Source organism: Streptomyces sp. Tu6071 (assembly GCF_000213055.1).
Lineage (GTDB): Bacteria > Actinomycetota > Actinomycetes > Streptomycetales > Streptomycetaceae > Streptomyces > Streptomyces evansiae.
This window is the reverse complement of sequence record NZ_CM001165.1, coordinates 228,928-286,598: the sequence shown is the minus strand read 5'-3', so window position 1 is coordinate 286,598 and position 57,671 is coordinate 228,928. Positions and strand designations below refer to the sequence as shown.

Annotated in this window: 45 protein-coding genes (1 of these 45 running past the window's edge); 27 read left to right on the top strand and 18 right to left on the bottom strand. The window is 72.7% G+C overall.

From position 1 onward, the window contains the following. The first annotated feature begins 85 nt into the window (after positions 1-85). Positions 86-2,422, top strand: a complete 2,337-nt coding sequence (locus STTU_RS01165; protein ID WP_007818953.1) for a serine/threonine-protein kinase — start codon at positions 86-88, stop codon at positions 2,420-2,422. A gap of 274 nt (positions 2,423-2,696) precedes the next feature. Here the strand turns inward: STTU_RS01165 and STTU_RS01160 are convergent, their stop codons facing one another. The 3 genes from STTU_RS01160 to STTU_RS01150 form a co-directional block, all read right to left on the bottom strand. Continuing rightward, positions 2,697-3,983 (bottom strand): helix-turn-helix domain-containing protein, encoded by a 1,287-nt coding sequence (locus STTU_RS01160; RefSeq protein ID WP_007818951.1) that lies wholly within the window; start codon positions 3,981-3,983, stop codon positions 2,697-2,699. A gap of 203 nt (positions 3,984-4,186) precedes the next feature. Then, positions 4,187-5,734 (bottom strand): DUF6801 domain-containing protein, encoded by a 1,548-nt coding sequence (locus tag STTU_RS01155; protein ID WP_007818949.1) that lies wholly within the window; start codon positions 5,732-5,734, stop codon positions 4,187-4,189. Between the two features lie 315 nt (positions 5,735-6,049). Continuing rightward, positions 6,050-6,652, bottom strand: a complete 603-nt coding sequence (locus tag STTU_RS01150) for a hypothetical protein (protein WP_007818947.1) — start codon at positions 6,650-6,652, stop codon at positions 6,050-6,052. A gap of 446 nt (positions 6,653-7,098) precedes the next feature. Here STTU_RS01150 and STTU_RS01145 point away from each other — a divergent pair, with 446 nt between their 5' ends. The 15 genes from STTU_RS01145 (at position 7,099) to STTU_RS01075 (ending at position 22,434) form a co-directional block, all read left to right on the top strand. Further along, a complete protein-coding gene (locus tag STTU_RS01145) occupies positions 7,099-8,034 on the top strand; it encodes a hypothetical protein (protein WP_043253703.1) in 936 nt (311 codons plus the stop codon). Positions 8,035-8,508: 474 nt separating this feature from the next. Then, positions 8,509-9,504 carry an ABC transporter ATP-binding protein gene (locus STTU_RS01140; protein WP_043253701.1) on the top strand — a complete coding sequence of 332 codons (996 nt, stop codon included), beginning with the start codon at positions 8,509-8,511 and terminating at the stop codon, positions 9,502-9,504. Between the two features lie 28 nt (positions 9,505-9,532). Continuing rightward, on the top strand, positions 9,533-10,396 hold the full coding sequence (locus tag STTU_RS01135; RefSeq protein ID WP_010270820.1) for an MlaE family ABC transporter permease: 864 nt from the start codon (positions 9,533-9,535) through the stop codon (positions 10,394-10,396). Between the two features lie 4 nt (positions 10,397-10,400). Beyond that, the gene (locus STTU_RS01130; RefSeq protein WP_009070796.1) at positions 10,401-11,207 is read left to right on the top strand and encodes an MlaE family ABC transporter permease; all 807 of its coding nucleotides are present in this window, start codon (positions 10,401-10,403) and stop codon (positions 11,205-11,207) included. A gap of 1 nt (position 11,208) precedes the next feature. After that, positions 11,209-12,525 (top strand): MCE family protein, encoded by a 1,317-nt coding sequence (locus STTU_RS01125; protein ID WP_043253699.1) that lies wholly within the window; start codon positions 11,209-11,211, stop codon positions 12,523-12,525. After that, positions 12,522-13,580: an MCE family protein gene (locus STTU_RS01120; protein WP_007818938.1), complete on the top strand. Its 1,059-nt coding sequence runs from the start codon at positions 12,522-12,524 to the stop codon at positions 13,578-13,580. The genes STTU_RS01125 and STTU_RS01120 overlap by 4 nt, the downstream gene beginning before the upstream one ends. Continuing rightward, a complete protein-coding gene (locus tag STTU_RS01115) occupies positions 13,577-14,641 on the top strand; it encodes an MCE family protein (RefSeq protein WP_043253697.1) in 1,065 nt (354 codons plus the stop codon). The genes STTU_RS01120 and STTU_RS01115 overlap by 4 nt, the downstream gene beginning before the upstream one ends. Next, on the top strand, positions 14,638-15,672 hold the full coding sequence (locus tag STTU_RS01110; protein ID WP_043253695.1) for an MCE family protein: 1,035 nt from the start codon (positions 14,638-14,640) through the stop codon (positions 15,670-15,672). The genes STTU_RS01115 and STTU_RS01110 overlap by 4 nt, the downstream gene beginning before the upstream one ends. A 2-nt stretch (positions 15,673-15,674) precedes the next feature. After that, a complete protein-coding gene (locus STTU_RS01105; RefSeq protein ID WP_007818932.1) occupies positions 15,675-17,033 on the top strand; it encodes an MCE family protein in 1,359 nt (452 codons plus the stop codon). Further along, entirely contained in the window at positions 17,030-18,256 is a 1,227-nt protein-coding gene (locus STTU_RS01100) for an MCE family protein (protein ID WP_043253694.1), read from the top strand. Before STTU_RS01105 ends, STTU_RS01100 begins: the two co-directional genes overlap by 4 nt. A 143-nt stretch (positions 18,257-18,399) precedes the next feature. Beyond that, a complete protein-coding gene (locus STTU_RS01095) occupies positions 18,400-18,897 on the top strand; it encodes a hypothetical protein (RefSeq protein ID WP_043256959.1) in 498 nt (165 codons plus the stop codon). Further along, positions 18,894-19,643 carry a hypothetical protein gene (locus STTU_RS01090; protein WP_234019107.1) on the top strand — a complete coding sequence of 250 codons (750 nt, stop codon included), beginning with the start codon at positions 18,894-18,896 and terminating at the stop codon, positions 19,641-19,643. The genes STTU_RS01095 and STTU_RS01090 overlap by 4 nt, the downstream gene beginning before the upstream one ends. Positions 19,644-19,709: 66 nt before the next feature. Continuing rightward, positions 19,710-20,243, top strand: a complete 534-nt coding sequence (locus STTU_RS01085; protein WP_043253691.1) for a nuclear transport factor 2 family protein — start codon at positions 19,710-19,712, stop codon at positions 20,241-20,243. A gap of 20 nt (positions 20,244-20,263) precedes the next feature. Continuing rightward, complete coding sequence (locus STTU_RS01080; protein WP_007818923.1) at positions 20,264-21,052, top strand: hypothetical protein; 789 nt, start codon at positions 20,264-20,266, stop codon at positions 21,050-21,052. A gap of 95 nt (positions 21,053-21,147) precedes the next feature. After that, on the top strand, positions 21,148-22,434 hold the full coding sequence (locus STTU_RS01075) for a lytic transglycosylase domain-containing protein (RefSeq protein ID WP_007818922.1): 1,287 nt from the start codon (positions 21,148-21,150) through the stop codon (positions 22,432-22,434). 209 nt (positions 22,435-22,643) lie between these two features. Here the strand turns inward: STTU_RS01075 and STTU_RS01070 are convergent, their stop codons facing one another. Then, positions 22,644-23,558: an SDR family NAD(P)-dependent oxidoreductase gene (locus STTU_RS01070; protein WP_007818912.1), complete on the bottom strand. Its 915-nt coding sequence runs from the start codon at positions 23,556-23,558 to the stop codon at positions 22,644-22,646. A gap of 179 nt (positions 23,559-23,737) precedes the next feature. On the opposite strand from STTU_RS01070, the gene STTU_RS01065 reads away from it, so the two are divergent. Then, the gene (locus STTU_RS01065) at positions 23,738-24,367 is read left to right on the top strand and encodes a TetR/AcrR family transcriptional regulator (RefSeq protein ID WP_052862286.1); all 630 of its coding nucleotides are present in this window, start codon (positions 23,738-23,740) and stop codon (positions 24,365-24,367) included. A gap of 109 nt (positions 24,368-24,476) precedes the next feature. Next, positions 24,477-25,208 (top strand): S1 family peptidase, encoded by a 732-nt coding sequence (locus STTU_RS01060; protein ID WP_007818910.1) that lies wholly within the window; start codon positions 24,477-24,479, stop codon positions 25,206-25,208. A 73-nt stretch (positions 25,209-25,281) separates the two neighbouring features. Here STTU_RS01060 and STTU_RS01055 read toward each other — a convergent pair whose 3' ends face one another. The 7 genes from STTU_RS01055 to STTU_RS01025 all read right to left on the bottom strand — a co-directional run bounded on the left by STTU_RS01055 (position 25,282) and on the right by STTU_RS01025 (position 35,177). Then, positions 25,282-27,801: an ABC transporter permease gene (locus STTU_RS01055; RefSeq protein ID WP_007818909.1), complete on the bottom strand. Its 2,520-nt coding sequence runs from the start codon at positions 27,799-27,801 to the stop codon at positions 25,282-25,284. 70 nt (positions 27,802-27,871) lie between these two features. Next, positions 27,872-28,699 carry an ABC transporter ATP-binding protein gene (locus tag STTU_RS01050; protein ID WP_009070821.1) on the bottom strand — a complete coding sequence of 276 codons (828 nt, stop codon included), beginning with the start codon at positions 28,697-28,699 and terminating at the stop codon, positions 27,872-27,874. Between the two features lie 125 nt (positions 28,700-28,824). Further along, complete coding sequence (locus tag STTU_RS01045; RefSeq protein WP_007818907.1) at positions 28,825-29,919, bottom strand: LacI family DNA-binding transcriptional regulator; 1,095 nt, start codon at positions 29,917-29,919, stop codon at positions 28,825-28,827. 75 nt (positions 29,920-29,994) lie between these two features. Beyond that, positions 29,995-31,728 carry a glycoside hydrolase family 43 protein gene (locus tag STTU_RS01040; RefSeq protein WP_007818906.1) on the bottom strand — a complete coding sequence of 578 codons (1,734 nt, stop codon included), beginning with the start codon at positions 31,726-31,728 and terminating at the stop codon, positions 29,995-29,997. Positions 31,729-31,778: 50 nt separating this feature from the next. Continuing rightward, positions 31,779-32,696 carry a carbohydrate ABC transporter permease gene (locus STTU_RS01035; protein WP_007818905.1) on the bottom strand — a complete coding sequence of 306 codons (918 nt, stop codon included), beginning with the start codon at positions 32,694-32,696 and terminating at the stop codon, positions 31,779-31,781. 62 nt (positions 32,697-32,758) lie between these two features. Beyond that, the gene (locus STTU_RS01030) at positions 32,759-33,709 is read right to left on the bottom strand and encodes a carbohydrate ABC transporter permease (protein ID WP_007818904.1); all 951 of its coding nucleotides are present in this window, start codon (positions 33,707-33,709) and stop codon (positions 32,759-32,761) included. A 184-nt stretch (positions 33,710-33,893) separates the two neighbouring features. Next, entirely contained in the window at positions 33,894-35,177 is a 1,284-nt protein-coding gene (locus STTU_RS01025; RefSeq protein ID WP_007818903.1) for an ABC transporter substrate-binding protein, read from the bottom strand. Positions 35,178-35,564: 387 nt separating this feature from the next. Here STTU_RS01025 and STTU_RS01020 point away from each other — a divergent pair, with 387 nt between their 5' ends. Further along, on the top strand, positions 35,565-37,181 hold the full coding sequence (locus STTU_RS01020) for a hypothetical protein (protein ID WP_007818901.1): 1,617 nt from the start codon (positions 35,565-35,567) through the stop codon (positions 37,179-37,181). A 12-nt stretch (positions 37,182-37,193) separates the two neighbouring features. Here the strand turns inward: STTU_RS01020 and STTU_RS01015 are convergent, their stop codons facing one another. After that, positions 37,194-38,660: an EF-hand domain-containing protein gene (locus STTU_RS01015; RefSeq protein ID WP_043253688.1), complete on the bottom strand. Its 1,467-nt coding sequence runs from the start codon at positions 38,658-38,660 to the stop codon at positions 37,194-37,196. Then, positions 38,657-39,412 carry a polyprenyl diphosphate synthase gene (gene uppS, locus STTU_RS01010; protein WP_007818899.1) on the bottom strand — a complete coding sequence of 252 codons (756 nt, stop codon included), beginning with the start codon at positions 39,410-39,412 and terminating at the stop codon, positions 38,657-38,659. The genes STTU_RS01015 and uppS overlap by 4 nt, the downstream gene beginning before the upstream one ends. A gap of 393 nt (positions 39,413-39,805) precedes the next feature. Here uppS and STTU_RS01005 point away from each other — a divergent pair, with 393 nt between their 5' ends. Both STTU_RS01005 and STTU_RS01000 read left to right on the top strand, forming a co-directional pair. After that, positions 39,806-41,023, top strand: coding sequence for an alginate lyase family protein (locus STTU_RS01005; protein ID WP_007818898.1), 1,218 nt, complete (start codon positions 39,806-39,808; stop codon positions 41,021-41,023). A 129-nt stretch (positions 41,024-41,152) separates the two neighbouring features. Further along, positions 41,153-41,971 (top strand): SAM-dependent methyltransferase, encoded by an 819-nt coding sequence (locus STTU_RS01000; RefSeq protein ID WP_043253686.1) that lies wholly within the window; start codon positions 41,153-41,155, stop codon positions 41,969-41,971. 108 nt (positions 41,972-42,079) lie between these two features. Here STTU_RS01000 and STTU_RS00995 read toward each other — a convergent pair whose 3' ends face one another. After that, entirely contained in the window at positions 42,080-45,853 is a 3,774-nt protein-coding gene (locus STTU_RS00995; protein WP_078518885.1) for a GH92 family glycosyl hydrolase, read from the bottom strand. Positions 45,854-46,366: 513 nt separating this feature from the next. On the opposite strand from STTU_RS00995, the gene STTU_RS00990 reads away from it, so the two are divergent. Genes STTU_RS00990 through STTU_RS00980 form a run of 3 tightly spaced genes read left to right on the top strand, consistent with a single transcriptional unit; the run spans position 46,367 to position 48,463 of the window. Beyond that, on the top strand, positions 46,367-47,497 hold the full coding sequence (locus tag STTU_RS00990; protein ID WP_043253684.1) for a glutathione-independent formaldehyde dehydrogenase: 1,131 nt from the start codon (positions 46,367-46,369) through the stop codon (positions 47,495-47,497). A gap of 43 nt (positions 47,498-47,540) precedes the next feature. Then, the gene (locus STTU_RS00985; protein WP_043256946.1) at positions 47,541-47,867 is read left to right on the top strand and encodes a hypothetical protein; all 327 of its coding nucleotides are present in this window, start codon (positions 47,541-47,543) and stop codon (positions 47,865-47,867) included. A 23-nt stretch (positions 47,868-47,890) separates the two neighbouring features. Further along, entirely contained in the window at positions 47,891-48,463 is a 573-nt protein-coding gene (locus tag STTU_RS00980) for a type 1 glutamine amidotransferase domain-containing protein (protein WP_007818891.1), read from the top strand. Between the two features lie 156 nt (positions 48,464-48,619). Here STTU_RS00980 and STTU_RS00975 read toward each other — a convergent pair whose 3' ends face one another. After that, positions 48,620-49,777 (bottom strand): CaiB/BaiF CoA transferase family protein, encoded by a 1,158-nt coding sequence (locus STTU_RS00975; RefSeq protein ID WP_007818889.1) that lies wholly within the window; start codon positions 49,775-49,777, stop codon positions 48,620-48,622. A 203-nt stretch (positions 49,778-49,980) separates the two neighbouring features. Between STTU_RS00975 and STTU_RS00970 the strand changes: the two genes are divergently transcribed. After that, the gene (locus STTU_RS00970) at positions 49,981-51,162 is read left to right on the top strand and encodes an acyl-CoA dehydrogenase family protein (protein WP_007818885.1); all 1,182 of its coding nucleotides are present in this window, start codon (positions 49,981-49,983) and stop codon (positions 51,160-51,162) included. 47 nt (positions 51,163-51,209) lie between these two features. Here STTU_RS00970 and STTU_RS00965 read toward each other — a convergent pair whose 3' ends face one another. After that, the gene (locus tag STTU_RS00965; RefSeq protein ID WP_007818883.1) at positions 51,210-52,679 is read right to left on the bottom strand and encodes a PucR family transcriptional regulator; all 1,470 of its coding nucleotides are present in this window, start codon (positions 52,677-52,679) and stop codon (positions 51,210-51,212) included. A 192-nt stretch (positions 52,680-52,871) separates the two neighbouring features. On the opposite strand from STTU_RS00965, the gene STTU_RS00960 reads away from it, so the two are divergent. Continuing rightward, positions 52,872-54,389 carry a purine-cytosine permease family protein gene (locus STTU_RS00960; RefSeq protein ID WP_007818881.1) on the top strand — a complete coding sequence of 506 codons (1,518 nt, stop codon included), beginning with the start codon at positions 52,872-52,874 and terminating at the stop codon, positions 54,387-54,389. Between the two features lie 60 nt (positions 54,390-54,449). Here STTU_RS00960 and STTU_RS00955 read toward each other — a convergent pair whose 3' ends face one another. Continuing rightward, positions 54,450-55,628, bottom strand: coding sequence for a Cmx/CmrA family chloramphenicol efflux MFS transporter (locus STTU_RS00955; RefSeq protein ID WP_007818879.1), 1,179 nt, complete (start codon positions 55,626-55,628; stop codon positions 54,450-54,452). 461 nt (positions 55,629-56,089) lie between these two features. Here STTU_RS00955 and STTU_RS00950 point away from each other — a divergent pair, with 461 nt between their 5' ends. Further along, a complete protein-coding gene (locus tag STTU_RS00950) occupies positions 56,090-56,857 on the top strand; it encodes a type 1 glutamine amidotransferase (RefSeq protein WP_007818877.1) in 768 nt (255 codons plus the stop codon). A gap of 46 nt (positions 56,858-56,903) precedes the next feature. Here the strand turns inward: STTU_RS00950 and STTU_RS00945 are convergent, their stop codons facing one another. After that, on the bottom strand, positions 56,904-57,671 hold the 3' portion of the coding sequence (locus STTU_RS00945) for a cell envelope biogenesis protein OmpA (RefSeq protein WP_234019106.1). 24 nt of this gene lie beyond the right edge of the window; 768 of the gene's 792 nt are visible here — the last part of the coding sequence; its start codon lies off the right edge, out of view; its stop codon occupies positions 56,904-56,906.

The following is a 57,671-nucleotide window of genomic DNA, read 5'->3' as shown; positions in this document are numbered from 1 at the left end:
CGTGCCACCCTGCCGCTAGTTTGGGTCCGGAGAGGTACACGGGCCCGTGGGACGAAGGCGCACGGGGGACTGGAGGGCGGGAAGAGTGTCGCTGCGTGTCGGGGACCCGGCCGAGATCGGCGGCTATGTGCTGGAGGCACGCCTCGGCTCGGGCGGGATGGGAACGGTCTTCCTGGCGCGCACGGGCTCGGGACGCCCTGTCGCGATCAAGCTGATCCATCAGCAGTTCGCCGCCGACGAGGAATTCCGCACCCGCTTCCGGCAGGAGGTGGCAGCCGCCCGACGGGTCAGCGGGGCCTTCACCGCCGCTGTGGTCGACGCCGCCCCCGACGCCGAGCAGCCGTGGATGGCGACGAGCTACATCGAGGGGGACACGCTCAGCCAGCACATCGCCGCGAAGGGCCCGCTCGGCGGCGCCGAACTGCGCAGGCTCGCCATCGGGCTCGCCGAGGCCCTGCGCGACATCCACCGCGTCGGCGTCGTCCACCGCGACCTCAAGCCCTCCAATGTCGTGCTCTCGCCCGAGGGCCCGCGCGTCATCGACTTCGGCATCTCGCGCGCCGCGGACCAGCAGACCCTGACGATGACGGGGCGGATCATCGGGACGCCGCCCTTCATGTCGCCGGAGCAGTTGCAGGCGCCGCGCGGTGTCGGGCCGCGCTCCGACGTCTTCTCGCTCGGCACGCTGCTCGTCTACTCGGTGACGGGGCACGGCCCCTTCGACGCCGACAGCCCCTACATGACGGCGTACCAGGTGGTGCACGAGGAGCCCGCGCTCGACGCGGTGCCACAGCCCTTGCGCGCGCTCGTCGAGCTGTGCCTCGACAAGGAGCCGGACCGGCGCCCCTCGGCGGACGAACTCCTCGTCCTGCTCCGCGACCTCCCCTCCGACCTCGGCACGGTCGGCGGGGACGGCCTCGGCGCGAGCCGCACCCGGGACGTGACGACACGGCACGACGAGGTCACGTCCCGTACGGCCGGAGCGATCCTTCCCGCCGGAGCGCCTCCTTCCCCTGAGGTGCCCCGTACCGCCGACGCCCACGCCGACGCCCCTGAGGCCGCTCGCGCCCCCGTCGTCCCTGACGCCGCTCGCGCCCCCGTCGTCCCTGACGTCCCGGGCGACCACGCCGACCCCGGTGACACCACCCTCAACGGTCGCCGCCCGCGCCGCCGCTGGCGGTCCGTGCTCGCCGCCGTCGTCGCCGTGTCGGCCGTGGGCGGGGGCGTCGCCGTGGTGACGGCGGCGGGCTCCGGCGAGGGCAAGAACAGCGGGGTCGCGGCCCCGGCGCCTCCGGACGGCTTCGCGCCCTGGCGCCAAACGGTGCTGGGCGGGCGCGCGGACATCCCCGACGAACTGCGCTGCGTCGCGCGCGGGGAAGCCGTCTTCTGCGGGGGAGGGGGCGTGATCGCGAGCCGTTTCGACGTCAAGGACGGCTCGCGGGCGTGGACGGTCAAGAGCCAGGGCGTCCCCGTCCAGGGCCTGTACTTCGTGGGCGCCACCCAGGACACCGTGCTGGGCTACCGCTTCGCGCCCGAGGACGCCCCGCAGGAGCCGCGCAGGGAAGTCGTGGCGCTCGACGCGAAAACGGGCCACGAGCTGTGGTCCGTACCGACCGACACCCAGTCCCAGGCCGTGACGGGCCGCAGCCAGGAGGCCCTCGTGGCCGGTACGGCCGTCGTGTCGGTCGACGCGACCGGCTCCCAGCTGGAGGCGCGGGACGCGCACAGCGGTGACGTCACCTGGAAGACCCCGTTCCCCGCGGGCACCCGGTGCGCCCCCGTCCTCGCGGGCACCCGGCTCCTCGCCATGTGCGCGCGGGAGGGCGAGATCGACGCGCTGGACGTGCGCCACCCCACCCTCCACACCGTCGACCGCGCCTCGGGGCGGCTCGGCAGCGCCCTCGCGGTGAAGGGCCCCGTCGTGCCGGTCGGTGCCACCGGCGGCCGTCTCGCCCTCCTCCAGGTCCACAAGGAGGGCCCGGCGTCGACCGGCTACGACGGCGTGGCGCTGGCCGATCCGGCCACGCGGAAGGTCACGTACGCCCCGTTCGCGCGCACCTACGACGGGACACCGGGCATGGCGGGCGGCACCGTCTACGTGAGCGGGCAGACGGGGCGCGTCACCGCGATCGACCCGGAGAGCGGACGGGCGAAGTGGTCGCGGCAGACCGCCGTGGAGGGCGCCTCGGGGCCCGCCTCGGGCGAACGCGCGCTGTACTTCAGCTCGGCCACGGGGCGCGTGGTCGCGCTCTCGCCCTCGACCGGCGAGATCCTGTGGACCACCGATCCCCGGGTCGACGGACTGACGGGCGAGCAGGGCTCGGGCCCCCGCGTGACGGTGGCGGGCGGTGCCCTGGTCGTCGCCGCGGACAAGAACACCCTCTTCGCCTTCGACGCCCGCAAGCCGCCGAAGTCGGGCTGAGCCACCGGGGACGGCGCGCCGCTCTGTCGCGGCACGCGGCCAGAATCCGCCGCGCGGATGGCGTCCGTCGCTATGGGGCCGACAGCGGGCCTGGCCTGCGGCCCACCGCGACGTCCCGGGAGGAAGCCGGCGACGACCACCCGTGGCACCCCCCTTCGCCGCCCGGCCCGTCGCCGCGCAGGCTCCCGTGCGCGAGTGCGTCCCGCCGACGGCGGCACCGTCCGGGTCCCCCGGAGCGGGAAACCGCGGGCCGGGCTCTCGCGGCGGGCGGCGCCTACGGGGCGGGCGCGCGACGCGTGGGAGGGGTCGCCGTGCCGCGCGCGGAGGCGATCGCCGTACCGTCCGCCGCCGTACCGCCCGCCGGTCCGGTGGCGTCGTGGAGGTGCAGCGCGCGCAGCGCGGCCTCCATGGCGAAGCGGTGCCCGGGGTCCTCCAGGCGGTGCCCGAAGTGCGCCTCCAGGTTGCGCAGCCGGTAGCGGACCGTCTGGGCGTGCACACCGAGGGCGTCGCCCACCTGGTCCGCGGTGCCCCGCGTGGTGAGCCACGCGTGCAGCGTCTCCACGAGCCGCGTGCGGCGGGTCCCCGAGACCTTCGCCAGCGGGGACAGCTCGCGCTGCGCGACCTCGCGGACGAGCGGCAGATCGGAGAGCAGCCACAGGGCCATCAGGTGGTCGGCGGTACGCAGGTAGGGGGTGTCGGGGACCACGCCCTCGTCGACGAGCTGGAGCGCGCGCCGGGCCCAGCGCAGCGAGTCCGCCGCGTGGGCGGTGGGCACGGTGAGCCCGATGGCGAGGCGCCCGTCGAGCACCGCCGTCTCCAGCATGGTGTGCCGCTCCGGGGTGAGCGGACCGGGGACGAGGAAGTGGGGCTGCGGCGCGCCGAGGTCGGAGAGGACGTCGGCGGCGAGCCCCGCCTGGGTGTGCTCGGGCGCGGGCGCGCGCAGCGCGACCATCGTGACCTCGTCGGGCACCTGCCAACACGCCTGCTCGCACAGGTCGTTGATCGTGGCGTGATGGAGCGGGGTACCGGCCAGGAGCAGGTGCAGGAGTCGTCTTCGCACCATCTCGCCCCCCGCGCCCGCCCGCGCCTCCATGTACCCCTCCAGCGACAGCGCTTCGAGCTCCCCGATGTAGGAGAACAGCGCCTCGGCGAAGGTCAGGAGCAGTTCGGGCGAGAGGTCGAAGCGGCGGCCCAAGGACTTCGCGCGGCGCAGCGCGACCCGCGCGCCGAGGCGGTACGCGCTCTGGAGGGTGTTGAGGTCGCGGCCCTCGTACGCCTCGACGCGGCCGAATTTGCGGAGCAGTTCGTCCCGGCTCGCGGTGGAGGCCCCGGGGTCGGCGACGCGGTCGACGAAGCCGTTGAGGCTCTTCTCGACCCCCTGCCGGATCGCCGCCTCGTCCGGACCGTCGAGCAGCCCCGCGTACTCCGGGAAGGCGCGGGTCACCTCGACCCCGATCTCCTTGATCAGTCCGGGGATCTCGGGCCGCATGATCCGCGCGAACTCCCGCGGTAACGGACCGGGGGAGTCCTCGACCTCGTTCGTACGGGCCGGCAGTTGCACGGCAGCCTCCTTGCTGTCCGGGCGCCCGGGTGGGGCCGGGCGCGAGGGCGCCTGAAAGGGAGCCGCGCCCTCGCGACCGCCAGGTGCGTACCGATGGGAAACCTCTGGTGGGAGCTACTGACGGTAGAGCAACTGTCGCTTGTTGTACACAAGTTGTGCGGGATTTGATGGTGAGGTGTGTTGGGTTCTGGTGGGAGTTGGGGTCAGGAGGACGTGGGCCTGAGGCGGGGCAGCTCGGGGACGACCGGGGGGCACCCGGAGGGGAAGTCGCCGGTCACGCACGTGGGCGCCTGGTTCATCCGCAGCTCGTTGTCCGGGCCGCTGATGGCCGCGGTGAACAGGCCGTTCAGGTTCTCGCCCGCGGTGCCGCAGCCGGTGAAGGCGGGAATGGTGACCTTTCCGGTCAGCAGGCCGCCCGAGAACACGTTCACGTACGGGTTCTCCTTCGAGTTCATGTCGCCGTTGAGCAGTACGCGGAAGCTCTTCGCGGTCCGGCAGGAGGGGCCGACGTCGAGCGGGGTGCCGTTGACCACGACGTCGTGGAGACGCAGCGACTGCTGGAAGACGATGCGGGCGAACGCGCTGGTCGGGTCGTTCATGTGGGGCTGCCCGGTGAGGATGGTGACCTTGCCCGTCTCGAAGGTCACGCTTGCCGTCACCGGGAGGTAGCCGAAGCTGAGGAAGCTGGCGCGGGCGTCCGGCAGGTGGATCTCGGCCAGCGACCAGATCTGGTTGAAGCCCTCGGACCCCGGTTCGGCGCCCCAGTCGCCCAGGTCGGAACGGACGACACCCCGGACCCGCATCAGCGCGGGCTTCCCCGACGGGTCGTTGATGAGCATCGAGCCGTTCTGCTTGCGCACGGTGCTGATGCCGACGGCGTAGGCGCACATGGGCACGCCGTCCAGCGGAATGGGATTGAAGTGGTACGGGGGCGGAGGCGCCGAGACGCTGGTGTCCAGCTCGCCGGTGGGCATGTCGTCGCACTCGTCGGGCCAGGAGACGGCGGGCTCGTCCTCCTGGGGGGACAGGGTGACGTCGTCCTCGCGGGCGTCCTCCCGCGCCGCCGGTCCTGAGGAGTGGTCCCCGCCGGGTGTGGCGGGCCGCGTGTCCTCGGGGACGGCCGCGTCCTCCGGTACGGCGATCTCCGCGACGCGCGGTTCCCGGCCCGGCGCGGGGGAGCACGCGAGCGACACCGGCGCGCCGACGTCCGGCTGGAGAACGAAACGCGCCTCGCCGCCGAGCAGCAGGACCCGCCCGGCGGAGTTCACGGTGATCGTCGGGACCTTCCCGGAGGAGGGAAGGACGAGTTCCGCCCCCTGTGCCGGCAGCTCCGTCCCGGCGGTCACCAGCGACCAGTCGGCCCGTGCCCGGTCCTTGTTCTGGCGGACGTCGACGCCGAGCGCGGCCGAGCCGGACACCGCGCGCGCGTCCGGGAACAGGGCGCTGACCGCGGCGCGCGGGAGGTGCGCGGCGACCTCCACGGTGCCCGCGTCGATCGGGCTGCCGGGGACGGCGCTCCCCGGCAGGCGGGTCGTCACCTCCACGCGCGCGTCCACGGTCGTCGCCGGGGCGCCGGTGGAGTCCGGGAACCGGCAGGCGTAGGCCAGATCGGCGGTGGTGGGGGAGTCCTCGTCGGCCTGTGAGCCCGTTCCGGTCAGGAGCCCCAGCATCAGGGCCGTCGCGGTCGCGGCGGCCACGCGCGCGGGACGCGCCGCGCGCCGCGCGCCCGCGCCTCGTCCTGTTGCTCGCATACGTCCTCTTCCTTGTTCGTGGCGCTCGGGCCGGGCGGTCGGACCCCGGCGCTTGACCGGGGCGCCGGATCTGTGCGCTGGACCGGGGCGCCGGATCTGCGCCCTGGGCCGGGACGACGGATCGGGGCGCCTGTTCATGGGCGTGCGCCGGAGTTCAGGGCGGTGGGCCGGGCCCGCCCGTGCGGCCGAGGGGAACGCCGACGCCCGTCACGGGCCCGGGGGCCGGTGACGGGCGGTGGCGCGCTCACGCGATCAGGCGCTCACGGGGTCGGGCGTCCCCGCGATCGTGCGCTCACGGACCGCGGGATCACGGGATCACGGGGAGGTGATCGACTGGGAGGCGGTCAGGGCGTAGTTGGCGATGAAGTCGGCGTGCGCGCCCGCTGTGATGAGGCCCAGGCAGCTCGCGCCCGCCTGCGCGGCGAGCGAGCCGCCGCCGGTGACGTGCAGCGTGCTCGTGGTGCTCTCGTACCAGCCGTTCGTGGTGCCGGCGAAGGTGACGTTGCAGCCGCTGCCGGTGATCTTGGCGCTGATGTTGCTGACGTTGCCGTCGATGTGGTTCGCCGTCGTGCCGGTGGCGTTGATGTAGAAGGGCGTGCTGCTGCTCGCGGCGGCGGCGACGGTGAACGGGATGCCGGAGACGGAACAGCCGGTGAAGGTCAGGCTCGTGATCGAGCCGAGCTTCGCCCCGGCGTTGCCCGAACCGGTCTTCAGCGTCCCCTTCGCCTGCGAGGAGGCGCAGTTGAGGATGGCGGCGCCGGAGGTCAGCTTGGGGTTGCTGGCGTTGGCCGTGAAGGCCCCGCCGGGGGTGACGGTGTAGGTGGCGGTGGCGGTCGCCGACGCGGAGGAGACGGAGAGGCCGATGGCCGAGGCGAGCGCGGCGGCTGCGACGGCGGTGTTCCGGGTGAATCTGCGCACGAGGGGTCCCTTCGGGGGAGCGAATGGCGTACGAGCTCGGGTACTGACACGGGTCGACCGCCCGCGAGAGGGGCGGTCGGCGGCTCACACTCCAGGTCAACGAACCGATCGGTCGCACAGGCCGTTGTTCGTCGCCTTCGAGAGGGGACGTTACGAGCTGGTAACCGGAAGTCGCAATGGAAAAGGGAAAGAATCTCTCGTTCGGGCCCTGATCGGCGAATTTCTTGCCCCGGGGCGAGCAACGGGCCCCGGCTTTTTGTCGACGCGTGACGATTTCCGGGGCGCCGGGCGGAAACACTCACCAGATGCGCAAGGCGGGGTCCCCGATGCTCACCCGCTGATAAACGCGCGAGTAATGGAAAATGCGTCAGCGAGCTTATTGCCGCGCGAGGTTTCCGGTGAGTAACGTCCGGGCTCGCGTTGCCCGACTCCGAAGGGAAACCGGAATGAGCTCTCTCAGACGCCTCACCGTACTGAGCGCCACCGCCGCCTTGGCGACGATCGCGTCCATCGGCACGTCGACGGCCGCGGGGCCGCAGCTGAACGGGCGCTGGGCGCCGTTCGACCGCTGCCCGGTCGACGACGCCGCGATGCTCGCGGCCGACGGGATCGACGACCAGGCCACCTGTATCTCCTCCAGTTCGTCGAGCGGTGTCATCAAGATCGGCAGTTCCGTCGTCCCCACCGGGAGGACGGACCTCCAGGCCGGAGTCATCACGCACGCGGACGGCACCAACACGGTGATCGCGCCCGCGGACGGCGCGCTCGTCGCCGACCCCGCCGACCTGCCCGGTGGCCTGCTCGGCCTCATGTGCCCCAGTTCCGTCCCCGTGGTCGGCGCCGTGTGCGACCAGATAACCAACAGCACCCTCAACCGCGTCACCGCCACCGTCGAACCGGTCGGCACCCCCACGGACTTCCAGCTCTTCGCGGGCCTCGGCGAGAAGCAGCCGATCCTCTCCATCCCGGTCCGCGTGCACCTCCAGAACCCGCTCATCGGCGGCAACTGCTACATCGGGACCAAGTCGTCCCCCATCGTGCTGCGTCCGCAGAACCAGACCACGCCGGGAGTGGCGGCGGAGTCCTTCACCGCGAACGGCACGCCCGCGGACACCGGCGAGATGGTCCGGCTCGCGGCGACCGGCGCGGGCCAGGAGGACACCACCTTCGCCGCGCCCGGAGCGAGCGGCTGCGGCCCGCTCGGCCTCGGCGCCTTCAACTGGGCGGTCAACCTCAAGTCCGGCCTGCCCGCCGCCTCCGGCAAGAACTCGCTGACGCTCAACAGCGCCTCGACCTACCTGGCCACGCTCACCGACCCCGGCAGCGCCTCCCCGAACCAGGGCAGGACGTTCTCGCGGTACTGGCACTCGGCGGCCAAGTGACGAGAGCGCTCCCGGCGGCGACCCTCGCCCGCCCCCGGCCGCTTGTCACCCGGCGACAAACCCGCATCCCCTTTCGCCTCCCGGCGCCATCAGCCCGCCCCCGGAAATCCGGTAAGGAAATACTTCGTGAACGGCTGTTGCGAGCCGAGGTTACTCGGCCGTAACGTCCCTTCCGGGGGATTGCCTCTCTCCCGGCCGGCGCCCTCCCGCCGGTCGGGAGTTCTCGGAGAAACGGACCCGGGCCCTCCTTCTCGGCCGGTTCTCCACGGCGGGGTCCCGTCTTTCGCCCACCCCCGGCGAGACGGGGTCCCGCCGCTTGTTCCGCTCATTCGCTGACAGGGGAGACGTGTTCTTTTATCAGCGGATGACAAGTTCTCCGGGAAGGCTCGGAGTGATTGTTCCGGGATCTTGTTCGGCACGTGCGAAGAGCATTACGGTGCGCTGCCGAGTCCGCTCGCTGAAGGTGAGAAGGCGATGGGAATCGAAGTGAGGGTCGAGGGGCTGACGAAGTCCTTCGGCCGGCAGACCATCTGGCAGGACGTCAGCCTGACGCTGCCGGCGGGGGAGGTCAGCGTCATGCTCGGTCCGTCGGGGACGGGCAAGACCGTCTTCCTCAAGTCGCTGATCGGCCTGCTCAAGCCCGAGCACGGTCGCGTCCTGGTGGACGGCGTCGACATGGCGCGCTCGCCGGAGCGGGACATCATGGAGGCCCGCAAGAAGTTCGGCCTGATGTTCCAGGACGGGGCCCTGTTCGGGTCGATGAACCTCTTCGACAACATCGCCTTCCCGCTGCGCGAGCACACCCGCAAGAAGGAGGCCGAGATCCGCCGCATCGTCATGGAGCGGATCGAACTCGTCGGCCTGGTCGGCGCGGAGGGCAAGCTGCCCGGCGAGATCAGCGGCGGGATGCGCAAGCGCGCGGGCCTCGCGCGGGCCCTCGTGCTCGACCCGGAGATCATCCTGTGCGACGAGCCCGACTCGGGCCTCGACCCGGTGCGCACCGCCTTCATCTCCCAGCTCCTCATCGACCTCAACACCCGCATCGACGCGACGATGCTCATCGTCACGCACAACCTCGACATCGCCGCGACCGTGCCCGACAACATGGGGATGCTCTTCCGTCGCGAACTGGTCGCCTTCGGCCCGCGCGAAGTGCTCCTCACGAGCCGCGAACCGGTCGTCGCCCAGTTCCTGACCGCCAGCAAGGCGGGTCCCATCGGGATGTCCGAGGAGAAGGACGCCGCGACGCTCGCAGCCGAGGCCGCCGCGACCACCCCGCCCGCCGAACCGAAGGCGCTCGTCCCGCAGCTGGAGCCGAGTGCCGGACTCGGCGAGCGCGCCGCCGTGGCGCGGCGCCGGGAGCGCGTACGGGGGCTGCTGCACACCCTGCCCGAGCGCGCGCAGTCCGCGATCCGCGCCGCCTACGGCTGGGAGCGGAGCGCGTGGGCGCACCACGGGGGTGCCTCGTGAGAGCGCGTACGGGGCCCGGAGCGGCCTCATGAGCATCGACGAGCGCCCCGCCCCGCCGCCCGAGCCGCCCACCGTCCCCCTGGAGGCCGTGCGCACGCCGCCGCCCGCGCCGCCGCGCCCCCCGAACCCGTTGCTCGGCCCGCTCCGCCAGACCGGCAGGCTCTTCGCGCTCACCCTTGAGGTGCTGCGCGCGATCTTCCGGCGGCCCTTCCAGTTCCGCGAGTTCATCGAGCAGTTCTGGTTCATCGCGAGCGTCACCATCCTGCCCGCCGCGCTCGTGTCGATCCCCTTCGGCGCCGTCATCGCGCTCCAAGTGGGCAGCTTGACGCAGCAGCTGGGGGCGCAGTCCTTCACCGGCGGGGCCAGCGTCCTCGCCGTCATCCAGCAGGCGAGCCCGCTCATCGTCTCGCTGCTCATCGCGGGGGCGGGCGGCTCGGCGATCTGCGCCGACCTCGGCTCGCGCAAGATCCGCGAGGAGCTGGACGCCATGGAGGTCATGGGGGTCTCGCCCGTGCAGCGGCTCGTCGTGCCCCGCGTGCTCGCCACCATGTTCGTCGCGCTGCTGCTCAACGGCCTCGTCTCGGTCGTCGGCACCCTCGGTGGCTACTTCCTCAACGTCGGCCTCCAGCACGGCACCCCGGGCGCCTACCTCCAGAGCTTCTCCGCCCTCGCCCAGCTCCCCGATCTCTACGTCGGTGAACTCAAGGCGCTCGTCTTCGGCCTCATCGCCGGGATCGTCGCCGCCTACCGGGGGCTCAACCCGCGCGGCGGGCCCAAGGGCGTCGGCGACGCCGTCAACCAGTCCGTCGTCATCACCTTCATCCTGCTGCTCGTGGTGAACATGGCGATGACGGCGGTCTACCTCCAGATCGTTCCGCCGAAGGGAGGCTGAACGCATGGCATCCCCATTCGCCTGGCTCGACCGCGGCGGCGACCAACTCCTCTTCTACCTGCGCGCGTTGCTGTGGATTCCACGCACGCTCGCGCGGTACGCGAAGGAGGTGCAGCGCCTGCTCGCCGAGGTGGTGTTCGGCTCCGGCGGCCTCAGCGTCATCGGCGGCACGGTCGGCGTCATGATCGGCATGACCGCCGCGACCGGCACCGTCGTCGGCCTCCAGGGCTTCGCCGCCATGGACCAGATCGGCACCGCCCCGCTCACCGGCTTCGTCACCGCCTACTTCAACACCCGCGAGGTCGCCCCGCTCGTCGCCGGTCTCGCCCTCTCCGCGACGGTCGGCGCCGGGTTCACCGCGCAACTCGGCGCGATGCGCATCAACGAGGAGGTCGACGCGCTCGAAGGCATGGGCATACGCGCGATGCCGTACCTCGTGACCACCCGGATCATCGCGGGCGTCGTCGCGATCATCCCGCTCTACGCGCTCGGCCTGCTCTCCAGCTACGTCGCCTCGCGCGTCGTCACCGTCGTCTTCAACGGCCAGTCCTCGGGCACCTACGACCACTACTTCAACCTCTTCCTCGTCCCCGAGGACGTGCTGCTCAGCGTCCTGAAGGTGCTCGTCTTCAGCGTGATGGTGATCCTCGCCCACTGCTACTACGGCTTCCGCGCCCAGGGCGGGCCCGCCGGGGTCGGCGTCGCCGTGGGCCGCTCGGTGCGCAACGCCATCGTCCTCATCGCGGTCACCGACTTCTTCCTCTCGCTCGCGATCTGGGGCGCCACCACGACGGTGAAGGTGGCGGGCTGACATGCGGACCCTGCGCCTGCGCCTCGCGGGCATCGCCTTCCTCGTCGTCGCCGCCCTGCTCATCTGGCTCGCCGTCGCCGTCTACCAGAAGGACTTCAGCGACGACCCGCGCGTCGTCGTCGAGACCGGCAGCGTGGGCAACGAGATGCACATCGGCGCCGAGGTCAAGCTGCGCGGCGTCGTCGTCGGCGAGGTCCGCGCCATCGACGCCTCGCGGCAAGGAGCCCGCCTCACCCTCGCGATGAAACCCGGGGCACTCAAGTCCGTCCCGGACGACGTCCGCGCCCAGATGCTCCCCACCACCCTCTTCGGCGAGCGGTACGTGGCACTCGTCGCCGACACCTCGAAGCCGGGCACGCCGCTCGGCGCCGGGGCCGTCATCCCGCAGGACCGCTCGGCGAACGCCATCGAACTCCAGCAGGTCCTCGACCACACCCTTCCGCTGCTCACCGCCGTCCAGCCGCAGAAGCTCTCCGCGACACTCTCCGCCGTCTCGCGGGCGCTCGACGGACGCGGCGACAAGCTCGGCGAGACCCTCACCGAACTCGACGCGCACCTCAAGAGGTTCAACCCCGAACTCCCCGCGCTCAACGAGGACCTGAAGCAGCTCGTGACGGTGTCGCACGTGTACGCCGACGCCGCGCCCGGCATCGTCGACGCGCTCCAGGACTTCACCACCACCAGCGGCACCCTCGCCGAGAAGGAGAGCGACCTCTCCGCCGCCTACGCGGGCACCACCCGCGCCGCCGAGGACGTCGACGGCTTCCTGCGCGCCAACAAGGACACGATCATCCGCCTCTCGACCACCTCGCGCGGCACCCTCCAGCTCCTCGCCGAGTACTCCGCCGAGTTCCCCTGCACCCTCCGCGCGCTCACCGAGTTCGCCCCCCGCATGGACCGCGCCCTCGGCAAGGGCACCGGCCACCCCGGCGTCCACGTGGAGGTCACGACCGTGCCGTCCAGGGGTGCCTACCGACCCGGGCGCGACACCCCCGCGTACACCGCCTCCGGCGGCCCGCACTGCTACTCCGCGCCCTACCTCGGCGAGGCGAGCGGCACCCGCCCCGCCGCCACCGCGAGCGCGTCCGCCGACAAGGACCTCGGGCCCGTCAACTCCCCGCAGGAGAACGACCTCGTCAACGAACTGCTCAGCGCGCCCGCCCAGGACACGAAGAGCACCGGGAGCACGAAGAACCCCGAGAGCGCCGGGGCCGGCACGCGCGCACCCGACGCGGAGTCCCCCGCCGAGGAGCTTCCCGACTGGTCGAGCCTCCTCGCGGGCCCCGTCTTCCGGGGCACGGAGGTGAGGGTGAAGTGAGCAGGGACAAGGACTCCTTCCCGCACCGCAGGCCCCCCACGGGAGCGATCGTCAAATCGCTCGTCTTCGTCCTCGTCACCGGGGTCGCGACCGCCGTGCTCGGCCTGTCCATCGCCAACACCGGCGTCGGCGACGACACGACGACGTACAAGGCGCTGTTCTCGGACGTGACCGGGCTCATCGACGGCGACGGCGTGCGGATCTCGGGCGTCAAGGTCGGGGAGGTCACCGACGTACGCGTCGTCGACCACCGCACGGCCCAGGTCACCTTCACCGTCGACCGCGACCGCGCCCTCCCCGCCACCACGACGGCCTCCGTGAAGTACCTCAACATGGTCGGCCAGCGCTATGTCTCGCTGGAGCGCGGCACCGGCGCCGCCACGGGAGAACTCCCCGGCAACGCCACCATCCCGCTGAGCCGCACCACGCCCGCCCTCGACCTCACCCTCCTCTTCAACGGGTTCAAACCGCTCTTCGAAGGGCTCGACCCCGCGCAGGTCAACGAGCTGGCCGGGTCGATCGTCAAGGTGCTGCAGGGGGAGGGCGGCACCGTGGACAGCCTCATCGAGCACGTCGGCTCGCTCTCCACCACGGTCGCGGCGAAGGACAAGGTCATCGGCGAGGTCATCGGCAACCTCACCCAGGTGCTCGACACCATCAACGACCGCGAGGACCGGTTCGACGACCTCGTCACCACGCTCAAGGAACTCGTCTCCGGATTCAACGGGGACCGGAAACCGCTCGGCGAGGCCGTCCAGGCCATGGGCGAGCTGACCACCGTCACCGCCGGACTGCTCCAGGACGCCAGGAAACCGCTCAAGGACGACATCCATCAGCTCGGCCGCCTCTCCGACTCGCTCGGCGACGGCATCCCGCAGATCGAGAGCTTCCTCGACAAGGCGCCCACCAAGCTCACCACCCTCGCCCGCCTGTCCTCCTACGGGTCCTGGTTCAACCTCTACCTGTGCGAGGCGAAGGTCGGCGGACTCACCATGTCCGACGGATCGAAGCCGCCCACCGGCATCCCCGTCACCGAAGCGAGGTGCCAGTCATGACGCCGGCGAAGCGACCGCGCTTCACCCCTGTGAAGGAACGCAACCCCGTCGCCGTCGCACTCGTCGGCCTCGCCGCGCTCGCCCTCGTCCTGTACGCGGCCTTCAACGCGACGAGCCTGCCCCTCGTGGGCGGCGGCACCACGTACTCCGCCGACTTCAGCGAGGCCGCCGGGCTCGACGAGGGCGACGAGGTGCGGATCGCTGGCGTCAAGGTCGGCGAGGTCACCTCGGTCGGCCTCGAAGGAGACCGCGTGAAGGTCGCCTTCCGGGTACGGGGCGCGCACACGTGGATCGGCGACCGCACCACCGCCGCCATCGCCATCAAGACCCTCCTCGGCTCCAAGTACCTCGCCCTGGACCCGCTCGGCGCAGGGCGCCAGGACCCGGGCAGCCGCATCCCGCTCTCGCGCACCACGTCCCCGTACGACGTGACGAGCGCGCTCCAGGACCTCGGCAGCACCATCGACGAGGTCGACACAGAACAGCTCGCCAAGAGCTTCGAGACGCTCTCCGACACCTTCAAGGACTCCCCGCCCGACGTGCGGACCGCCGTCAAGGGACTCTCCGCGCTCTCCAGGACGGTGTCCTCGCGCGACGCCGAACTCGCCCGCCTCCTCAAGGGGAGCGAACAGCTCACCAAGACGCTCGAAACGAGGAAGTCCAGCTTCGAGACGCTCATCGACGACGGCGGCTCCCTGCTCGGCGAGCTGAAGCAGCGGCGCACCGCCGTCAAGGCCCTGCTCAGCGGCAGCAAGGCGCTCGGCAAGGAGCTGAACGGCCTCGTCGCCGACAACGAGGAGCAGTTGCGGCCGACGCTCAAGGCCCTCGGCCGCGTCACCGACGTGCTGGAGGAGAACCAGGGCCGGCTCGACCGGACCCTCGGACTGCTCGGCCCGTACTACCGGCTCATGGGCAACTCGCTCGGCAACGGCCGCTGGTTCGACAGCTACCTGTGCGGCGCCATCCCGCGCGACTTCCTGCCCGCGTCCGCGCGGCCCGAGGCGTCCTGCGTGCCGCCGAGGAACGGCGCGTACGAGACGAAGAAGGGAGGGGACCAGTGAGCGGCACCACGCACCCCCGGCCCACGCACCCCTGGTCCACGCGCCGCCGCTTCCTCGTCGGCGGGCTCGTCCTCGTCCTCCTCGCCGCCGCGGGCGTCTACGGCGTCCGCGCCGCGAGCCCCGGCGGGACGCGCGTCACCGCGTACTTCGACCGCGCCGTCGGCGTGTACGAGGGCTCCGACCTGCGCATCCTCGGGGTCCGCGTCGGGAAGGTCGTCGCGGTGCGCCCGCAGGGCACCAAGGTCGGGGTCGTACTCGACATCGACCACGGCGTGGACGTCCCCGCGAACGCGCGCGCCGTCGCCGTGGCCCCGAGCGTCGTCGCGGACCGCTACGTCCAGCTCACCCCCGCCTACACCAAGGGCCCCCGGCTCCGCGACGGCGCCGTCCTCCCGCTCTCCCGCAACCGCATCCCCGTCGAGATCGACCAGCTCTACGACTCCCTCACCGACCTGAGCAAGGCGCTCGGGCCCGAGGGCGCCAACGCGGACGGCGCCCTGTCCGACCTCCTCGACACGGGCGCGAAGAACCTGAAGGGCAACGGCGCGGCGATCGGCGAGAGCATCGAGCAGTTCGGCAAGGCCGCGAAGACCCTCGACGGCAGCAGCGAGGAACTCTTCACGACCCTCAGCCAGTTGCAGTCCTTCACCACGATGCTCAAGGACCAGGACAGCTCGGTGCGCACGGCCCAGGAGAACCTCGACAGCGTCACCACCTACCTCGCCGACGACCGCGACGACCTCGCGGCGGCGCTCAAGGAACTCGGCACCGCGCTCGGCCGGGTCAAGACCTTCGTCCAGGACAACCGCGGCGAGCTGAAGAAGAACGTGGACCGTCTCGTACCTCTCACCCAGACCCTCGTCGACCAGCGGAAATCGCTCGCCGAGGCACTCGACACCGCGCCGCTCGCGGCCGGCAACCTCGTCAAGGCGTACGACCCGAGGACCCGCACGCTCACCGGGCGCGCCAACCTCAACGAGGTGGCCGAGGGCGGCCCGATGCTGCCCCTGCCCGCCGTGGGGGGTGAGTGAGCGTGAAGCGGTCCACCGCGGCGGGACTGTGGGGCGGCACGGGGGCCGCCGCCGTACTCGCCCTGTGCCTGACCCTCGGCATCGTCCCCGTCCCCGCGCTCGGCTTCGACGGCATCGAGGACCTGCCGCTGCCCGGCGGCGCCGACCTCGGCTCCCACCCGTACACCGTCACCGCGGACATGAAGGACGTCCTCAACCTCGTCCCCCGGTCCGACGTCAAGGTCAACGACGTGACGATCGGCCGTGTCACCGCCATCTCGCTCGCCGACGACGGCTGGACGGCCCGCGTCACGCTCCGGATCAACGGGGACGTACGGCTGCCCTCCGGCACGGGGGCCCGCCTCGAACAGTCCAGCCTGCTCGGCGAGAAGTACGTCCAGCTCGTCGAGCCCGAGGACGGCGGCGGGCGGCTGCGCTCCGGGGACCGCATCCCGGTCTCCCGCACCGCCCGCGACACCGAGGTCGAGGAGGTCTTCGGCGCGCTGTCGCTGCTCCTCAACGGCGGCGGCGTCAACCAGCTGAAGTCCATCACCACCGAACTCAACAAGGCCGTCGGCGGTCGCGAGAGCCAGGTCCGCTCCACCCTGCGCCGGGTCGACACGCTCGTCACCGACCTCGACGACCACCGGAGCGACATCACGGCCGCGCTCGACGCCGTCAACCGGCTCTCGGCGACCCTCGCCCACCGCAAACAGGACGTGGGCGCGGTACTCGACGACCTCGCCCCCGGACTCAAGACGCTGGAGGAGCAGCGGGGATCGCTCATGACGATGCTGCGCTCGCTCGACCGCCTCCAGGACGTCGCCGTCGACACCATCGACAGGAGCAAGGCCGACATGGTCGCCGACCTGAAAGCCCTCGCGCCGAGCCTGCGCTCCCTCGCCGACGCGGGCAAGGACCTGCCCGACTCGCTCCAGGTGCTCCTCACGTACCCCTTCACGGACGAGGTCCTGAACGGGGTCCACGGGGACTACCTCAACGCGTATCTGCACATCACCGCGGCCGACGGGACGACCCTGATCCCACCGCTCGCGCCGCAGGACCCCGACGACGGCGCGGGGGCTCCGGGCGGGCCCACGCAGGGCGGCGACGCGCTCAGGAAGTCGGCGGGGAAACCCTCGGGGGAGAAGGGGGCCACGGACGACGGGGCGTCCAAGGACACGGCGCCCAAAGACACGGCGTCGCGAGGTACGGCGTCGCAGAGCACGGCATCGCACGGCGCGGCATCCGGGAGCGCGACCCCGGAGGGCTCCGGGCCCAGCGGCTCGCGCTCCCCGTCCGCGAACTCCCCGACGAGCCCCGGCGCCTCGCCCCGCAGCCCGCTGCCCCTGCCCGCGACCACGAGCGGAGGCACCCCGTGATCACCCGCGCCACGCTGCTCAAGAACATCGCCTTCGTCGTCGTCGCCGTCCTCGTGCTCGCGTACCTCGGCGTGCGCTACGCGGACCTCGGCCGGTACGTGGGAGCGGCCGACTACTACTCGGTCAAGGTCGAACTGCCGCGTACCGGCGGCCTGTTCACGCACGCCAACGTCACCTACCGGGGCGTCTCCGTGGGCCGCGTCGGCGACATCGGGCTCACCGCCGACGGCGTGGAGGCCCAGTTGCGCATCAAGAAGTCCGCGCCGCGCATCCCCGAGGACGCCGAAGCGGTCGTGGCCGACCTGTCGGCCGTCGGCGAGCAGTACATCGACCTGCGCCCCGAGAGCGACGGCGGCCCCTACCTCGGCGACGGCTCCCGCCTCGCGGCCTCCGCCGCCTCCGTGCCCCGGCCCGTCACCGACGTGCTCTCGGGCGTGGACGACCTGACCACCTCCGTACCGCTCGACGACCTGCGCACGGTCGTCGACGAGTTCGGCAAGGCGTTCGAGGGGCGCGGCGACGACCTGCGGGTGCTGCTCGACAACGGCTCCGACTTCGTGCGCGCCGCCGACCGCTCCTTCCCGCAGACGCGGGCGCTCATCGAGGACGGCCGGACGGTCCTGCGCACGCAGGCCGAGGAGGCGGAGGCGATCAAGTCCTTCGCGCGCGGCGCCAAGGACCTCGCGGCGACCCTCAAGGGCTCCGACGCCGACCTGCGCCGCCTCATCATGGCCGCGCCCGGCGCGTCGGAGCAGATCAGCGGCGTCCTGCGCGACCTCGATCCGGAGATCGGCGTCGTCCTCGCCAACCTCCTCACCACCTCCGAGGTCGCCGTCACCCGGCAGCGCGGCACGGAGGAACTGCTCGTCAAACTGCCCCAGGCGGTCGCCATCGGCTCCACCGCCGTCGACGGCGGAAAGCTCAACCTCGGCATGGCCGTCACCTTCTTCAAGCCCCTTCCCTGCACGGCCGGTTACGGCGGCACGCGCTACCGCCTCGGCACGGACACGAGCCCCGCACCCGCGCTCAACACCGGGGCGCGCTGCACCGCGCCCGCGTCGAGCGGCGTCCAGGTGCGGGGCTCGGCCAACGCCCCGAAGGGCGGCGCGGTGCCGGAACCGGTCCGGCCCGGGGCGCTCGCGCTGCCCTCGGTGCGCGAGAGCGGGGCCGCGTCGACGGGCGGGGACATGGCCGACCTCCTCGGCGTCGGGAGCGCATCGTGAGCACGGAGGAACTCGTGAGCGGGACGGAAGCGCGTCGTGCGCAGGAGACGGCGAGCGGGACGGACGGCGAGGGCGCGGACGCCACGGACGCCACGGGCGCCGCGGAACGGGAGCGGCCCGGCGGCCGTGCGCGGACGCGGCTCGTGCGGCGCGTTCTCGCCGGACTCGGGATCGCGCTCGCGCTCGCGGTGTGCGCGGCGGGCACGTGGTCGTACGCGCGGGCCCGCACCGACGACGACCTCGCGTACGGGCGGGCCCGCGACGCCGCCCTCGACGAGGGACGCGCCGCCGTCGCGACGCTCTCGACGCTCGACGCCTCCTCGCGGGCCCGCGCCGAGGCGGGCGTGACCCGCTGGAAAACGGTCAGCGCCGGTCCGTTGCGTACGGAACTCGCCCGCGTCAAACCGGCGAAGGGCGCCTCCTCGCGCGGCGTCGTGACGGACGCGGCGCTCACGGCGCTCGACACCCACGCGGGCACGGCACGCCTCATCGCGACGCTCAGGGTCGAGACGACGGCGCCGGACGCGGGGAAACCGACGACCGACCGCAAACGCCTGGAAGCGGTCCTGACGCGGGACTCCTCGGGGGAGTGGAAGGTCAAGGGCCTGTCGGCGGTGGCGGTTTCGGAGGTGACGCGATGAAGCGCGGGACGCCGGTGTGGGCGCGCGAGCGCGGGGCGGAAGCGGCTGGGGCGGGGGAGGAGCCGGAAGCGGGAGCGGCCGGTGCGGGGCAGGAGCCCGGTGCGGAAGCGGGAGCGGCCGGTGCGGGGCAGGAGGCCGGTACGGGAGTGGAGGCCGCCGCCGGGGAGGGGACTCCCGTCGCCGAGGCCGCCAGTCCCGCGTCGGCGGAGGACGGCGCCGAGGACGCGCGGCCGGTCCGTACGTGGTGGGCGCGCCGCCGGACGCTCGCCGTCGCGCTCGGGTCCGTACTGCTCCTGCTCGCCGGGTGCGTGCTCCTCCAGCAGGCGCACTCGTTGCGCCACACCTCCGGCGCTGCCAACCACGCGCTCACCGATGCCGAGGCGAGCGACCGGGTGAGCGGAGACGTCGGCAACGCGCTCGCCCGGATCTTCTCCTACACGCCGGACGGCATGGCGGGGACCGAGCGCTCCGCGAGGGCCGCGCTCGCGGGGAAGGCGGCCCGGCAGTACGAGGCGCTGCTCGGCAGGGTCAGGGAGGACGTCCGCACCCAGCGCGTGACGCTCTCCACGCAGTCCGTCCGCGTCGGCGTCGTCAGCCTGCGCGGGGACACCGCGCACCTCCTCGTCTTCCTCGACCAGACCGCGCGGCGCGGGGACGAGAAGGCGACCACGAGCGCCGCGCAGCTCTCCGTCACCGCCCGGCTGGACGACGGCGTCTGGCGCGTCGTCGACCTCACCGCCCGCTGAGAACGTCCAGTGAACCCCGCCCCCACCCGCCGCCCCCTCGCTCGACCGCTCGCTGAAAGGACCCGCATGAACCGGCTCACGCGTCCGCTGCTCCTCGCGGCGCTCGCCCTCACCCTGGTCGCGGGCGGCTTCGCCGCCTGGGCCGGCTGGTCCTGGTACGGCGCCGCGCACGACGACGGGCCCTCCTACGCCGCCGCGCGCGACGACGCGCTCGAAGCGGGCGAGCAGGCCGTGCAGAACCTCAACACCCTCGACCACGCCCACTTCGCGCGCGGCCTCGACCTGTGGGAGTCCTCCACGACCGGCGACCTGCACAGCCAGCTCGTCAAGGGGCGCGACGCCTTCGAGGAGCAGGTGCGCACCGCCGGGACGGTCAGCACCGCGAAGGTGCTCGACGGGGCCGTCACCGAACTCGACGAACGCGCTGGGAAGGCACGCGTGATGGTCGCCCTCCGCGTGACCGTACGGGCCTCCGGCCAGAAGACCACCGACAAGGACAGCCGCATGCTCGGCGAACTCACCCGCACCCGCGGCACGTGGAAGCTGAGCGCCCTCGGGCAGGCCCCGGTCGGCGGCACCGCGAGCACCGAGACCGACTGAGCGGCGCGAAGGAGCCCACGATGTCCACGACGCGCCACACCACCCGCCACCACCTCAACCGGCAGCGCAGACTCGCGGCCGTGACGGCTCAGACGACACGGCCCGCGCCAAGTCCCCGGGACGGGGAATCAGGCGGGGAGACCCTTCCCGAGGAGACCGGCGGGGGCTCGCTGTCCGGGGATGCGGCCCATTCCGAACCCGTCGATCCCGGACCCGACGATCCCGAGGCCGCCTCCGATACCTCCCTCTCGGCCCCCTCGGCCGTCGCGCCGCGTGCGGCCCGGCCCCTCGGACTCGCGCGAGGCGTCGCCGCCCTGTGCCTGCTCACCCTCCTCCTCGGCGCCTTCGCAGGCTGGGCCACCACCCGCGCCGACGCCCTGCGCGACACCGCCGCCACCCGGAACACCGCGCTCACCGACGCGGCCCGCACGAGCGAGGTCAAGGGGCAGGCCGGGAAGGCGGTCGACGCCCTGTTCTCCTACGACCACGCCGACCCGGGCGCGATGGACAAGGCCACCGCGCGCTGGCTCACGGGGAAGGCCGTCGCCCAGCACCGGACGCTGCTCGCGCCCGTGCTCGCGGCGGCCGGGAAGCAGAAGACGGTCGTCACGACGACCGTCACGGACAGCGCGGTGGAGCGGATCGAGGGCGACCGCGCCCGCGTCCTGGTCTTCGCCGACCAGAGCAGCACCAGTACGGCGGCCAAGGCCCCCGCCGCCGCGAACTACGCGGGCGCCATGCTCGCCGTCGACCTCGTGCGGCGCGAAGGACGCTGGCAGGTCTCGGCGCTGGACACCTTCGGGGACTGAACGGCCGAAGGACCAGCAGCTCCAGGGCCGAGGGGCCCAGGACCGAAGTGCTGAACGCGCGGGCGCGCCCCGTTCCGCGGCAGGACCGACCGGAGATGGACGTACACGAAGGGAAGACCCCCATGCGCCCCTTGCGTATCCCGCGCCCCCGCAGCCGTCGTCTGCGCGGCGGCCTGCGCGGTACGGCGGTCGCCGTCGCCGCGACCGCCCTGCTCAACGCCTCGCAGGCCCCCGCGCTCGTCGAGGGCCTGACCAAGCACCACAAGGACGCGCCGAGCCCGGTGGCCGCGCCGCTCCCGCCGCTGCCCGAGGTCCCGACGCAGGGCGACGACTCCTACCACGTCGAATCACCGCCGGTCGATCCGCTGAAGGCACCGGGGGCGCGGATCCCGGTCGTGGAAGTGCCGCTGCGCAGGTCGTCCGGGCTGCCCGCGACCGTGCTCGCCGCCTACCAGCGTGCCGAGTCCTCCCTGGCGCACTCCCGGCCGGGCTGCCACCTGCCGTGGCAGTTGCTCGCGGCGATCGGCCAGGTCGAGTCGGGGCAGGCGCGCGGCGGCGACGTCGACGCGCACGGCACGACCCGGCACCGCATCACCGGGCCCGCCCTCGACGGTGACGGTTTCGCGCTCATCCGCGACACCGAGAACGGCGCCTGGGACGGCGACCCCGTCTACGACCGGGCGGTGGGCCCCCTGCAGTTCCTCCCCGGCACCTGGCGGCGCTGGGGCGCCGACGGGAACGGCGACGGGCGCGCGGACCCCAACAACATCTACGACGCGGCACTCGGCGCCGGCCGCTACCTGTGCGCGGGCGGGCGTGACCTGGCGACGGGCGGGGGCCTGGAGCGCGCGGTCCTGAGCTACAACTACTCGCGCGACTACCTCCAACTGGTGCTGCGCTGGCTGGCGTTCTACCGCGACGGGGTGCACGCGGTGCCGGACGGGACGGGCGTCGTGCCGAAGAGCCCGGGTGCCGGGGGCGACCGGGAGGCCACGGCACCTGTCGGCGACGGGGGCAAGGGGAACAAGGGCGGCGGCATCGTGATCGGGCCGCAGCCCGGCGAGGAGCCGGAGGGGAAGCCGAGCCCCGGGCCCGGCACCACGTCCGCCCCGCCCACCGGTCCGTCCCCCGACCCGTCCTCCGGCGGCAGCCCGGATCCCTCGCCGAGCCCCTCCGACCCGGGCTCCTCACCGACCGGATCGACACCGCCGTCGGAACCCCCGTCCGGGACCCCGGACCCCACGGCATCCGAGGACCCCGGCACCCCCTCACCGAGCGCCTGCCCCTCCGACAGCACCACCGCACCCCCGCCGGCCGACGAGGCGACACCCACCGAGGCCCCCGAGCCCACGGAGTCACCCTGCGCAACCCCATCGCCCTGAGGCCCGCCGTACGTCCCGGGGACCTGCCGGAGCAGTGCGCGGCGTTCCCGTCCGTACGCTGCCCGGCCGCCCCGCATGGCACGACGATGCCCGTACCGTGCGGGGCCGCCGTGCCGCGCGCACCTTCATCGGGCCCGAACCGGCGCGGCCGCGTACGGCACTTGTCCGTCCCGCCGCCCACGGGTGTCGGTCCCGCCCGCACACAGCGCTCACGGCACCAGCGAGAACTCCTCGACCATCGACCCCGGCACGTGGTACACGGCGCGGTCGCGGATCTCGTCGATGTGCGCCGCGATGTCGTCGGCCGTCGCCACGGGGGCCTCGAACGGGACGGTGTAGCCCTCGGTCACGCCAGTGAAGACACGTCCGTAGCGCCCACGCGCGATCGAGAACGCCTCGTGCGTGTACGGGTTCGCCTCGCTCGCGAGGTAGCTCACCATCGCGGTGATCATCTCCGGCTCACGGTGCGCGGGGGTCTTCGGGACGCCCGCGAGGGTCTCCGGGTTCATGTCCGCGATCATCCGCGAGTCGGAGACGGGGAGGATCGTGTTGGACGTGATGCCGTGCGGCGCGCCCTCCAGCGCGACGACGTTGGAGATACCCAGGACGGCGTTCTTGGCCGCCGCGTAGTTCGCCTGTTCGGGGCTGCCGAAGACCCCGGCCGCGGACGCGGTGAAAACGATCCGGCCGTAGCCCTTCTCGCGCATGACCGCGAAAGCGGGCTGGGTCACGTAGAAGGCGCCCTTGACGTGCACCGCCAACAGCGCCTCGATTGCCTCGGGCTTCAGGTCGGTGAACGGCGCGTTACGGATGTTGCCGGCGTTGTTCACGAGGATGTCCACAGTACCGAAGGCGTCGACGGCGCTCCGTACGATCGCCGCGCCACCCTCCGGTGTGGCCACCGAGTCGTAGTTCGCCACGGCCTCACCACCGGCCGCGACGATCTCGGCGACCACCTCGTCGGCCATCGCGGAACCGCCGCCCGTACCGGCGATCGAACCGCCGAGGTCGTTCACGACCAGCTTGGCCCCGCGTGCGGCGAGGTCGAGCGCGTGAGCGCGGCCCAGCCCGCCGCCCGCGCCCGTGACAATCGCCACGCGCCCCTCGAACGAAATTCCGGTCATCGTTGACCACTTCCTTCGGTTGTGCGGTCTTCGTCCGCTTTCCACGAGGAGCGAAACGGAGAGGATCGCTCCACTTGGCACGATACGTCGATGTGGCACAACATGCCAACTGTGACTGTCCTGCCATAATGGCAACCGGGTACGCGGATCGAGTGGGCACGAGGGACGGGACGCCGGTCATGAGCGGAGCGACGCAGCACGAGAACCGCGCGGGAACCGCGCCCCGGCCCGACCTGCGGCAACGGCGACGTGCCTCGGTACGCCGCGAGATCGCGCTACGCGCGATCGAACTGTTCGACGCGCAGGGTTTCGGTGAGACGACTGTCGAGCAGATCGCCGCGGCGGCGGGGATCTCGCTGCGCACCTTCTACCGGCACTGCGCCGTCAAGGAGGAAGTCCTTACGCCGCTGCTCACGGAGGGGGTCGAGGAACTGGTGCGCGCGCTCGCGGCCCGGCCGTCGGGGGAACCCCTCGTCGACGCCGCCCGGACAGCCCTCCTCGCCGGCAGCTCCGTCAACGGTGCCGATACGCGGCGCACGGCGCGTGTCATGCTCGCCGAGCCCGCGCTCAAGGCCCGCTGGCTCGCGGCGGGCCGCCGCGCACAGGACCTCCTCACCCCCGTTGTCGCCGAGCGTGTCGGGGCCGGCCCGGGTGAGGGCGTCGTCGCCGCAGCGCTCGCCGGGATGCTCGTCAACGTCGCCACGACGGCTCTGGAGTACTGGGCGCTCCATCCCGACGGCGAGCCGCTGGGGGTCGTGACCCAGGAGGCGTTCGGTGCGGTCGCCGCGTTCGGCCGACCCGGGGCGTGACGGGGCATCGGCCGCGTTGGGGTGACGCCGGGTCTCCGGGCCGCGTCTCGGGGCAGACGCGGGTATGCCCTTCGGAACGCACCCGTCCCCCGAGTGGAGTGAACGAGACATGGCCCACCGCGCCCGCGCGCTGCTGCTGACCGCTTTGGCCCTGCTGACCGGCGGGACGCTCGCCGCGCCGCCCGCGTCCGCCGTCATCGGGGGTGCGCCGAGCACGTACGGGCCCTGGGCCGTGCGGATGTTCGTCGACGGCGTGCCGACGTGCACGGGGACGGCGGTCGCCCGGGAGTGGGTGCTCAGCGCCTCGCACTGCTTCTTCGAGCAGGGGCAGGCGGTCGCGGACAAACGGATCTCGTTCCGCGTCGGAAGCCTCGACGCGACCGCCGGGACCCTCGTACACCCCGTGAAGGGCGCGCGGCGGGGGAGTGCCGAGGCCGACATGATGCTCGTCAAAGTCCCCCCGATGACGGTGCGTACGGCGCCGCTCGCGAGCGAGGGGGTGCACACCGGGCAGCGCGTGCGCGTGTACGGGTGGGGCGCGACGTGCGAAGGCGACGAGAACGCCTGCCAGTCCCGCGTGCTCAAGGAGGCGGACCTCCGGGTCGTACGGCCCGACGACCCGCGCTGCGCCGGGCACGCCGGGCCCGGGACCTCCGATTTCTGCATGGAGAAGGTCAAGGGGATTCCCGCCGGGGGCGATTCGGGCGGCCCGGTGATAAGCGTGGCCCCGCACGGCCGGGAGAAGCTCGTCGGCGTCTTCGACGGCTCCGACCGGGAGTCGACCGCCGAAGCGGGCGAGATCGCGCGGCAACGGAAGTGGCTCCGCGGGGTCATCGGCTGACGCCGAGCGGCGGGGTACGGGAGAGCGGGGCCCGGAGCGCGGCACGCCCCGGACCCCGCGTCCCCCGCCCCCGCTACTCCGCCTTGATCGCCTGGAGCGGGTTGAGCCGCGCCGCGCCCCGGGCCGGCCACAGCGCCGCGAGGACCCCGACCACGGCGGCGCTCGCGAGGAAGACGAGCAGCCGCGACACGGGGACGTCCATGCGGTACGTCGGGACCTCCTCGCCGACCGCGCCGCCCGCGATCCAGCCGAGGAAGAGCCCGAGCCCGACGCCCAGCACCGCGCCGAACAGGGAGATCACCACCGACTCCAGCCGCACCATCCGCTTGACCTTCGCCCGGTCCAGGCCGATGGCCCGCAGCATCCCGATCTCGTGCCGCCGCTCGAAGACCGACATGGCCAGGGTGTTGACGACGCCGAGGACCGCGATCAGCACGGCCATCGCGAGCAGCCCGTAGAGCATCTTCAGGAGCATGTCGATGGCGCCGCCGATCTCGCCGCTGATGGCCTCCTTGTCCTGGATCTTGAGGGCCGGATTGGAACCGAGCGCCTTGACGAGCGTGTCCTCCGCCGTGGCGCTCGCACCGCCGCGCACCCGCACGAGGACCTTCTCGTCGGCGATCTCCGACAGGTGCGGATCGACGACGGAGGTCGGCACGTAGACACCGTTGAGCAGGTCGTTCGGCCGGTAGACGCCCGCGACCCGCAGGTGCGCACGGCCGCCGTCGTCGTCGAACTTCACCGTGACGCGGTCGCCGGTCCGCAGTCCGCGCTCCTTGGCGGTGTCCCGGTCCAGGAGGACCGCGTCGCCGCGCAGGCCCCGGAGCGAGCCGCTGTCGAGATCCAGGTGGACGAGGCTGCCGAAGCTCTTCGGGTCGATGCCGGAGAGCCGGTTCGGAGCGCCGCCGACCTCCCCGTACGCCGTGCGCACCGGGCTGGAGGCGGTGACCCCCGGGAGCGCGGCCACGGTCTTGTGCACCTGAGGCGCGAGGGGTTCGTAGTTCGCCATCGAGACCGTGTAGTCGGCCTTGAGGGAGTCGGCCGCCATCCGGTCGATCGCGCCGCTCGTCGAGGTCGCGACCACCGTCATCGCGGTGATGAGGGTGAGGCCGATCATCAGGGCCGACGCGGTCGACGCGGTGCGGCGCGGATTGCGGACCGCGTTGAGCCGGGCGAGCCTTCCCGCGACCCCGAAGAGCCGCAGCAGCGGTTCGGCCGCCGCGACGAAGGGGCGCGAGAGCAGCGGCGTCAGGATGATGACGCCGACCATGACGACGCCCGCGCCCGCCGAGACGACGTAGTTGTCGTCCGTGAAGAGGAGCACCGTGCCGAGCGCGACGACGACGGAGCCGAGAGTGTTGCGGACGACGAGGCCGCGCACGGTCGGGGCCGCGTGGACGCTGTTCATCGCGGCGACCGGCGGGATCTTCGCGGCCCTGCGGCCCGGCAGCCAGGCGGCCGTCATCGTGACGCCGACGCCGATGAGCAGCGAGACGAGAACCGTGCGCGGGGCGAGCACGAGCGGCCCTTCGGGCAGCCCGGCCCCTCCCGCCTTGAGGAGCGTCTGGAGGAGTACGGCGACCCCGATCCCGAGAACGCCTCCGGCGACGGCGGCGACGAGGCCGATCAGGAACGCCTCGGTCAGCACCGAGCGGGTCACCTGGCGGCGCGAGGCGCCGACCGCGCGCAGCAGGGCCAGCTCGCGGGTGCGCTGGGCGACGAGCATCGTGAAGGTGTTCGCGATGATGAAGATCCCGACGAAGAGCGCGATCCCGGCGAAGACGAGCAGCACCTGACTCGTGGAACTGGTCTGCCGCTCGATCATCCGGTCCTGCTCGGCGGAGAGCGCCGCCCCGGTGCGGGCCTCGGTGTCCTCGGGCAGGACGTCCCGTACGGAGTGGAGCAGCGCGGACTGCGAGGTGCCCGGCGCGGCCTTGACGTCGATCTCGTCGTACGCGCCGTCGCCGAGGACGCGCAGCGCCGTGGTGTTGTCGAAGAGCACGAGGCTGCCGCCCGCGAGGACGTTGCCGTCGTCCGTGTCGAAGACCCCCGCGACCACGGCCTTCGTGACGGAGCCGTTCGTGGAGAGGCGGACGGAGTCGCCGACGCGGTACCCGGTGCGTTCGGCGGTCCGGCTGTCGAGGGCCACCTCGTCCGCCGCGGCCGGTGCCCCGCCGCGGACGAAGGTCCAGCGGGGGTCGTGCCCACGTGCGTCCGGATAGTAATTGGTCCCTCTGCTGCCCCAGTTGCCGCCGACGAGCTTGCCGTCCTTGCCGGCGAGCGCGGTGAAGCCTTCCACGCTCCCGAGCGCCGACTCGGCGCCGGGCACCGCGGCGGCCTCGCGCACGAGGGCGTCGTCGAGCCGGGTCGCGCCCTTGTCGCTCTCCTCGGCGGGGCCCTGGCCGCCGTCCGGCTCGATGGCGACGGAGACGTGGTCGAAGCTTTTCGCGGACTGGTTCTTGTAGGCGGTGCCGAAGGTGTCGGTGAAGACCAGGGTGCCGGAGACGAAGGCGACGCCGAGCATGACGGCGAGCACGGTCATGAGGAGCCGGGCCTTGTGCGCGAGCACATTGCGCAGGGCGGTACGGAACATGGTGAGCGAGTCCTGAAGTGAGGGAGCCGGGACCGTCGCGGAACCGGCGGGGGAGGGGCGGCGGGGGGCGTCAGCTCACGCGGCCCCTGCCGTCGAACTCCTTCATGCGGTCGAGGACCCGCTCCGCGGTCGGCCCGTGCATCTCGTCGACGATGCGGCCGTCCGCCAGGAAGACGACGCGGTCCGCGTAGGCCGCGGCGACCGGGTCGTGCGTGACCATCACGACGGTCTGGCCCAGCTCCCGTACCGACTCGCGCAGGAAGCCGAGGATCTCGGCGCCCGAGCGCGAGTCCAGGTTCCCCGTGGGCTCGTCGCCGAAGACGATCTCGGGGCGCGAGGCCAGCGCGCGGGCCACGGCGACGCGCTGCTGCTGACCGCCCGACAGCTCCGTGGGCCGGTGCTTGAGCCGTCCTTCGAGGCCGACCATGGAGATGACCCGCTCCAGCCACTGCTTCTCCGGCTTGCGGCCCGCGATGTCGAGGGGCAGCGTGATGTTCTCCCGCGCGGTCAGCGTCGGCAGCAGGTTGAACGCCTGGAAGACGAAACCGATCTTGTCCCGGCGCAGCGCGGTGAGCTGCTTGTCCTTGAGCCGCGACAGCTCCGTGCCCCCCAGTTGTACGGAGCCGCCGCTGAAGCTGTCCAGCCCGGCCACACAGTGCATGAGCGTGGACTTCCCCGAGCCAGAGGGACCCATGATGGCGGTGAACTCGCCCTGGTGGAAGGCGACCGAGACGCGGTCCAGGGCGACCACACGGGTGTCCCCCGTCCCGTAGACCTTGGACAGCTCCGTGGCCCGCGCCGCGACGGCGGTCGTGGCGGGGGAGGGGGTGGTGACGTGGGGGAAGGCGGTCACGAGCGGGAACTCCTGCGAGACGGGGACGGTGGCGACACAAGCCATCGTTCCCGCTGGGACCACCTCGTGAAGACCCTCGCAAGAGGTGTCTTCGGGGTCCACTTGAGAGGGACCCGAGGGCCTCGTCTCCGACTTGAGTATGACGTCCGACCCTTAGGGGTCCGGCCTGGTCACGCCCCCTCCACGCCGTCGCCCCCGGGCCGTCTCCCGTCCGTCGCGTTCGCCCCGGCCCGCTCCGCCGCCTCGTACGGAGCCGTGCTCTCCCGCTCGACGAGCCGCGTCGCCAGCTCGACGCGCGGCAGGTCGACCTGTTCCCCGTCCACGAGCCGCAGCAGGGTCCGCGCGGCCATCGCCGCCATGTCCTGGAGCGGCTGGCGCACCGTCGTGAGGGCGGGGTGGCACCAGCGCGAGACCGGGAGGTCGTCGAAACCGACGACGCTCACGTCCTCGGGCACCCGCAGGCCCCGCGCGCGCAGTGCCGCGCAGGCCCCGAGGGCCTGGAGGTCGCTCGCCGCGAAGAGGGCGCTCGGCAGCGCGCGCTCCCCGCGTTCCGCCGCGATGACCAGGGCCTCCGCCTGCGCCTGGCCCGAGGCGTCGTCGAAGGCGCCGTGGGTGACGGCGTCCTCGCGCACCGGGATCTCGGCCGCCTCCATCGCCGCCCGGAAACCGTCCGCGCGGGCCCGGCTGCACAGCAGGTGGCGCGGGCCCGCGAGATGGACGATGTCCCGGTGGCCGAGCGCGATGAGGTGCTCGGTCGCCGCGACGGCCCCCGCCCAGTTCGTCGCCCCGATCGTCGGCACCCCCGCCTCCACGTTCCCGACCGGGTCGACGAGCACGAACGGCACCCCGAGCGCGGTGAGCCGGGCCCGCTGGCGCGGGGTCAGGTCGGACACCACGAGAATCGCCCCGTCGGAGCGCCGCGCGGCGAGCTGGTCGAGCCACGCCGTGGTGCCCTCGCTGTCGCCGTGCACCGCCGACAGGACCATGCTCACGCCCGCCCCGCGCAGCGTCTCCTCCGCCCCGCGGATGATCTCGATCGACCACAGACTGTCCAGCTCGTTGAGGACGAGGTCGACGATCCCGCCCCTGCGCCTGCCGCCCCGCCGCTGGTAGTGGCGGCGGGCCATGATCTGCTGCACCTTCTCGCGGGTCGCCGCCGAGACGTCCGCGCGGCCGTTGAGGACCTTCGAGACGGTCGCGGACGAGACGCCCGCCTCGGCCGCGATGGCGCCGATGGTCACCTTGTTGCCGGGCCGTGTCGTCATGCGGGGTTCCGACTCCTGTCCTTACTGGTACGTGCGGGGCGGGCCGCCGGGTCACCCGGGGGCGGCGGCCCCGGGTCAGTCTGACGCACCGGGCCCTTCACCGGCGGGCCCTCGCGCCACCCCGCCCTCGTACCGCACACGGGAGAACTCCGCCGCGCGGCCCTCGCCGGTGAGGTCCTGCGCGCTCAGCCCGAGGAAAGCGCCGGTGAAGCCCCAACTGGAGAAGTGCCCGTCCGGACCGCCGACGGTCGCGTACTCGTCGGACAGCCGCGTCGTGTCGAGCGCGGGACCGAGCGCCCGCCACACCCCCGCGTCCTCCCAGGCGAAACGCGCCAGGGGGCCGTCGCCGGTCAGGCGCAGCCGCACCGGGTCCGCGTCCGGCAGGGCGGCGCCGGCGAGTTCGGCGTACCGGCCGCGATCGCACACGGCGAGGCACAGCACGCGGGCGCCCGCCCCGTCCGCCGTGACGTGTGCGTAGTGCCACAGCTGGGTGTTGTAGACGTGGGCGAGCCCGGCCGAGCGCCGGGGCGAGCCCGGTTCGTGGTCCACGGTGGCCGTGAAGGTGAAGCGGGCGTGCTGCTGACGGCGGGCCACGAGGCTCTGGCGGTGCCGCGAGGAGAGCGATTCGCCGCCCCGCAGCCGTACGGAACCGGGTGCGGCGCCGGGCCCGGCCCACGAGGAGTCGGCGTGCCGGCGCAGCGTCATCCACTCGGGGCCCGGGAGGAGCCCGGGGCCCCACGCCGCTTCCCGCGCGGGCACGGGGCCGCTTGCGAGGCCCGTACCCGCCGCGCCCGTGCCGAGGGGGGCCGCGACGCGGAGCGCGGGCCGCCCCGTACCGGCCTCCCCGACGACGCGCGGCCAGCCGCCGGCCGTCCACTCGACGCGCTGGAGCGCGGTCTCGCGGCCCAGAACGCAGGCGCCGCGCGCACCGAACGGGCGCGCCGCGAGGTGCGCGAGATACCACTCGCCCGCCGGGGTCTCGACGAGACTGCCGTGCCCCGCCTTCTGCAGCGCGAGCCCCGGGTCCTCCCACGAACTGAGCAGCGGACCCGCCGGATCGGCCTCGTAGGGACCCGTCACCGCGCGCGCCCGGGCGACCGTCACGGCGTGCTCCCAGCCCGTGCCGCCCTCCGCCGTCACGAGGTAGTACCAGCCCTCGCGCCGGTACAGGTGCGGTCCCTCGGTGCGCCCCCGCGCGGTGCCGCTGAAGATCCGGTGGGCGGGTCCCGTGACGGCACGGGCCGTACGGTCCCACTCCTGGAGGAGGATGCCGCCGAAGGGGTCGTGCCCCGGCCGGTGGTCCCATTCCAGCCACAGCAGCCAGCTCCGCCCGTCGCCGTCGGGCGCCGGGTCGTCGTGGAAGAGCGAGGCGTCGAAGCCGTGGCCGGGTGCCGGGGCCGGGTCGGACCAGGGCCCCGTGATCGCGGGCGCGGTGACGACGTGGTTGTGCACGTCCTTGTACGCGCCCGCGAGGCTCTTGACGTCCGAGTAGACGAGGTAATAGGTGCCGTCCGCGTACGACAGGCACGGCGCCCACACCCCGCCGGAGTCCGGCACGCCCACGAGGTCGAGCAGCCGCTCCTCCCCGAGGACACCACCGAGCGTCCGCCAGTGCACGAGGTCGCGCGAGTGGTGCAGCGTGACACCCGGCAGCCACTCGAAGGTCGAGGTCGCGAGGTAGTAGTCCGCGCCGACGCGCAGCAGCGAGGGGTCGGGATGGAAACCGGCGAGCACCGGATTGCTGATCGTGGCGCGCTCGTGGGCACCGGGCGCCGGGGAGGCGGGCCCGGTCGGGGACACGGTGGTCATCGATTCCTCAGGTGTGCGGGTACGGGACGGGAAGCGGGGGCCGGCCGGGCTCAGCCCTTGACCGCGCCCGCCATGACGCCGGAGACGATGCGACGGGCCAGGACGGCGAAGAGCGCGAGGACCGGAAGCACCGAGACGACGACCCCGGCGAGCATGAGCGTGTAATCCGTGTAGTAGCCGGCGGCGAGCTGGTTGAGCGCGATCTGCACGGTGCCGTTCTCGGGCGGCAGGGCGATGAGCGGCCAGAAGTAGTCGTTCCAGGCGGCCATGAAAGTGAACATGCCGAGCACGGCGGCCGTCGAGCGTACGCCCGGCCACGCCACGTACCAGAAGCTGCGCAGCGGACCGGCACCGTCGACGCGCGCGGCTTCGATCAGCTCGTCGGGGATGTTCTCCTCCATCGCCTGCCGCATCCAGAACACGCCGATCGCGGAGACGAGCGCGGGCAGGATGAGCGAGGAGAGCTTCCCGTACAGGCCCATGTCGGTCACGAGCAGGTACAGCGGCAGCACGCCGAGCTGGGTCGGCACCATGACCGTCATGACGACGACCACGAGCAGCGCGTCGCGGCCGCGGAAGCGCATCTTGGCGAAGGCGTAGCCCGCGAGCGAGGAGAGCAGCACATTGCTGACCGCCGTGGTCGCCGAGACGGTGAAGGAGTTGCCGAGCGCTTTCCAGAAGTCGACCGTGTCGAAGACCCGCTTGATGTTGTCGATCAGGTGCCCGCCGGGCACGAGCGAGGGCGTCGCGCCGCCGAGCACCGAGTTGTCGCCGTGCGAGGCGACGACGAAGGTCCAGTACAGGGGGAAGAGCGAGGCGACGACGACGGCGGCGAGCATCGTGTAGGCCAGGGGGCCCGCGCTGTCGAAGCGGCGGGGGCCGCGCGCCCTGGCGGGGCGGGCGGCCCGGTGCGCCGGAGCGGCGGGCGGGGTCTCGGTGACGGGGGCGGGGGCGGCGACGGGAACCACGGGGACACTCCTCTGGGTGGCCGGGCGCGGACCGCTGTGCGGCCCGCTCGGGAGCGGCACGGTCAGCGGTCGGTGGCGCCGAGTCGGCGCGTGAGCAGGAAGTTGATCGCCGCGACGAGGGCGATGACGAGGAAGAGCACCCAGGAGATGGCCGAGGCGTAACCGGCGTCGTTGTTGATGAACCCGTACTTGTAGAGCATCAGCGTGAGGGTCTGGAACTGGTGCTCGGTGCCGCCCTCCGCGTTGGCCTGTGGATCGAAGAGGAAGGGCTCGGCGAAGAGCTGCAATCCGCCGATCGTCGAGATCACGACGGTGAACAGGACGGTGGGCCGGATCGAGGGGAGCGTGATGCGCCGGAAGGTGAGGAAGCGCCCGGCGCCGTCGACCATCGCCGACTCGTACAGTTCGCGCGGCACCGCCTGCATCGCGGCGAGGTAGATGAGCGCGTTGTAGCCGGTCCAGCGCCACATCACCATGAAGCTGATCGCGAGGTGCGAACTCCAGGTGTCCGCGGTCCAGTCCACGGGGTCGTCCATGAGCCCGAGATGTTCGAGCACCCAGTTGACGACGCCGAAGTCGCGTCCGAAGAGTTGCGAGAAGACGAGCGCGACGGCGACGACGGACACGTACTGCGGTACGAGGACGAGCGCGCGCCAGGTGGTCCGGGCGCGCAGCCGGCGGTCCAGGAGCCACGCGACGGCGAGCGCGAGGAGCAACTGCGGGACCGTGGACAGCAGGAAGATGCTGAAGGTGTTGAACGTCGCGGTGTAGAAGTCCTGGTCGGAGAAGAGGTCGCTGAAGTTCCCGAACCCCGCGTAGCCCTGGTTCCCGGAGAGCCGGTCCCAGTGGTGCAGGGAGACCCAGAACGTGTAGACCAGCGGGTAGAGCCCGAAGATCCCGAAGACGAGGAAGAACGGGGAGACGAAGCTGTACGGGGCGAGCAACCCGCGCCGCACGCGCGGTCGCGGAGTGGTGCCGAGACGCTCCTCGGCACCGGCGGTGTCGGCCGCCATGAAGTCCTCCTGGGAGGCAGGGGTACGGGAACGGGGCGCCGCCGCGCAGGGCGGCGGCGGGTGGACGCGGGCGGGCGGAACGGAGCGGGCCGGGCGGTCCGTACGGGGAACCGGGGGCCCGTACGGACCGCCGGGCCCGTGCTCGTCGTGCGGCCCGCGGGGAGGGGCGCGCGGCCCGCCGCCGTCAGTGCTTCAGGTTCTTCTCCGCGTCCTGGAGCGCCTTCTGCCACGCCTCGGCGGGCTTCGCCTTGCGCTGCTCGACGAGCTGGATGGCGCTGTTGAAGGGGAGCCGCACCTGCTGGTCCTTGGTCCCGCGGAAGCTCGGCCGGAGGCTCTTGGCCGAGGAGGCGAAGATCTTGCCGGTGGGCGCGTCGTTGAAGTACTTCTGCCTGGTGTCCTGGACCGCCGGGTCGTCGAGCGGCGCGACGAGCGAGGGGAGCGAGCCGGTCGGGCCCTGGAAGATCTTCTTCTCCGAGGCGGCCGAGGTGAGGAAGGCGGCGAGCTTCGCGGCCTCCTTCACGTGCTTGCCCTGCTTGGGCACGGTGAGGAAGGAGCCGCCCCAGTTGCCGCCGTCGCCGGGCACCTTGGCGATGTCCCACTTGCCCTTGCCCTCCGGGCCCGCGGCGGTCTGGATGAGACCGGTGAGCCAGGCGGGACACGTCATGGTCGCCATGCGGCCCTGCTTGATACCGGCGTTCCACTGCTGGCTGAAGGGCACGAGGTTCGCGGACTGGCCGTCGGCGGCGGCCTTCGCGGTGCTCGTGAACGCCGTCTCGACCCGCGGGTTGCTGTCGCCGATGTACTTGTCGTCCTTGTCGAAGAAGCCGTACTCGGTCTGGTTCATCATGGCGCTGAAGACGTTGCCCGCGGAGTCGAACCACGCCTTGTCCTTCACCTTCCCGCGGAAGGCGTCACCGGTGGCGAAGTAGTCGTCCCACGTGGGCCACAGCTTGGCGACCTCGTCGCGGCCGGTGGGCAGCCCTGCCTGCTGGAAGAGGTCCGTCCGGTAGCAGATCGCGAGGCCGCCGACATCGGTCCCGTACCCCATGACGAACTTCCCGCCGTCCGCCGTACCCTGCGACCACTTGTAGGGCAGGTACTCGCTCTCGCGCTTCCCCCCGCCGTACCGCGCGAGATTGACGAATTTGTCCTTCACCGTGCGGAACTTGGGCATGTAGCCCTCCTCGATCGCCACCACGTCGGCCGCGCCGCTGCCCGAGGAGAGCTGCGTCGAGAGGCTGTTGTGGTGCTGGTCGAGCTGGGAGACGCGCTCCTTGACGTGGATGCCGGGGTGCGCCTTCTCGTACTCCTTGAAGAGCGGCTTGTACCCGAAGTCGCTGAACGTCGCGACGGTGAGCGTGGTGCCGCCGCCGGAGCCGTCGGAGTCGGAGGAGCAGCCGGCGAGGCCGAGGAGGACGCCGAGTGCCGCGGTGGCGGCGAGTGAACTGCGGACGTACGAGGAGCCCATACGGACCTCCGAGGTGCGGATGCGGAAGAGACAGGGGTGGCCCTCACGGCCCGGGGCGTGGGGGAGCGCCCGGCACTCGCTCCGGAGCGGGACTCCGGGACGCTGTGTGGCACGCACAAGGTGCCGCCGGGCGAAATTGACTGTCAATAGTTTCGTTGAAGTTTCGTTAATCCGCAGCATCCCTGTTACCCGGCGCCTTCGCAGGTCGAGTTGGTGATGTGGACCGGTGACCGGCCCCGGTCGTGGTCTTTCGGGCCGCTGAATGTTTCGGTTCCGGGCGTACGACCAGCTCGGATTCACGAAAACTTACGGGAAGGATTGACGGATGCCTGACGGGCTCTCACCATTCCGTTTGCCCACCCGCACCTCCTCACCAGGAGCATCCGTATGCGTTCCATCCGAAGACGAGCCGGCGTCCTGTGCGCCGGGATCGCCGTCGGCGCGCTCGCCGCGTTCGGCCTCGGCGCCCCGGCCCAGGCCGCAGCCTCGGGGACTGCCGCCGCCACTGTTTCGGGCCGTAATCTGCCCGCGGACGGCAAGGTCCTCTCCGTCATGGGCCAGGACAGCGACACGCTCTCCGCCTACAAGCGCGACGTCCTCGACAAGACCTCGCTCGACGCCCCGAAGCCCGGCGGCGTCACCCTGTACACCAACCTCGTGCTCGGCGGCAGCCCCGAGCCGCTCGCCGGGATGAACGGACCCGTCAACTGGGGTTCGGGCACAGTCGACTTCAACAGCACCCTTGCCCAGTACCCGGGCGCGGCCCTCGCGGTCGGCCTCTACCTCTCCGACGCCACGAGCGGCTGCGGCAACCAGCCGCTGCGCGCCATCATCGGTACCGACGACAGCGACGTGACCTCGGGGAACCCGAGCCTGACGGCGCGGTACCGGGCCAAGGTCGACGACATGGTCACCAAGCTCAAGGGCTACGACCGGCAGGTCTTCCTGCGCATCGGCTACGAGTTCGACGGGCCGTGGAACTGCTACAACGCCGACTACTACAAGAAGGCGTTCCAGTACATCAAGGGCCGCATCGACGCCCTCGGCGCCACCAAGGTCGCCACGGTGTGGCAGACCGCCGCCTGGCCGCTCAACACCAGCACCGACCACCCCGAGTGGAACTACGTCGTCACCGACCCCGCCCACTACGACGCCTGGTACCCCGGTGACGCGTACGTGGACTGGGTCGGCCTCTCGGCCTTCTACACTTCCGGCTCGCTCGCGACCCAGTGGGGCTGCTCCGCGTACGACACCTCGCCCACCGGGCTCCAGAACCGGGTGCTCGACTTCGCGCGCGGCCACGGCAAGCCCGTGATGATCGCGGAGTCGTCGCCGCAGGGGTACGACAACGGCGCGGCGACCAAGAGCTGCATCATGAAGAAGGGTCCGGTCGCGGCGAATTCCGACGCCCGCTGGAACGAGTGGTACAAGCCCTACTTCTCCTTCATCGCCGCGAACCGCGACGTCGTCCGCGCCGCCGCCTACATCAACACCGACTGGGACAGCCAGACCCAGTGGCAGTGTGCCGACGGCGCGAACGCCGGTGGAACCGGCTGCGGCAACGGCTACTGGGGCGACGCCCGCGTCCAGGCGGACCCGGTGATCCTCGACCGCTTCCTCGCCGAACTGCGCGGAAGCCAGTGGGTCGGCGGCACGGGCACCGGCGGCGGAACGGACCCGGGCAACGGGGGCGGGACCGATCCCGGCAACGGGGGCGGTGCGAACCCCGGGAACGGCGCCTTCACGCAGGGGGTGACAGCGGGCGGCCAGCCCGCCGTCTGGTTCAAGCCCGGCAGCGACGGCGCCACCTGGGTCACCGTCCACTACCGCAAGAACGGGGCCGCCCAGGAGAACTACTTCCTGACCTGGAACGCCGGAGCAGGCCGCTGGGAACTGCCCGTGAGCCTCCGCGCCGGCGACAGCCTCTCGTACTCCTTCGATTACCTCCCCCAGGGGAAGACGGCCCAGGAGTCGACCCCGACGTACACCTACCGCGCCTCCTGACCCCCGGCCCGTTCAGGGCTGACGGAACAGGGGATCGAACGGAGAGGAGCGCGGGCGGCCGGACATGAACGACACGAAGGCGCGGACGAACGCGGCGCCGTCGTACGTGTCCGCGCCGCCCGCGTCCCCCGGCCCACTCGTGCCGCCCGTCCTCCCCGCCCCACCCGTTCCCACCGTCTCGCGGCGGAACGCCGTGCGGAAGAGCGCGCGGTACTCCTCGGCGTCGATCGTCCCGTTGCCGTCGGCGTCCGCCGCCGCGAAGAGGACCTCCGCGACACGGATGAGCGCCGGTCCGGCGAGCCCGGCGGCGTTGCTCGCGTACTCCCGCGCGCTCACCCGCCCGTCGCCGTCCGTGTCCAGGGCCGCCTGGAGTTCCCGCCACCAGCTCGCGAACGCCTCGTACAGCCGGGTCTCCTCCGGTTCGTCGAGATCCAGCCTCGTCGCCAGCTCCCGGGCCATGGCGGCGAGATCCGGCCAGTCGAGGTATCCGTCCCCTGTCTGGTCGAGCACCTCGCGGAAGAACTCCTCCGCGCCGCTGTGCACGGGCGCGGGAGGGGCGGCGGGCTCGGGCACCGGCAGGGGCGACAGGAGGCGGACGAGCGCCCCGGCCCGCCGCAGCCTCTCGTGCAGCGCCGCCGCGGTGCGCGCCGCCGGATCGTCGCCGCCGGGGGTGGACGAGAGCAGGTCGACGACGCGTTCGGCGCTGATCCAGTCGTCCGGCAGGAAGCGCGTCAGACCGGCGGCGAGGTACGTCCCGCGCAGGAGCGTCGTCACGCCCGGCAGCTCGGGGAGACCGGCGCGCCTGCGGAACGGCTCGGGCAGCGACGCCACCGTGACCGCCCCGATCAGCGGCCCGGCGAACGCCCGGCCCGTGGCCCACAGCGTGGGGACCCCGCTCAGCACCCCGGGCGCGGGAAGGTGGTCGAAGAGCTTGTAGAGGATGATCCGCATCGCCTCCGTGTCCTCCAGCTCCCGCTCCACCACCGCGTCGAAGTACGGCCAGAACTCGACCGTCGTCGCCGAGAGCCGCGCGGCCTCGTCCCCGAGCGCGCGCAGGTAGCCCCTCGTCTCCTCGTACAGCTCCTCGATCTCCTCGTGCCGCAGGGGCTGCCCGCTCAGCCGGTACATCGTGACGGCGCTCTCGAAGAGGGTCGCGAGGACCCAGGCGCGCGCGGCGGGGTCCATCGCGTCGTACGGGCGCTGATCGGGGCCCGTGCCCTTCAGGCGGTCGTGCAGCCGGTTGAGCCGGGCGGCCTCCCTGCTCCGTACCGCCTCGTCGGCGTCGCTCATGCGGCGCATGCTGTGGAAGGTGTTGCGCAGGCGGCGCCACGGGTGCGTCACGAAGGTGGAGTTGGCGACGAGCGCGGCGCCGACCTGCGGGTGCGCGGCCTCCAGGACGGTGGCGCGGACGAGCGCGGGAGCCCAGCGCGGGTCGTCGAAGAGCTTGCGGAAGCGGGGGAATCCACCGGTGGTCGTCATGGGGCGGTGGTTCCGTTCTGCTGGGCCGGTACGCCGCCGAAGCGGCGCTCGCGGTGCCGGTAGTGGTGCAGGCACTCCAGGAAGTGCGGGGCGCGGAAGTCGGGCCACAGCACGGTGGGGAAGACCCATTCCGCGTAGGCGACCTGCCAGAGCATGAAGTTGGAGATGCGCTGCTCTCCCGAGGTGCGGATCACGAGGTCCACGTCAGGGGTGTCGGGGAAGGGCAGGTGGGTGGCGAAGCTGCGCTCGGTGACCTCCTCGGCGGGCACGCCGGCGCGGATCAGGGAGCGCGCGGCCGCGACGATGTCGCCGCGCCCGCCGTGGTCGAAGGCGATCGTGAGGGTCATCCCGCGGTTTCCGGCGGTCAGGGTGGTGAGGTCGGCGAAGTCCCTGGCGAGGCCCTCCGGGACGCGGGCGTCGTCGGCGCCGAGGAAACGGCAGCGGATGCCGCGCGCGTGCAGGAGCGGGGCGTGCTTGTGCACGGTGTGCCGCACGAGGTCCATGAGATAGCCGACCTCGGCGCTGGGGCGGCTCCAGTTCTCGGTCGAGAAGGCGTACAGGCTCAGCCACTCGACCCCGGCCGAGCGGGCCGCCTCGATGATGTCGATCACCGTCGTCTCGGCGGCCCGGTGCCCGGCGGTCCTCGGCAGCGAGCGCCGCTCGGCCCAGCGCCCGTTGCCGTCCATCACGCACGCGACATGGCGCGGCCCCCGCCCCGTCCGCGTGGCGGCGTCCTCGTCCCCGACCGTCATGGCCCCCCTTCCGGACCGCCGAGGGCCCCGCGCGGCGCACCGGCAGGCTGGACCGGCATCCGGAGGCTCATCGGATGATCGGAAGCAGCGTGCCAGCCGGGGCGGTCCCCAGGGGCGGTTCCGGGGCGGCGTTCACCCGTAGAACGGGCGCCCGACGGGCGCGCGGAGGGGTCAGGCCCCCGTCATGCCGGGAAGGACGGCGGTGACGGGCCGGACCGCCGGGCGGTGACGGGCCGGACGGCCGCGCCGCGAGGGGCCGGCGCTTCCGCTCCGTCGAGCGCCCCGTTTTCAAGAGGTGCACGCTTCTTGACGCCCCATTGGTGCATACCTATGGTCTGTCAGCAGTACGCATTCGAGCGTGCGAATTTCATTCACATACGGGAATGAGTTCTCATGGAAGCTTTCTCCCGGCGCCCCCACCGCGGCCGGTCCTCCCCCCACCTGCTCGTCGCCGCGACGCTCGTCGCCCTCGTCGCCGCGCTGCTCGCCCGGCCGGGTGCGGGCAGGGCCGAGGCCGCGCCCGCCGCCTTCACGCACCCCGGCGTGACCGTCTCGCAGAGCCAGCTCGACTTCGTGCGCGGCAAGGTGCAGGCCGGGGCGCAGCCCTGGAAGGGCGCCTTCGACCAGATGATGGCGAGCAAGTACGCCGACCTCAACCGCACGCCCAAGCCGCGCGCGACGGTCGAGTGCGGCTCGTACTCCAACCCCAACTACGGCTGCACCGACGAGCGCGAGGACGCGATAGCCGCGTACACCGACGCGCTCGCCTGGTATCTCACCCGCGACGAGCGCTACGCGCAGAAGGCGATCCAGCTCATGGACGCCTGGTCGGGGACGATCCAGAACCACACCAACAGCAACGCCCCGCTCCAGACCGGCTGGGCGGGCTCCTCCTGGCCCAAGGCCGCCGAGCTGATCAAGCACACCTACACCGGCGCCTGGACCCAGCGCGCCCGCTTCGACACGATGCTCCGGCAGGTCTACCTCCCCGTCGTCATCAAGGGCTCCAACTCCAACGGGAACTGGGAGCTGACGATCCTGGAGGCGGCGATCGGCATCTCCGTCTACCTCGACGACAAGAGCTCGTACGACACCGCCATGGCGAAGTTCCGCACGCGGACCGCTGCCTACGTCTACCTCTCCTCGGACGGCGAGCTGCCGAAGACCGTCCCGAGCCAGAACCTCGACACCCGCCAGAAGATCATCAACTACTGGCAGGGCCAGTCGACTTTCGTCACCGGGCTCACGCAGGAGACCTGCCGCGACTTCACCCACACCGGGTACGGGATCTCCTCGATCTCGCACGTCGCCGAGACCAGCCGCATCCAGGGCGCGGACCTCTACGGCACGGACGTCGGCGAGCGGCTGCGGCAGGCGCTCGGCTTCCAGGCGAAGTACGAGCTGGGCGAGGCCCCGCCGAGCTGGCTGTGCGGCGGCAGCGTGAACCGCGGCCTCGGGCCGGTCACCGAGATGGGCTACAACGCCCTGCACAACCGCCTCGGCATCGCCATGACCAACACCCAGCGGCTCACCGAGCAGCAGCGCCCGGCGGGCAGCAACAACCTCTTCGTCGCCTGGGAGACCCTGACCCACGGCGACAACCCCAACTGACGTACGGGATACGAGACAAGAGGCGCCGCCCCGAGTACGGGCGGCGCCTCGCGCCCGCCCGCCCCACGCGCAACTCGCCTAGAATCGTGCCCCCTTGAGCAACACCGCAGGGCAATGAGGGAGTTGACGATGCCGGAACCCCAGGACGCGGGCGCGGCGGCGAGGGTGGACACCAGCAGGCCGCACCCCGCGCGCATGTACGACTGGATGCTCGGAGGCAAGGACAACTATCCGGTGGACGAGGAGCTCGGGCGCCAGATGGTCGCCCTGGAGCCCCAGCTCCCGCTCATGGCACGGATGAACCGCGCCTTCATGCGCCGGGCCACGCGCTGGCTCGCCACGCGGGGCATCGACCAGTTCCTCGACGTCGGCTCCGGCATCCCCACCGAGCCCAACCTGCACCAGGTCGCGCAGAGCGTGCGGCCCGAGGCGCGCGTCGTCTACTGCGACCGCGACCCGATCGTCATGGCCCACGCGGAAGCCCTCCTCCACGGCACCCCCGAGGGCGCGCTCGACTTCGCCCTCGTCGACGCGCACGACACCGAGGCGGTCCTCGCGCTCGCCGCCAAGACCCTCGACCTCTCCCGGCCCGTCGCCCTCTCGCTCGTCGCGCTGCTCCACTTCATCCGCGACGAGGACGGCGCCCACGCACTCGTCACCGCGCTCAAGGACGCTCTGGCCCCCGGCAGCCACCTCGTGATGTCGCACTTCACCGCCGACTTCCACGCGCCCGGGGACGTCGCACGGGCGAGCGGCACCTACCGCGCGAAGGGTCTCACCGCGGCGCTGCGCACCCGCGCAGAGTTCACCCGCTTCCTCGACGGCTTCGAGACGGTCGGACCCGGCGTCGTCCTCGCCGAGGAGTGGCACCCGGAACTCGGCGAGCGGGTGCCGGGACAGGACGGGCGGGTCAGCTCGACGTACGCGGCGGTGGCACGCAAGGCGTGACCCGCGGGAGTCCCGGACCACACGCGCGGACCGGCACCCTTCCCCCGCACGCGACCCGGCCCCGGACCGTACGGGTCCGGGGCCGGGTCACTCACGTACGGGTGCCGCTCAGCCCAGCAGCTCCACCTCCGCCACGCGCGGCGCCGAGGTGTCCGTCCCGCCGCCGTCCGGCACGATCCGGTAGTGCGCGTACGTCCCCGGGTGCGCGACCGAGAAGACGCGCGTCTGCTGGTCGTACGCGAAGGATTCACCACCGCGCTTGTCCAGGTCCCGCCACGAGGTCCCGTCCGCCGAGCCCTGGAGCACCCAGCCGCTCGGTGCCTTGGCCCGGTCCGCCGACGTGAGCGTGTACTGCGCCGCCTTCACGGCCTTGCCCACGGGCAGCTCGTCCTGCGTGAGCGGCCCCTCGGTCGCCGAGGTGTTGTCCGTGAGCGGACCCTGGCCGTCCAGGAGCGCGTCGGAGCGGGGCTTCGCGACCGCGTCGCCCTGCGTGAGCGAACGCGGTCCCGCGTTCTTGCCGCTGCCCCACGACGAGGGCTTCGGGCCCATGACGAACTCCAGCGTGCCGCCCTTCGCGACGGCGTCGCTCGGGAGCGCGGTCGAGTCGTACTTCTTGCCGTTGAGCCGCACGCTCTGCACGTAGATGTTCTTCGTGCTGTTGCCGCGCGCGGTGACCGTGAACTTCTTGCCGTTCTCCAGGCGCAGCGTCGCCTTCGTGAAGAGCGGCGAACCGATCGCGTACTCCTGACCGCCCATCACGAGCGGGTAGAAGCCGAGGGCGGAGAAGAGGTACCACGCCGACTGCTCGCCGTTGTCCTCGTCACCGTGGTAGCCCTGCCCGATCGAGCTGCCCGAGTAGAGGCGGGAGAGGACCTCGCGGACCTTCTCCTGCGTCTTCCACGGCTGCCCGGCCGCGTCGTACATGTAGGCGGCGTGGTGGGCGACCTGGTTGCTGTGCCCGTACTGGCCCATGCGGACGTCGCGGGCCTCGGTCATCTCGTGGATGACACCGCCGTACGAGCCCGTGAACTCGGCCGTCGCCGTCTCGGGGGTCGAGAAGTACGTGTCGAGCTTCTTCGCGAGCCCGTCACGCCCGCCGTAGAGGTTCGCGAGCCCGTGCGAGTCCTGCGGCGCGGTGAACGCGTACCCCCAGCCGTTCGTCTCGGTGTAGTCGTAGCCCCACACGCGCGGGTCGTACTTGTCCGCGGGCAGACGCCAGGACCCGTCGGCCTTGCGGCCCTGGAAGAAGCCGGCGTCCTTGTCGAACATCTTCACGTAGTCCTGCGCCCGGTTGAGGAAGTACTCGGACTCCTCCTTGTACCGCTTCTCACCGGTCTTCTTGTACAGCGCCTCGCCCATGCGGCCGATGCCGTAGTCGTTGACGTAGCCCTCCATCGCCCACGACATGCCCTCGCCCGTGTCGGTCGAGGTGTAGCCGAGGAACGGCGAGGTCTTCATGCCCTTGCGGCCCACGCCCGAGGACGGCGGCACGACGGTCGCGTTCTTGAGCGCCGCCTCGTACGCCGCCTTCGCGTCGAAGTCCACGCCCTTCGTGTACGCGTCCGCGAAGGCCACGTCCGAGGACGTCCCCGTCATGAGGTCCGCGTAGCCCGGCGAGGACCAGCGCGAGATCCAGCCGCCGTCCTTGTACTGCTGCACGAAGCCGTCGACCAGTTCCCCCGCCTTCTTCGGCGTCAGGAGCGAGTAGGCGGGCCAGGTGGTGCGGTACGTGTCCCAGAAGCCGTTGTTGACGTAGACCTTGCCGTCCACGATCTTGGCCCCGGTGTGCGTCGCCGTGTCCGGGCCGGGCATCTTGGAGAACGGGCTCGCGTACTGGTACGTCGGCTTGCGCCCGCTCCCGGTGTTCTCGAAGCCCGAGTTGGGATACAGGTAGAGCCGGTACAGGCTGGAGTAGAGGGTCGTGAGCTGGTCCTCGCTCGCCCCCTCGACCGTCACGGTACGCATGAGCTTCTCCCACTGCGCCCGCGCGTCGGCACGCACCGCGTCGTAGCTCTTGCGCCCCGGGATCTCCTGCTCCAGGTTCGCCTTCGCCTGGTCGACGCCGATGAGTGAGGTCGCCAGCCGCAGCGTCACCGTGCGGTCCCGCCCGGCGTCGAAGCGCAGGTAGCCCTTGACGCCCGAGGAGTCGCCGCCGGTGACCTTCTTGTCGAAGACCCCGTAGACGAAGAGCCGCGTGGCCCCCGTCGACAGTCCGCTCTTGACGTCGGAGTAGCCGGTGACGGTGCCGTGCTCCTTGTCGAGCGTGAGGCCGCCCTGCTCCGAGACGTTGTCGAAGATCACGGAGGCGTCGTCGCCCGGGTAGGTGAAGCGGAGCGCCGCCGCGTGGTCGGTCGGGGCGACCTGGGCGCGCAGGCCGTTCTCGTACGTCACGGAGTACTCGTACGGCTTCGCGGACTCGTTCTCGTGCCGGAAGGGCAGCGCGCGCTCGGTGCGCCCGGTCGGCGGGGTGCCGGCGGCGAGCGAGGGCATGACCTGGAAGGTCTGCCGGTCGCCCATCCACGGGCTCGGCTCGTGGCTCGCCGAGATCGCCTGCATGGTCGGCAGGTTGTCCGAGTTGTTGGAGCGCGCGTAGTCGTACAGCCAGCTCGTGGAGCCCGCGTTCGTGACCGGGGTCCAGAAGTTGAAGCCGTGCGGGACGGCGGTCGCGGGGATGTTGTTGCCGCGCGAGAAGTCACCACTGGAGTTGGTGCCGCGCGTCGTCATCGCGTAGTCGGAGAGGTACGGCTTCGGTCGCGGCGCGGCCTGCTCCTTGACGCTGATGTCGTCGACCCAGCCCCGGAAGGCGTCCGGCCCCTTGTCGGCGTCGTACCCGAGGAGCACGCGGTCGATCGTCTTGCCCGCCGCGACGCTCCCGATCCGCGCGCTGCGGTCGTTCCACTGGTTGACGTACAGCGCCTTCGACGCGCCCTGCCCCTGCGGGCTGAGCCGGAAGCCGAGCTGGTCCACGGCGTTCAGGTCGCTCAGGTACGTACCGTCCGTGAAGGCCAGGTCGACCGCGACGTACGTCGCCGGGTAGTCGAGGTCCGTCGCCGGGAGCGAGGGGAAGATCTTGTACGAGAGCGTCGTGTCCTTGCGGACCTTCACGTTCACGTCGAAGACCTTGTTGTACGCGTACCCGCGCCCCTTCGTCCGGTGCGTACCCGAGTAGCGCAGCGCGTGCGTCCCCGTGAAGCCCGCGCCCGCCTTCGCGGTCGGCGAGCCGCTCGGCCCCCGGTCGACGAGCGTGCTCATGTCCTTCGGCGGCGCGGGATCGGTGCCGCCCGTGGAGAGCTGCACCTCGGCGAGCTGGGTCGCGTCCGAGGCGCCGTTGTTCGCGGTGACGTCGAGGCGGTAGTGCGCGTACGCGGCGGGCGCGCCGCCGATCTCGTACGTCTTCGACTGCGCCCGCTCGGTGAACTTCTCGCCCGCGCGCGTGTCGAGCGTCTTCCACTCCTTGCCGTCCGTGGAGCCCTGGAGGGTCCAGTCGCGGGGATCGCGCTCGTCGTGGTCGTTGGCCGAGACGAGCGCGTAGCGCGTGACGGGCTGCGGGGCGTCGAGGTCGAACTCGGCCCAGCCCTTGTTCTCGAAGGTCAGCCACTTCGTGCCCGGCAGGCCGTCCGCGAGATTCGCCGCGACCTCCCCGCCCGCCGTGTTCTCCGCGCTCGCCCGCACATCCGTCACGTGGTCCGTGACGTTGCCGGGGATGCCGGAGCTGTAGCCGCCGTCGACGCCCGAGCGGCGCGGCTTGCCCGAGGCGTCGGTGTCGGCGGTGCTGAGCCAGTCCGGCGCGCTCTGGCCGTCCTCGAAGGAGGAGGCGAAAGCGGTCTGCGGGCGGTGCGCGGCCTCACGCGGCGCGGCCACGGCGCCCTGCGCCGTCCCCACCAGCAGCAGAGCGGCCGTCCCGAGGACGAGCCCCCCGGACCTGCGGCGTGACGGCGGTCTGCCCCCTCGGGACGTCCTGGACAAGGACCCGTGCGGCATCGGATCGTCCTCCCCGGCCCCGGGACACGGCCCGGAACCCTCCTGTGACAACGTTGTCAGGACCTTGTGCGAGGTCCGGCCCACCAGTAGGTCCCGGAGGGGGGTGAGGAATCAAGAGGCTGGACGGGCGGAAGTGAAGCTTGGCGTGAAAACGACGGTGCGGAGAGCTGCGCGAGGAGCCTTGCGCGACGTGGCGGATGCGAGGCGGCGGATGCGGGCGCACGCTGGGGAGAGGTCCCGTGAGGACAGTCGCGCGCCGTGTGCACGGCCCCCGAGCGGGTACCGGACCGTACGACAACCGCACGCGAGCGGCCCCGGCGACGCACCACGGGGCGCAGGGAGTCTCCCGGGGCGACGCGCCCCGCACGCCCCTTCCCGCGCCGTCGCAGTTGGCCGGAATCAGGTGATCACGCGATGAAGGCACTCGTCTACGAAGGCCCCCGCCAGGTGGCGGTCGAAGACGTACCCGACGCCCGGATCGAACGCCCCACCGACGTGCTCGTCCGCGTCACGTCCACCAACATCTGCGGCTCCGACCTCCACATGTACGAGGGCCGCACGCCCATGGAGCAGGGCCGCATCCTCGGCCACGAGAACCTCGGCGTCGTCGTCGAGACCGGCGAGGGGGTCTACGGCGTCCACGTCGGGGACCGCGTCTGCCTGCCCTTCAACATCGGCTGCGGCTTCTGCGAGAACTGCGAGCGCGGCTACACCGGCTTCTGCCTCTCGGTCGACTCCGACACCCCGGGCGGCGCCTACGGCTTCGCCGCGATGGGCAGCTACGCGGGCGGCCAGGCGGAGTACCTGCGGGTCCCGTGGGGCGACTTCAACTGCCTCGTCCTGCCCGAGGACGCCGCCGAGAAGGAGAACGACTACGTGATGCTGGCGGACATCTTCCCGACCGGCTACCACGCCACCGAACTCGCGGGCGTCTCGCCGGGCGAGTCCGTCGTCGTCTACGGCGCGGGCCCCGTCGGCGTCATGGCCGCCTACTCCGCCGTCCTGCGCGGCGCGAGCCAGGTCCTCGTCGTCGACCGGCACCCCGACCGGCTGCGGCTCGCCGAGGCCGCCGGGGCGATCCCGGTCGACGACAGCAAGGGCGAGCACATCGAGGAGATCCTGGAGCGCACGGGCGGCGGCGCCGACCGGGGCTGCGAGTGCGTCGGCTACCAGGCGCACGACCCGCAGGGCCACGAGAAGCCCGAGTCCACGATGAACGACCTCGTCGCCTCGGTACGGGCCACGGGCGGCATCGGCGTCGTCGGCGTCTTCCTCCCCCAGGACGAGGGCGCACCGACGGAGCTGACCCGCGAGGGCAAACTGCCCTTCGACTTCGGCCAGTTCTGGTTCAAGGGCCAGAGCATCCGTACGGGCCAGGCCAACGTCAAGGCGTACAACAGGCAGCTCGCCCAGCTCATCCACCACGACCGCGCCCACCCCTCCTTCCTCGTCTCGCACGAACTCCCCCTCGCCGAGGCGCCGGAGGCGTACCGCAACTTCGACGACCGCGAGCCGGGCTGGACGAAGGTGATCCTGAAGCCCTGAACGGGGTACCGGAGACGCACGAGCCGAGAGAGAGGTGAGCACCGTGCCGGCAGGTTCCAACCGCAAGCGCGAGCGCCAGTACGAGCACATCAAGGACAGCGAGGAGCAGCGGGGCACGTCCGAGGGCCGGGCCGAGGAGATCGCCGCGCGGACCGTGAACAAGGAACGGGCGCGCTCGGGCGAGTCCCGCACCGCGAGCAAGGTCTCCACGCGGGACCCGAAGTCGAGCTACGAGCGGGGCGGCGAGCGCTCGCACACCGGCGCCGAGGGCCCCACGCGCGACCAGCTCTACGAAGAGGCGAGGAAGAAGAACGTCCAGGGCCGTTCCTCGATGAACAAGCAGCAACTGCGCAAGGCCGTCGGCCGCTGAGCCGGCCCGGGGAAAGGAGCGTCATGGCGGAGAACACGCCCGACCTCAGCGGGCACAAGGTGCTCGCGATCGTCACGAACTACGGCGTCGAGCAGGACGAACTCGTCGTGCCCGTCGACCGCCTGCGGGACGCGGGGGCGGAGGTGACCATCGCGGCGACGAGGGAGGAGCCGGTCCAGACCCTCGTCGGGGACAAGGACCCGGGAAAGACCGTCCGGCCCTCGGCGAAGCTCGCCGACGTCGACCCGGGGCAGTACGAACTGCTCCTCGTCCCCGGCGGCACCCTCAACGCGGACAGTCTCCGCCTGGACGACGACGCCCTGCGCATCGCCCGCGACTTCACCTCCGGCGGCCGTCCCGTCGCCGCGATCTGCCACGGTCCGTGGCTCCTCGTCGAGACCGGCGCGGTGAAGGGCAAGACCCTCACCTCGTACCCCTCGCTGAGGACCGACATCACGAACGCGGGCGCGGCCGGGTGGGTCGACAAGGAGGCCGTCCGCTGCGACGCGGAGGGCTTCACGCTGATCACCTCGCGCAACCCGGGCGACCTCGACGCCTTCCTGCGCGAGATCGACGCGGTGCTGGCAGCGGCCTGACACCGAAGGCACGTCCCGCCACGACGGGACACCTCCGAACGGCCGGGAACACGGCGCGGGCGGGCACGCCCGCTTGTGCCGGGCTCCCGGCCGCGTGCGGTGAGGGCGAGGACGCCGCGGCTCGCCACCTCGCCGGGACGAGCGCGCCGCTGACTCCTACGCCAGCCACTCCGCCAGGACGCCCTCGCGGTCCGCCCCGAGGTCCGGTGAGGGGGCCGCGTCCGTGCGCGGGGGTGCCGTGCCGAAGCGGACCGGCTGGCGCAGGTACGGGGTGGGGCCGATGACCGGGTGGGTGAAGGTGCCGAGGACGCCGCGCTCGCGGAGCTGCTCGCTCCCCAGGGCCTCCTCCAGGTCCCACAGCGGCGCGCAGGGGACACCCGCGGCGCGGGCCTCGGCGAGCGCCGTCTCCGTCGTCCGCGCGCGCGACCACTTCTCGGTGATCTCCTGGAGCGCGACGAGGTGGTCCGTACGGGACGTGTCGTCCCCGAACCGCGGGTCGGTGGGGAGATCGGGCCGGCCGACGAGCGCGGCGAAGCGGGCGAAGACCCCGTCGCTCGCGACCGCGAGGGCGATGCTGCCGTCCGCCGTGGGGTACGTGTCGAACGGCGAGGAGACCGGGTGCCGGTTCCCGATCCGCCCGGGAAGCGCGCCGGTGGCGGTGAGCAGGCTCAGCGAGGTGACCTGGAGGGCGACGAGCGCGTCGAGCATCGCGACGTCCACGTACCGCCCCCGCCCCGTGCGTTCGCGCGCGAAGAGCGCCGCGCCGATCGCCCACGAGGCGAAGACGCCCGCCACGAGGTCGCCGAGCGACTCGCCGACGCGCGTCGGACCGCCCTCCCTCGTGCCCGTCCCCGCCATGAGCCCCGACATCGCCTGCACGACGAGGTCGTACGCGGGCGCCTCGCGCAGCGGCCCGCTCTGCCCGAAGCCGGAGATGCTCGCGTAGACGAGCCGCGGATCGCGGGCCCGCAGCGTCTCCTGGTCCACGCCGAGCCGCGCCGCGACCCCGGGCCGGAAGTTCTCCACGACCACGTCGGCGCGCTCGGCGAGCCGCAGCAGGAGCGCGTGGTCCGCGGGGTCCTTGAGATCGAGGGCGAGACTGCGCTTGCCCCGGTTGAGCTGCGCGAAGTACACGCTCTCGCCCTCCTTGAAGGGCCCGAGGTGCCGGGCGTCGTCGCCGTGCGGCGGCTCGATCTTCACGACGTCGGCGCCGAGGTCGGCGAGGAGCGCCGTGCAGTACGGGCCCGCGAGCACCCGGCTCAGGTCGAGGACACGCAGGCCCTGGTAGGGGAGGTCGTCACGGGGCGGCGTCATCGGGGGCCTTTCGTACGGGGTACTGCGGTTCCGTCGGGACGCTAGGCCCGGTACCGGGGCCCCCGCGAGGTGCGCGTGCACAAGGATGCCGCCGGATGTTGTGCGTACGCACCTTGGCCGCCGGGTACGCGGCGGCGCCCAATGGAGCGGTCGGGACCCCGGGCCCGGCACGTACCGCCCGTACCACCGAGGAGCACCGCACCATGGCGCACACCGCAGCCCCCGATCCCGCCGCCGAGGCGCCGACCTACGAACTCTCCGCGCTGCACCAGGAGTTCCGGGCTGCGGCGCGCGACCTCGCGCGCAAGGAGCTGGCCCCCCGCTCCGCCGAGGTGGACGAGCGCGGAGGCTTCCCGCACGACACGTACGCGATCCTGACCGCCGCGGGACTGCACGCCCCCGGCATCCCCGAGGAGTACGGCGGCGACGGCGTGGACGCGCTCGCCGCCGCCCTCGCCGTCGAGGAGGTGGCCCGCGCGTGCGCCTCCTCGTCGACGGTCCTCACCTCCAACAAACTCGGCGTCACGCCGCTGCTCCTGCACGGCACCGAGGAGCAGAAGCGCCGCTACCTGCCCGAGGTCGCCGCGGGCGAGGCGCTCATGGCGTACGCGATCAGCGAGCGCGAGGCGGGCAGCGACGTGGGCGCGATGCGCTGCCGCGCCACCGAGGACGGCGACGGGTGGGTCCTCGACGGTGTGAAGACCTGGATCACCTCGGCGGGTGTCGCGCGCTACCTCGTCGTCTTCGCCGTCACCGACCCGGGCGCCGGTTCGCGCGCGATCTCGGCCTTCGTCGTGCACGCCGACGACCCCGGCATCACCTACGGCGAGCCCGAGCGCAAGATGGGTCTCAAGGGTTCGGTGACGCGCGAGGTCTACTTCGACCGCACGCGCCTTCCCGCCGGACGGTTGCTCGGCGAGCGCGGCCGGGGCATGCGGGTCGCGCTCGGCACGCTCGACCACACGCGCGTCTCGATCGGCGCCCAGGCCCTCGGCATCGCGCAGGGCGCGCTCGACTGCGCCGTCGACTACGTCAAGGAACGGCGTCAGTTCGGGCAGCCGGTCGCCGACTTCCAGGGCGTGCGCTTCATGCTCGCGGACATGGCCGTGCGGGTCGAGTCCGCCCGCCAGCTGGTCTACGCGGCGGCGGCCCGCTCCGCGAGCCGGGCCCCCGACCTCACCTACTTCGGCGCGGCGGCCAAGTGCCTCGCGTCCGACACGGCCATGGCCGTGACGACCGACGCCGTCCAACTGCTCGGCGGCTACGGCTACACGCGCGACTTCCCCGCCGAGCGCATGATGCGGGACGCGAAGATCACCCAGATCTACGAGGGCACGAACCAGATCCAGCGGGTCGTCATCGCACGGCAACTGCTCGGCACGTAGACCCGGTGGCAACGGTCCTGGCCGCCGTACGAGGCCGGCCTCGGCGTTCAGCCGGTGGCGTCGCCGCCCGCCTCGCGCGCGTGCAGCGCGAGCCACAGCTCCATGCGGTCGTCGAGGCGGTCGAGCGAGCGCCCGGTCAGCTCCTCGATGCGCCGCAGGCGGTGGCGCAGGCTGTTGCGGTGCAGGGTCAGCGCCTCGGCCGCGGGCGCGGGGCGGGCGTCGTGGGCGAGGTACGTGCGCAGGGTGCGCAGCAGTTCGCCGCCGTGCTCGGCGTCGTACCGGAGCAGCGGCGCGAGCACCGTGTCGCCCAGCTCGCGCAGCGGCAGGTCCAGGTTGCCGAGGAGCAGCCCCGTCAGGCTCAGCGGCGCCGCCGTGCGCACCCCGGCCCCGGTGCTCCCCGCCTGCCGGGCCTCGAACCAGCCGAGCCTGAGCCCCGCGACACCCGGCCGCCGGGCGCCGACCCCGACCCGTACCCCGGGCCCGGCCGCGCGCAGCCGTTCCAGGACGGTGTGCGCGGTGGCGTCGGCGTCGACGCCCTCGGGCACGAACACCGCGACGCTGTCCTCGACGAGCGCGGTGGGCAGCACGTCGCCGCCCCGGTCCAGGAGCGGGCCGAGCGTCCACGGCAGCGCGCGCAGCCGCGCGGGCCCGGCCGGGACGCGCGCGAGCACGACGGCGTGCGGGACGGCGGGGTCGATGCCGTGCGCGGCGAGACGCCGCCGGGCCTCGGCGTCGGGCACCGTGCGGTGCACGACGTCCTCGACGACCTGGCCGAGCAGCTCGCGGCGCCCGGTGAGCACGGCCTGCTGCCTGGCCACTTCGAGACCGAGGACGGAGGCGGCGAAGGAGAGCAGGTCCTGCCTCGCGGTGGCCCGCTCGGTCGCGAGCCGCGCCACGGGGACGCCGTCGACGGTGATGGGCGTCCCCGGCGTACCGGGGGCGGGGGCCTCGGGCGCGGCCGGGTGCCGTGCGAGGAGCCTGCCGTCCGGGGCGGTGACCGACACGGCGCCCGCGTCGAGGTGGCCGTGCAGCCGCCGCAGCAGGCCCGGAAGCCCGCGCCCGGAGAGCAGCTCGCGCAGGAGGGCGTCCTGCACGTCGGCGGTACGGCGCACCTGCGCGTACCGCTCGGCGAAGACGCGGTCCGCGACCCAGCGGCTGATCTGCACGAACGGCACCTCGACGGGGGAGCCGAAGAGCGCCAGACCGGCGTGCTCGGCCCGCTCGACCACGTACCCGGGCACCTCCCGGTGCACGAGCCCGGTGCCGAAGCCGAGACCGGCGACGGGGAGCGCGGCGAGGCGGTGCAGCAGGTCGTCCCACTCGCTCCGCGAGCGCTCCAGCATCGCGGTGGTGAGCATCAGCTCCCCGGCCCGCAGGAACGGCAGCGGATCGGGCAGCTCCGTGGAGGCGACCCAGCGGATCGGGCGCGGGCCCTCGTGACAGTGCGAGGTGAGCGGGCGCAGGCGCAGGGCGGGGTCCGCGAGGAGGTCGGTGAGCTGGACGGACACGTCATTCATAGTGACGGAAAGAGGCCGGAGTATTGACATCCATTCAACAAGTCCTAGCCTGAATGAAAATATTTATCCCGTGCGGGGCTCTCCAGGGGCCCCTTTCCGCTTCCGCGTACGCCTCCCGCCGACCGTCCCCTTTCGCCGACTGCCCTCCTTCACCACCGTTCCCCTTCGCCGACCGTCACCAGGAGCCCGCTCATGTCAGCTCCCCGTTCCACCGGCACCACCCCGCCCTCCGCCGGGGCCGCCGCCTCCGGCGGCCTCGTCGAACGCCGTTCCATCGAGGCCGTCCCCGACGCCGAGCGGCACGGCCGCCCCTTCAGCCAGTTCACGCTGTGGTTCGGCGCCAACCTCCAGATCACCGCCGTCGTGACGGGCGCCCTCGCCGTCGTCCTCGGCGCCGACGCCTTCTGGTCGCTCATCGCCCTGCTGCTCGGCAACCTCCTCGGCGGCGCCGTCATGGCTCTGCACTCCGCGCAGGGACCCCGCCTCGGACTGCCGCAGATGATCTCCAGCCGTGCGCAGTTCGGCGTCTACGGGGCGATCGTCCCGCTCGTGTGCGTCGTCGTGATGTACGTCGGCTTCTTCGCCAGCGGCACCGTCCTCGCGGGGCAGGCCGTGGGCCACCTCACCCACCTCGGCGACGTCACCGGCATCGTCGTCTTCGCGCTCGCCACCGCGCTCACCGCCGTCGTCGGCTACCGCGTCATCCACCGCCTCGGCCGCGTCGCGAGCATCGTCGGCGCCCTCGCCTTCCTCTACCTCGGCGTCCGCCTGCTCCAGCGCGCCTCGCTCGGCGACCTCCTCGCCGACCACTCCTTCCACCTCCCCGCCTTCCTCCTCGCGATCTCGCTCTCCGCCTCCTGGCAGCTCGCCTTCGGCCCCTACGTCGCCGACTACTCCCGCTACCTGCCGCGCGACACCTCGCCGCGCGCCACCTTCTGGTGCACGCTCGGCGGCACGGTGCTCGGCTCGCAGTGGTCGATGGCCTTCGGCGCGCTCGCCGCGGCGGCCTCGGCGGGTGCCATCGCGGGCGACGAGGTCGGCTACGTGGTCGGGCTCGGCGGCACGGGGATCATCGCCTCCGTCCTCTACTTCGTGATCGCCCTCGGCAAGCTCACGATCAACGTGCTCAACACCTACGGCGGCTTCATGTCGGTCCTCACCGGGGTGACCGGCTTCCGCGCCCAGCGCACCCTGAGCCAGCGGGGGCGTGCCGGGTACGTGCTCGCGATCATGCTCGCGGGGACGGTCGTCGCGCTGCTCGGGCGTGGCAACTTCCTGGACTCGTTCTCGACGTTCCTGCTCTTCCTGCTGATCTTCTTCACGCCGTGGAGCGCGATCAACCTGGTCGACTACTACGTCATCGCCAAGGAGCGGTACGACCTCCCGGCGCTCTCCGACCCGAACGGCCGCTACGGCGGCTGGCGTTGGCGCGCGATCATCACGTACGTCCTCGGCATCCTCCTCCAGCTCCCCTTCATCTCGACCGAGTTCTACACGGGCCCGCTCGTGGACCCGCTCGGCGGCGCCGACATCTCCTGGATCGTCGGCCTGGTCGTCCCGGCCGCCCTCTACGCGCTCCTGGCCCGCGGCGACCGGGCGGCCCGCGTCCCGGAGGAGATGATCTGGGGCGGGGTGGAGAGCCCGGAGGACGCCCTCCCGCCCGCCACGGCGGAGGACAAGGCGGCGCTGGCGGGGGGTGCGGCCGGCTGATCCGGCCGCACCCCGGGGCGGCCACCCGTGAGGAGGGCCCGCGAGGGGGCCCGCGAGGCCCTACCGTGCCGGAGAGGTCTCCCGTGCGGCGTCGTCACCCGACGGCACCGCCCGGGAGCCGCAGGCCACGAGCAGCGCCAGCGCGACCAGGAGCGTGCTCGTCCACAGGGGGCCGCGCGGCCCGGCCGTCGTCGTGAGGGACGGGGCGGCGAGGAGCGGGCCCGCCGCCGCGCCGACGTTGAGCGCCGTCGTCGCGCAGGCGCCCGCCAGCGTCGGCGCCCCGCCCGCCTCGTACAGGACACGCGTGACGAGCGTGCCGCCGAGCGCGAACGACAGCGCGCCGAGGACGCAGACGAGCGGCAGCAGCACGGCCGGTTCGCCCGCCGCGAGCGCCAGCGCGGGCCAGCCCGCGAGCAGCGCCGGACCCGTGACCGCGAGCAGGAGACCCGGGCGGCGGTCCGAGAAGCGGCCCGCGAGCGTGACGCCCGCGAAGGACCCCGCGCCGAAGAGCATCAGGACCACGGCGACCCAGCGCTCCCCGAGACCGGCAGGCCCCGTCACGACCGGCGCGAGGTACGTGAAGCTCGCGAAGGTCGCCGCGTTGACCAGCGCGCCGAGCAGCATCGCGAGGAGCAGCGGCGGCCTGCGCAGCACCGCCGCCTCCGCGCGCGGCGCCGGCCCCCCGGCGTGGCCGCGTCCGGCGGGCACTCCCTTGAGCACGCCGAGGGCCACCGGCACGCACAGCGCCGCGAGCCCCCAGAACACCGCCCGCCACCCGTACAGCGCGCCGAGCGCCGCGCCGCCGGGAACCCCCGCGACCGTCGCCACCGTCGTGCCCGCGAGCAGCACGGCGAGCGCGCGCCCGGTACGGTCCGGCGGGACGAGCGCCGCGGCGGCGGGCAGCGCGAGGGCGAGGAAGCCCGCGTTCGCGAGGGCGGCGACGACCCGCGCGCCGCACAGGACGGCGAAGCTCGTCGTGAGGGCGCCCGCGGCGTGGGCGGCGCCGAAGAGGAGGACGGACGCGACAAGGCAGGCGCGTCGCGGCCACGCGCGGGCGAGTACGGCGACGAGCGGGGCGCCGACGACCATGCCGACGGCGAAAGCGGGGGTGAGCAGACCGGCCGTGGCGACCGTGACGCCGAGATCCGGCGCGAGTCCGGGCAGCAGCCCGGCGAGCATGAACTCCGAAGTGCCCATGGCGAAGACGGCCAGGGCGAGCGGGTACAGGGCGAGAGGCATCGAACGACTCCGGGGGAGGGGCGAGGTACGAGAGGTCTTCTCGTCATCGCCGTCGGTCCCCGGAGCGCGTACGCACGCCTGCCCGCCGTACGGGAACGGCGGGACGCGCGACGCGAGGGGCGCGGTGGCTCAGCGGCTCACCGGCCCGGTGGTGTGGCAGCTCAGTGGTTCAGGGGGCTGACGGCGTGACCGGAAGCCCCCGACCTGTCCGACTCGGGACTCGACATGACGCGCACGATACCCCGGGGGCCGACGAGAGGGACACGGCATTCCGCGCGGGCTCGCAGACTCCGCCCCGGCTCGCAGATTCCGCTCCGGCCCACAGGCCCTGCCCCGGCCCACAGGCCCTGCCCGGCACGCTCCGCCCCGTCCCGCCCCCCCCTCGCCCCGCGTGCCCCGTACCCCCGCCCGCGCCTAGGCTCGGGCCCGACCGGGACAGCCGACAGGGACGGAGACCGCACGTGGCGACCGAGACGCGGCAGGACAACGGCGACGGCGAGGCGCGCGAGCCCCGCCTGCTCGTGGTGCGCCACCACGAGGGGGACGGGGCGGGGAACTGGGAGCAGTGGCTCGCGGAAGGCGGGGTGCGGCTCGATGCCGTACGGGCCTGGGAGGGCGAGCCGCTGCCCGAACGGCTCACGCACGACGGGCTGCTCGTCCTCGGCGGCGCCTATCTCCCCGACGACGACGCCCGCGCCCCCTGGCTCCCGGGGACCCGCGCACTCGCCCGGCAGGCGCTCGGCACGGGCGTCCCCTACTTCGGCATCTGCCTCGGCGGGCAACTCCTCGCCCACGTCGCCGGGGGAGAGGTGCGCGGCGAGCACGGGACACCCGAGTTCGGCAGCGTCCGGCTCACGCTGCGCCCCGAGGCGGCCGACGACCCGCTCTTCCACGGGCTGCCCGCGCACCCGCCCGCGATCGAGAACCACATCGACGCCGTCACGGCGCTCCCCGCGGGCGCGCACTGGCTCCTGAGCAGCGCCGACTGCCCGTACCAGGGCTTCCGCGTCGGCGCGGCGGCCTGGGGCGTCCAGTTCCACCCCGAGGCCCGCGCCGCGCGCATCCCGGCGTGGAACGCCGGGCGCCTCGCCCGCCACGGCGCCCCCGATCCCGCGAGCCTCCACGCCCACGCCCTGCGCGAGGCCCCCGAGGCGGAGGCCGCCTGGCGCACCGTCGCTCACCGCTTCGCCGCGCTGGTGGCGGAGCGGAGGGGTGCGGCGGTGGCGTGAGCGGGGCGGGGCGAGCGGCACGCACGGCGTCGCTCGCCCGTCGCGCTCAGCCCACCCCGTACCCCTCCGCCAGGGCCTCCTTGAACGCCGGGCGGTCGGCGAGGCCGCGCGTCCACGCGGTGAGCACCCCGCGACCGGGGTGCGCCGCGAGCGCCCGGTGCGGCGCGCCGCCCGTCTCCGGCAGCGCGCCGAGCGCCACGAGGGCCGACCACGCGTCGACGTCCGCCGCCGTCAGCCGCTCGCCGAGGACGTACGGCGCGTGCCGCAGCCGCGCCGCGAGGGCGTCGAGCGGCCCCGTGCCCGGGACGGCGCCCGCGAAGTCCCACGCCGCTTCGAGCCGGTCGGTCTGGGCGCCGAGCGCGGCGGGACGCAGCGCGCACGCCCCGCACTCCGCCGACTCACCGGGGCCGAAGCGGCCGTGCAGGTCACGCAGGATGTCGGGCGTGTGGTTGCTGACGACGCGCCCGGTCCAGCGGTCGCACAGGGCGGGCACGGCGAGCGGTCCCGCGTAGTGCCGCCGCGTCGCCTCGTAGGAGCGGCGCAGGCTCTCGTACGCGGGTGAGCCGGGCCCGTCGAGCGGGACGAGGGCGAGGGTTTCGGCGAGACCGAGCAGCCGCACGGTCACCGCGACGCGCAGCGCGTCGGCGCGCCGGGGCGTCAGGTACAGCGCGTACCGGTGCGGGGCCGGGTAGAAGCCGTGGCCGCCCGCGACGCCGATGCGCTCCCGCACGACGGGCTCGACCGCCTCGCGCACACGCGGCAGGCCACTGCCGCGCCGGGCGGTCGCGGGGGTACAGAGGGGGAGGGCGGGCGA

Excerpts from the sequence above, each read along its gene's own strand:
- STTU_RS01155 (WP_007818949.1), bottom strand. The coding sequence starts at position 5,734 with ATGCGAGCAACAGGACGAGGCGCGGGCGCGCGGCGCGCGGCGCGTCCC.
- STTU_RS01145 (WP_043253703.1), top strand. The coding sequence starts at position 7,099 with ATGAGCTCTCTCAGACGCCTCACCGTACTGAGCGCCACCGCCGCCTTG.
- STTU_RS01140 (WP_043253701.1), top strand. The coding sequence starts at position 8,509 with ATGGGAATCGAAGTGAGGGTCGAGGGGCTGACGAAGTCCTTCGGCCGG.
- STTU_RS01135 (WP_010270820.1), top strand. The coding sequence starts at position 9,533 with ATGAGCATCGACGAGCGCCCCGCCCCGCCGCCCGAGCCGCCCACCGTC.
- STTU_RS01130 (WP_009070796.1), top strand. The coding sequence starts at position 10,401 with ATGGCATCCCCATTCGCCTGGCTCGACCGCGGCGGCGACCAACTCCTC.
- STTU_RS01125 (WP_043253699.1), top strand. The coding sequence starts at position 11,209 with ATGCGGACCCTGCGCCTGCGCCTCGCGGGCATCGCCTTCCTCGTCGTC.
- STTU_RS01115 (WP_043253697.1), top strand. The coding sequence starts at position 13,577 with ATGACGCCGGCGAAGCGACCGCGCTTCACCCCTGTGAAGGAACGCAAC.
- STTU_RS01090 (WP_234019107.1), top strand. The coding sequence starts at position 18,894 with ATGAAGCGCGGGACGCCGGTGTGGGCGCGCGAGCGCGGGGCGGAAGCG.
- STTU_RS01085 (WP_043253691.1), top strand. The coding sequence starts at position 19,710 with ATGAACCGGCTCACGCGTCCGCTGCTCCTCGCGGCGCTCGCCCTCACC.
- STTU_RS01080 (WP_007818923.1), top strand. The coding sequence starts at position 20,264 with ATGTCCACGACGCGCCACACCACCCGCCACCACCTCAACCGGCAGCGC.
- STTU_RS01075 (WP_007818922.1), top strand. The coding sequence starts at position 21,148 with ATGGACGTACACGAAGGGAAGACCCCCATGCGCCCCTTGCGTATCCCG.
- STTU_RS01070 (WP_007818912.1), bottom strand. The coding sequence starts at position 23,558 with ATGACCGGAATTTCGTTCGAGGGGCGCGTGGCGATTGTCACGGGCGCG.
- STTU_RS01065 (WP_052862286.1), top strand. The coding sequence starts at position 23,738 with ATGAGCGGAGCGACGCAGCACGAGAACCGCGCGGGAACCGCGCCCCGG.
- STTU_RS01060 (WP_007818910.1), top strand. The coding sequence starts at position 24,477 with ATGGCCCACCGCGCCCGCGCGCTGCTGCTGACCGCTTTGGCCCTGCTG.
- STTU_RS01055 (WP_007818909.1), bottom strand. The coding sequence starts at position 27,801 with ATGTTCCGTACCGCCCTGCGCAATGTGCTCGCGCACAAGGCCCGGCTC.
- STTU_RS01050 (WP_009070821.1), bottom strand. The coding sequence starts at position 28,699 with ATGGCTTGTGTCGCCACCGTCCCCGTCTCGCAGGAGTTCCCGCTCGTG.
- STTU_RS01045 (WP_007818907.1), bottom strand. The coding sequence starts at position 29,919 with ATGACGACACGGCCCGGCAACAAGGTGACCATCGGCGCCATCGCGGCC.
- STTU_RS01040 (WP_007818906.1), bottom strand. The coding sequence starts at position 31,728 with ATGACCACCGTGTCCCCGACCGGGCCCGCCTCCCCGGCGCCCGGTGCC.
- STTU_RS01030 (WP_007818904.1), bottom strand. The coding sequence starts at position 33,709 with ATGGCGGCCGACACCGCCGGTGCCGAGGAGCGTCTCGGCACCACTCCG.
- STTU_RS01025 (WP_007818903.1), bottom strand. The coding sequence starts at position 35,177 with ATGGGCTCCTCGTACGTCCGCAGTTCACTCGCCGCCACCGCGGCACTC.
- STTU_RS01020 (WP_007818901.1), top strand. The coding sequence starts at position 35,565 with ATGCGTTCCATCCGAAGACGAGCCGGCGTCCTGTGCGCCGGGATCGCC.
- STTU_RS01015 (WP_043253688.1), bottom strand. The coding sequence starts at position 38,660 with ATGACGACCACCGGTGGATTCCCCCGCTTCCGCAAGCTCTTCGACGAC.
- uppS (WP_007818899.1), bottom strand. The coding sequence starts at position 39,412 with ATGACGGTCGGGGACGAGGACGCCGCCACGCGGACGGGGCGGGGGCCG.
- STTU_RS01005 (WP_007818898.1), top strand. The coding sequence starts at position 39,806 with ATGGAAGCTTTCTCCCGGCGCCCCCACCGCGGCCGGTCCTCCCCCCAC.
- STTU_RS01000 (WP_043253686.1), top strand. The coding sequence starts at position 41,153 with ATGCCGGAACCCCAGGACGCGGGCGCGGCGGCGAGGGTGGACACCAGC.
- STTU_RS00990 (WP_043253684.1), top strand. The coding sequence starts at position 46,367 with ATGAAGGCACTCGTCTACGAAGGCCCCCGCCAGGTGGCGGTCGAAGAC.
- STTU_RS00980 (WP_007818891.1), top strand. The coding sequence starts at position 47,891 with ATGGCGGAGAACACGCCCGACCTCAGCGGGCACAAGGTGCTCGCGATC.
- STTU_RS00975 (WP_007818889.1), bottom strand. The coding sequence starts at position 49,777 with ATGACGCCGCCCCGTGACGACCTCCCCTACCAGGGCCTGCGTGTCCTC.
- STTU_RS00970 (WP_007818885.1), top strand. The coding sequence starts at position 49,981 with ATGGCGCACACCGCAGCCCCCGATCCCGCCGCCGAGGCGCCGACCTAC.
- STTU_RS00965 (WP_007818883.1), bottom strand. The coding sequence starts at position 52,679 with ATGAATGACGTGTCCGTCCAGCTCACCGACCTCCTCGCGGACCCCGCC.
- STTU_RS00960 (WP_007818881.1), top strand. The coding sequence starts at position 52,872 with ATGTCAGCTCCCCGTTCCACCGGCACCACCCCGCCCTCCGCCGGGGCC.
- STTU_RS00955 (WP_007818879.1), bottom strand. The coding sequence starts at position 55,628 with ATGCCTCTCGCCCTGTACCCGCTCGCCCTGGCCGTCTTCGCCATGGGC.